Below are 48,601 nucleotides of genomic sequence, written 5' to 3'. Positions count from 1 at the left end.
GCGTCCACGGCCCCTTCGTCTCGGACAACGAGGTCGAGAAGGTCGTGGCGCATCTCAAGACCCAAGGCCGGCCGCAATATCTCGACGCCGTCACCTCCGAGGAAGAGGAAGCGGCTGAGGACGAGGACGGCGCCGTCTTCGACAAGACCGGCATGGGTTCGCTCGACTCGGACGACCCCTATGAGCAGGCGGTCGCGGTCGTGCTGCGCGACAAGAAGGCCTCGACCTCCTACATCCAGCGCCGCCTCCAGATCGGCTACAACCGTGCCGCATCCATCATGGAGCGCATGGAAAACGAGGGCATCGTCGGGCCCGCAAACCACGCCGGGAAACGCGAGATCCTCGTCGAGACGCAGGGCCACGGCGAGGACGAATAGCCGCATCATTCGGTCGGAGGACTTGCACGGGCAGGCGCCGGTCCTCAAATAGCCATCACGATGCTGCAACCTCGGCGGCATGGAGAGCGTTGAGGCCCGAAGACACGAGCGCTCCGCAACAACCGGAGCCACGACGTATCTCGTCCGGCATGAGGATCGCCGTGGCACAGGGAATGGAGCAGACTTGCTCATGAGAGTGATCCCGATTCTTCGGGTTTCGGTTCTGACGGCGGCGTTTGGCTACGGCCTGGCGGCAGCGCCGCTCGGGGCACAACCCCTGCAGTTGCAGCCGCCTGCCGCCGCCAAGCCCGCGCTCGCCAGACCAGCCGCGCCGCGCGCGATCCCGCTCCCGCCGGTCCGCCCGGCCAATCTCGGCCTGCCGCGCACGGCGATGAACGATGCGCCGGCTGCGCAGGCGGCGGGTTCCCCACAGGCTGCAACGGCCGCACCTGTGGCGCAGACGGCGAAGCCCGAAGCGTCCAAGACGACGCCAGCCAAGACCAAGCTCGCCGCGCCCGCGACACGCGAGGAGGCGATCGAGCGGCTCAATACCTATCTCAACAGCTTCACGACGCTGCAGGGCAATTTCATCCAGTTCAATCCCAACGGGAAGCGGCTCGAGGGTCGGATCTACATCCAGCGCCCGGGCAAGATGCGTTTCGAATACGAGCCGCCGGCGACCACCGAGGTTATCGCCGACGGCACCTCCGTGGCCGTACGCGACAAGCGCCTCGGCACGCAGGACGTCTATTCGATCGGCCAGACGCCGCTGAAATTCCTCGTGCGCGAGAAGATGGATCTCAACCGCGAAGGCACCATCACCGGTGCCAGCGTCGACGGCGATATCCTCTCCGTCCGGATCGAGGATCGCTCGACGCTCGGCGGAACCTCGAAGATCACGCTGAAGTTCGACCTCGTCGCCAACGAGCTCAGGCAATGGGTGGTCGTCGATCCGCAGGGTTATGAAACGGCGGTGTCGCTCTACAATCTCAGCCTGCAGCGCCAGACCGACCCGAAGAACTTCGTGATCGATCACCAGCGCACGCTGTGATCGCCGGCCAAGGCTAGTTCGGCGCGGATAGTCGGGCGCCGAAACGGCTTGCCTTTTGGCACGCGACGACCCAGTTTCCGGCCACCTCTCCTTGCCGGAATCTCCGCGTGCAACTGACTGTCACGAGCTGGAACATCAATTCCGTCCGCCTGCGTATCGGCATGGTCGGCGAGTTCCTCACCCGCTACGCGCCCGACATCCTCTGCCTGCAGGAAACCAAGACGCCGGACGAGCAGTTCCCGGCCAAGGCCTTCCACCAGCTCGGCTATGTCCATCAGGCCTTCATCGGCCAGAAGGGCTATAACGGCGTCGCCATCGTCTCGAAGCTGCCCTTCAGCGAGAAGGAAGCGATGTCGATGTGCGGCCGCAACGATGCCCGGCACATGACGGTGACGCTCGACAAGGCGGCGGGCTCGGCGGCCGGCATCGCCATCCATAACTTCTACATCCCGGCTGGCGGCGACATTCCCGATCCGGCCAAGAACGACAAATTCGCCCACAAGCTCGCCTTCCTCGACGAGATCGGCGCCTGGGGCGTGACGAAGAAGCCGACGGACCGGCCCGCGATCCTGCTCGGCGACCTCAATATCGCGCCCTATGAGCACGATGTCTGGAGCCACAAGCAGCTCCTCGACGTGGTCAGCCACACACCGATCGAGACGACCACGCTGGAAAAGCTGCGCTCCGAGCTCGGCTGGACCGACGCCGCCCGCACGCTGCGCCCCGAGCCGGAAAAACTCTATTCCTGGTGGAGCTATCGCGCGCAGGATTGGGAGGCCTCCAATCGCGGCCGCCGGCTCGACCATATCTGGCTCTCCGACGCGTTGAAGCCGACGCTGCGCGACCTCTCCTTCCTGCGCGAGGCACGCGGCTGGGAGCGTCCCTCCGATCACGTCCCGGTCACGGTGACGCTGGAGCTTTGAGGCCCGGCGCCGGCGCCTTCATAGACGGACCGGTCCATGCCCCGGCCGCGCTTCGGCCATGCCAGGCCCCTCCGCCCGGCCATTTCATGATCGTGCTATAGCCCGCGGCAACATCGGCACGGCCCGTTCACCGGAAGGCCAGATCATTGCAGCGCGCGCTCTCGACTTCGCTCTCGCCGCGGGATGCGCTGCTGACCCTGGCCGTGATGGTGGTCTGGGGCACGAATTTCGTCGTCATCCACATCGGCGTCGAACATTTCCCGCCGCTGCTCTTCGCCTGCCTGCGCTTCGCCTTCACGCTGCTGCCGGCGGTGTTCTTCCTCAAGCGGCCGGCCGTGCCCTGGAGCAATCTCGCCGCCTACGGCCTGCTGATCGGGGCCGGCCAGTTCGGCCTGCTCTACATCGCGATCAAGGGCTTCATCACGCCGGGCCTGGCCTCGCTGGTGGTGCAGTCGCAGGTCTTCTTCACGATCCTGCTGGCCGCGGCGATCACCCGCGAACGCGTCCAGCCCTTCCAGTTCGTCGGCCTCGTCCTGGCCTGCATCGGCATCGCCGTGATCCTCTGGCACACCGACGGCACCACGACGCCGCTGGGCGTCGTCCTGATCCTTGGCGCCGCGCTCTGCTGGTCCGGCGGCAATATCGTGGTTCGCGGAGCACCCGGCATCGACATGCTCGCTTATGTCGTCTGGACGAGCCTGTTCGCGGTGCCGCCGCTTTTCGTGCTGTCGTGGTTCGTCGAGGGCTGGCCAGCCATTCGCGACAGCCTGACCGCCGCGCCACCCAGCGCCTGGGCGGCCGCGATCTGGCAGGCCGTCGGCAATGTGATGTTCGGCTATGCTGTCTGGGGCTGGCTGCTCTCGCGCTATACCGCCGCCACCGTGGCGCCGACCGCAATGCTGGTCCCGGTCTTCGGCATGGGCGCCGCCGCCATCTGGCTGGGCGAACCCTTGCCGGGCTGGAAGTTCCTGGCCGGCGGGCTCGTGCTGGCGGGCCTGTGCATCAACATCCTCTGGCCGAAATTCGCAGCGATCCGCGCCGCAAGACATCCGCCGGCCGCCTGATCCGGCGCGGCAAACTTATTTCCGGTCGATCGCGCCGAGCGCAGCCCGCACGGAGACGAGCTCTTCCACGAAACCGCGCAGACGATCCCCGATCGCCTGAGCGATCGCTTCGGCCGAATCCGGCGATTCGCCGAGCACACGCCGCATCACGCTGCGCGGCAACCGCATGATCTGCGTCGGCTCGCGCGCGATCGCCGTGACCTGCCGCGGCACCGAAGTGAACAGCGCGAGCTCGCCGATCATCGCGCCAGGCCCGGCGATCTCGCTTGCGGGCTGGCCATCATCCTGCGCCGTCAGCGCCACCGCGCCCGAGACGACCAGGAAAGCGCCGTCCGAAGGCTCGCCGGCACGGAACAGCACATCGCCGGCGCGCAGGATGCGGCTCTCCGCCGCGAAGGCGAGCAGCCTCAACGCATCGCGTTCCATCAGGCTCAGCAGCGGCTGCCGGGCCAGCAGGGCCATGTCGTCGTCGAGAGCCATCCGTCAGGGATTCAGCCGGTAGCCGCCGGCATCGGTCACGAGCAGGCGGGCATTGCCGGGATCGGGCTCGATCTTCTGGCGCAGCCGGTAAATGTGGGTTTCGAGCGTGTGCGTCGTCACCTGGCTGTTATAGCCCCAGACCTCCTGCAGCAGCACCTCGCGCGCGATCGGCTTGCGCCCCGCGCGGTAGAGGAAGCGCAGGATCGCGGTTTCCTTCTCGGTCAGCTTGGTCTTCGAGCCTTTCTCGCTGACGAGCAGCTTGGAGCCGGGGTGGAACGTGTAAGGGCCAACCTGAAAGATCGCGTCCTCGCTCGCCTCATACTGGCGCAAATGCGCCCGGATGCGCGCCAGCAGCACGGCGAATTTGAACGGCTTGACCACATAGTCGTTGGCGCCGGCCTCGAGCCCCAGCACCGTGTCGGCATCCGAGCTCTGCGCCGTCAGCATCACCACCGGGCTCTTGAAGCCGTTCTTGCGCATCACCTTGACGGCCTCGCGGCCGTCCATGTCCGGCAGGCCGACATCCATCACCACGAGGTCGATCCGCTCGTTCTGTGCGGCCTTCACCGCAGCCGTGGCGTTGCCCGCGGTCGTCAGCCGGAACTCGTCATAAAGAGCCAATTGCTCTGCCAGGGCATCGCGCAGGGTTTGGTCGTCATCGACCAGGAGAATATGATGGACGACGGACATGGGCTGTTCGCTCGGACGCAATGAGTAGGGCAACATGAGCCCGCTGAGTCGTCATCGCAAGTCACGCATTCTGGAATCCCCGTGAGAAACCGTGAAATCGCCCTCGCGCGCCCCGGCTTTCGCCCGCGCAACCTCACCTCACTGCGGGTCTTCGCCTCGGTACGTGACCGCCGCAAGGGCTTCCTCATCGCGGGCGGCGCGGTCTTTCCCTGCGCGCTCGGCCGCTCCGGCATCCGCACGATCAAGCGCGAGGGGGATGGCGGCACGCCGCGGACGCATTTGCCGCTGCGCAGCGTGTTCTACCGGGCCGACCGCCTCGCCCGGCCTCGCAGTCTGCTGCCGCTGAAACGGATCGGCCCGCGCGACGCCTGGTGCGACGACCAGACCGACCGCCGCTACAACCGCCTGATCGACCGCCCGCCGGGCGAGGCCGAGGAGCGGCTGCAGCGTGAGGACCATCTCTACGACGTCATCGTCGAGCTCGGCTGGAACGACCGGCCGGTGATTCGCGGGCGCGGCAGTGCGATCTTCTGGCATCTGGCTCGACCGGGCTTCACGCCGACCGCCGGCTGCATCGCCGTCGAGGGGCATGTCTTCGCCAAGCTGCTGCCGCGTCTGGCGCGCCGCTGCGTCATACAGGTCCGGTGATCTCCGCCCGTCATTCCCGGGCCGCCGTAGGGCGATCCGAGAATCTCAGCCCGGAAGAGGCGCTGGAGCCTCCGCGTCACGAGATAGTCGGGTCAAGCCCGACCATTACGGCTTATCCCCGCGCTCCGAAGATCGCGCTGCCGACACGCACATGCGTTGCACCGAGCTGGATCGCCGCCTCGTAATCGGCGCTCATGCCCATGGACAGGCCCTTGAGCCCGTTGCGCGCCGCGATCTTGGCGAGCAGCGCGAAATGCGGCGAGGGCGGCTCCGCTTCCGGCGGGATGCACATCAGACCCTCGATCGCGAGGCCGTGGACATCGCGGCAGCGCGCGAGGAAGGCGTCCGTCTCGCCCGGCGCGATGCCGCCCTTCTGCGGCTCCTCGCCGGTATTGACCTGCACGAAGAGCCGCGGCGCCCGGCCGGCCCTGGTGATCTCGCGCGCCAGCTCTTTCGCCAGGCTCTCGCGGTCGAGCGAATGGATCGCGTCGAAGAGTTCCACAGCCTCGCGGGCCTTGTTCGATTGCAGCGGGCCGATCATGTGGAGTTCGGCATCGGGAAAGCGCGCCTTCAGCGCCGGCCACTTGGCCTTGGCCTCCTGGACGTAATTCTCGCCGAAGACGCGCTGCCCCGCTTCCAGCACCTCGGCGATCTGCTCCGCCGGCTTCGTCTTCGACACAGCGATGAGCGTCACGCTCTGCGGCTTGCGTCCGAAATCACGCGCCGCACGCGCGACCGAGGCACGAATCGCCTCCAGACGCGTAACCGTATCGCTCATATCGCAGCCTCTCATGCCGAGCGCGCCGTTGACCGCGTGCGCGCAATGGTGTCCTAGAACAGGATGTGGAAAACCTCACCCGGTTTTTCGCAATGGACCCCTGCGCCGGCCGCGTCCCGACCGGCAAATCCCGCAAGAATGCTTGCTGACGTGATTGCTCGCTGACATGGCCGTCGAACGCTACAACCCGAAAGAATCCGAGCCGAAATGGCGCGCCGTCTGGGATGAGCGCAAGCTCTTCGAGACGAGGAACGACGACACACGGCCGAGCTACTATGTCCTCGAGATGTTCCCCTATCCGTCGGGGCGCATCCATATGGGCCATGTCCGCAACTATGCGATGGGCGACGTCGTTGCGCGCTACAAGCGGGCCAAGGGCTTCGCGGTGCTGCATCCGATGGGCTGGGACGCCTTCGGCCTGCCGGCCGAGAACGCAGCCAAGCAGAAGAAGGTCCACCCGCGCGAATGGACCTACGCCAATATCGCGGCGATGCGCAGCCAGCTCAAATCGATGGGCCTCTCCCTGGATTGGAGCCGCGAGCTCGCGACCTGCGACCCCAGCTATTATCGCCACCAGCAGAAGATGTTCCTGGACTTCCTGAAGGCCGGGCTGGTCGACCGCAAGACGGCCAAGGTCAACTGGGACCCGGTGGACGAGACCGTTCTGGCGAACGAGCAGGTCATCGACGGCCGTGGCTGGCGCTCCGGCGCCCCGGTCGAGATTCGCGAGCTGACCCAGTGGTTCTTCAAGATCACGGAATACGGCCAGGAGCTGAACGACGCGCTCGACGGCTTGACCCGCTGGCCCGACAAGGTCCGGCTGATGCAGAAGAACTGGATCGGCCGTTCCGAGGGCCTGCTGGTTCGTTTCGCTCTCGAATCGAATGCGGCGAAGCAGGACGAGGTCGAGGTCTACACGACCCGCCCGGACACGCTGTTCGGCGCGAAATTCGTCGCCGTCGCCCCGGATCACCCGATCGCCAAGGCGATTGCCGCCGGTAACCCGGAACTGCAGGCCTTCATCGAGGAGTGCAAGCGCACCGGCACGGCGCAGGAGGCGATCGACAAGGCCGAGAAGCTCGGCTTCGACACGGGCCTGCGCGCCGTTCATCCGCTCGATCCGAACTGGACGCTGCCGGTCTATGTCGCGAACTTCGTCCTGATGGAGTACGGCACCGGCGCCATCTTCGGCTGCCCGGCGCATGACCAGCGCGACCTCGACTTCGTCAACAAATATGGCCTGGGCAATATTCCGGTCGTCGCGCCGGAAGGCACCGATCCCGCCGGCTTCGTGATCACCGACATCGCCTATGACGGTGATGGCCGCATGATCAATTCGCGCTTCCTTGACGGCCTGACCATCGCGGAAGCCAAGGAGGAGGTCGCCCGCCGCCTCGAGAACGAGATTCGCGGCAATCGCCCGGTCGGCCAGCGCAAGGTCAATTTCCGTCTGCGCGACTGGGGCATCTCGCGCCAGCGCTATTGGGGCTGCCCGATCCCGATCATCCATTGTTCCGACTGCGGAACGGTGCCGGTTCCGGATGCCGATCTGCCGGTGAAGCTGCCAGATGACGTCTCCTTCGACAAACCGGGCAACCCGCTCGACCATCATCCGAGTTGGAAGCATGTCGCCTGCCCGCAATGCGGCAAGCCGGCGCGCCGCGAGACGGACACGATGGACACCTTCGTCGATTCGTCCTGGTATTTCGCCCGCTTCACCGATCCGTGGCGCACCGAGAGCCCGACCGACCGCAAGGCCGTCGACCGCTTCCTGCCGGTCGACCAGTATATCGGCGGCGTCGAGCACGCGATCCTGCACCTGCTGTATTCGCGCTTCTTCACCCGCGCCATGAAGAAGACCGGCCATGCCGGGCTGGATGAGCCCTTCGCCGGCATGTTCACGCAAGGCATGGTCGTGCACGAGACCTATCGCGCCGCGGATGGCGACTGGGTCGAGCCCGGCAATGTCCGCATCGAGGTCTCCGGCACCGACCGCCGCGGCTTCGACGTCGAGACCGGCGCCCCGATCGAGATCGGCCCGATCGAGAAGATGTCGAAGTCCAAGAAGAACGTGGTGGACCCCGACGACATCATCGCCTCCTACGGCGCCGACACCGCCCGCTGGTTCATGCTCTCCGATTCCCCGCCGGATCGCGACGTGATCTGGACCGATGAGGGCGTGCAGGGCGCCGCCCGCTTCGTGCAGCGCCTGTGGCGCCTGATCGGCGAAATCGCCGAGCGGACCCACGGCAAAGCCGGGAAACCGGCTCAGATCGGTGACGTGGCGCTGGCGCTGCGTAAGGCGAGCCATCGCGCGCTCGATGCCGTCGGCGCCGATATCGAGCGCCTCGCCTTCAACCGCTGCATCGCCCATATCTACACGCTGACCAACGCCATCAGCAAAGCGCTCGATGCGGCGGCCGAAAAGCCTGAGCTCGGCGCGGATATGGCCTATGCGCTCCTTGAGGCCGCCACGATCATCACCCAGCTTGTCGCGCCGATGATGCCTCATCTGGCCGAGGAATGCTGGCACGCGCTCGGCCAGCCCGGCCTCGTCGGCGAGGCATCCTGGCCCGAGGCCGAGGCTGCCTTGCTGAAGGACGACAGCATCACGCTGCCCGTCCAGCTCAACGGCAAGAAGCGGGCGGAGGTGACTGTTCCAGCCGATGCCGATACCATGGCGGTGGAAGCTGCTGTTCATGCCAGCGAGGCGGTTCAGCGGGCCCTCGAAGGCCGTTCCATCCGCAAGATCATCGTGGTTCCCGGGAGAATCGTGAATGTCGTCGTCTGAGACTGCGGCGCGAATCATCAAGCCGAGCCGCCGCGGCCTGGCTCTGGCCGCAGTGCTGGGCATGGCCGCGCTCGCCGGGGGCTGCTTCCAGCCGCTCTATTCGGAGTATACCGCAAGCACGGTCGGCGGCAGCGTCAAGGGCGCGCTGCGCAGCATCGAGTTTGCCGAGCTCAAGGGCCTGATCGGGCATTATCTGCGCAACGAACTGGTCTTCGAGTTCGACGGCGGCAATGAGCCGGATGCGCAGAAGACACTGAAATTCGACTCCGCCCTGGCCGAGTCGGTCGAGGTCGTCACCGTCGATTACGCCAACGGCCGCGCTGATTCGGCTGTGCTCGTCGCCACCGCGACCTGGAAGGTGACGCGGATCAGCACGGGCGAGGTCGTCTCCTCCGGCACCAACTCCGTGCGCGAGCCCTATGAGCGTTCCTCGCAGCGCTTCGCCACGGTCCGCGCCGCCCGCGACGCCCAGATTCGCGCCGCCAAGAACCTCGCCGGACTGATTCGCGGGCAGATCTCGGCCGATCTCACCTCCTGATCCGCCATGGTCGCGATCAAGGCGCATGAAGCCGACCGAACGCTTGCGCGCCTCGACCCCGCCTGGCGATTGATCCTGTTCTACGGCCCGGATGCCGGCCTCGTTTCCGAGCGCGCCGGCCATCTCGCCCGCAAAAGCGTCGATGATCCCAATGACGCCTTCCAGCTCATCCGCATGGACGGCGATGCCGTCGCGGCCGATCCCCTGAAGCTCGTCGACGAAGCCAACACCATCGGCCTGTTCGGCGGCCGACGCGCCATCCGCGTCTCGTCGACGTCGAAGCCGCTCCTCGCCGCCGTCGAGCCCCTTCTGGCCACGCCCTCGCAGGACGCGCTCGTCATTGTCGAGGCCGGAGACCTGCAGCGGTCCAACCCTTTGCGTACCGCCTGCGAGAAGGCCAAAAGCGCGCTCGCGGTGCCTTGCTACGGCGACGCAGCCCGTGATCTGGGCTCGATCATCGACGAGATGGTCCGCTCCGCCGGCAAGACCATCGACCGCGGCAGCCGCGACCACCTCGCAGGCCTGCTCGGCGGTGACCGCCAGACGTCGCGGCGCGAGATCGAGAAGCTCCTGCTCTATGTCGGCAACGATCCCTCCGTCACGGAGGCCCATATCGACGCCATCGTCGGCGACACCGCCCAGCGCGAGCAGGCCATGCTGGTCGATGCCGTCTTCGCCGGGAAGCTGCCAGTGCTCGACCTGGCGCAGGCCAAGCTTTTCAGCGAGGGGCTCGATCCCGGCGTGATGCTCGGCGCCGTGCTGCGGCAGGCCCTGGCTCTGCTCAAGGCCCGGCAGAGCGTCGATGCCGGACGCGGCGTCAAGGATGTGGTCGGCACCATGCGGCTGCCCTATCCGCGCATCGCCACCACCGAGGCCGCGCTCAACGCCTGGACCAGCGCCAGATTGACCGAGGCTGTTGCCCTGCTCGGCAACGCGGTCCTTGCGACCCGCCAGAACAGCGAAACGGGCCGCGCGACCGCGACCCGTGCATTGTGGACACTCGCTCGCCTCGGCCGCAATGGCCGGGCCGATTGATCAGGCCTTCAGCCGGCGGCAGAGCGCGTCGAGCTGCTCCAGCGTCTTGTAGGCGATCTTGACCTCGCCCGCGCCGCTGGGGCGATGGCTGATGACGACGGAAAGGCCGAGGGCCTCCTCCAGCGCCTTTTCCAGGGCGCGCGTATCCGGATCCTTCTCGGGCTTCGGCTTTGCGGCAACCGCGCTCTTGGTCTCGCCGCGCGCCTCATCCTGGGCGATGCGTTCGATATCGCGGACGCTAAGGCCTTGTTCGACAATCCGTTTCGCCATCAGTTCCGGATCCGAAACAGATAGCAGCGCCCGGGCATGGCCGGCCGAGACGGCGCCTCCGCTGACTAAGGCGCGCACCGGCTCCGGCAGCTTCGACAGCCGCAGCGTATTAGCGACATGGCTGCGGCTCTTGCCGATGACCCGCGCCAGATCGTTCTGGGTATAACTGAATTCGGCGATCAGGCGCTCATAGCCCGCCGCCTCTTCCATCGGGTTGAGGTCGGAGCGCTGCACGTTCTCGACGATGGCGATCTCGAGCGCCTCGCGATCATCGGCTTCGACCAGGATCACCGGCACATCGTGTAGCTCGGCCCGCTGCGCCGCCCGCCAACGCCGTTCTCCGGCGATGATCTCATAGGCATCGAGCATCCCCGGGATCGAACGCACGATGATCGGCTGCAGGATACCGCGCTCGCGGACCGAAGCCGTGAGATCGTCGAGCTCCTCTTCCGCGAAGTTGCGACGTGGATTGCGCGCGCTCGGCCGCAGGAACTCGACCGGCACGCGGCGCTGGCCACGGGCCCGCTCGATCGCGCCGATTTCCTCGCCGACATCGCCGATCAGCGCCGCCAAGCCGCGGCCAAGGCGGGAACGCCCCTGTTCTTCGGCCATCGCCATTCCTGTCAACCTCTGCGTTCTTTGACTGTTAGGCCGCGGCGCGCAGGGTGCGCTCGCGCTTGATCACTTCCGAAGCCAGGCGCAGATAGGCCTGCGACCCCGAGCAGCGCAGATCGTAGAGCAACGCCGGCTTGCCATAGGACGGCGCCTCCGAAATCCTCACATTGCGCGGAATCACGGTCTCATAGACCTTGTCGCCGAGGAAGCTCCTCACATCGGCCATGACCTGTCCGGACAGGTTGTTGCGCGGATCGAACATCGTCAGCACCACGCCCTGGATGATCAGCCGCGGATTGAGCCCGGCCTTGACCTGCTCCACCGTCTTCAGGAGCTGACTGAGGCCTTCGAGCGCGAAGAACTCGCATTGCAGCGGCACCAGCACTGCATCCGCCGCCGTCATCGCATTGATCGTGATCAGGCTGAGCGAGGGCGGGCAATCGATCAGGACATAGGTCAAATCCTGGCAGCGCTGATCATAGACCAGCTCGTCGATCGCCTTCTTGAGGCGATGCGCGCGGTCCTTGGCCGAGGCGATCTCGAGCTCGACGCCGAGGAGGTCGAGCGTCGAGGGCGCCAGCGACAGCCCGGGCACCGCCGTCGGCTGCAAGGCCTGCCCGAGCCCGACATCGCCGCAGAGCACGTCATAGGTCGAGGATTTGCGGCTGCGCCGGTCGACGCCAAGACCCGTAGAGGCATTGCCCTGCGGGTCGAGGTCGACGATCAGCACCTTCTCGCCGATGGCTGCCAGCGCCGTGCCCAGATTGATCGCGGTCGTCGTCTTGCCGACGCCACCCTTCTGGTTTGCGAGCGCGATCACGCGCGGACGGCGCTGCGGGATCACGGATATGACATCTGTCATGGATCGGCTCGTCTCTCGGCCGAGCGAACCATCAGGATTCGCGCAGCGTCGTCGGTCACGGAAGAAACGGTTGTTGCTTGAATCTTCCAATATCTGGCCGAGTCGGTCAATTCCGTATCTAGATGTTGTCCCTTGGGAAAGAGACCGAGCGCACCGGTTCTCAACAGCTCTTCGCACCAGCCGAGCAGTTGAGCGAGAGGCGCGAGTGCGCGGGCCGTCACCACATCGACCTCGCCGGCGAAGCCGCCGACCGCGTCCTCGATCCGCGCATTGTGAACCTTGACCCGTGCCCCGGTGACCCGCGCCGCATGACGCAGGAAGGCGCATTTGCGGGCATTGCTTTCGACGAGGTCGATCTGGCCGATGCCACGTTCGGCCAGGCAGATGCCGATGACGAGGCCCGGAAAGCCCCCGCCCGAGCCGAGATCGAGCCAATGCTCCCGCTCGGAGGCCAGATTGAAGAGCTGGAGCGAGTCGGCGATGTGCCGTGTCCAGACGTCCCCCAGAGTGGCCGAGGAGACCAGATTCTTGGCGGCCTGCCAGCGCTCCAGCTCCGCCACCAGCGCGGCGAGGCGTTCCTCTGTTTCACGTGAAACAGGCGTCAAGCGCAAAGCGCGCTGCCTGTCGCTCTTATCAACAGTCACGATACGCCTGTGGATAAATTCGCCGCGCGGCTTTTGCGGGCATGCGCCGCCAGCAAGGTCAGGGCCGCCGGCGTCATGCCCTCGATTTTTCCGGCCTGTGCCAGATCGGCGGGCCGTACCGCAGCGAGCTTCGCCTTAAGCTCGTTCGACAGGCCCGAAATCGTATCGAGATCGAGATCCGTCGGGACTTTCAGTGCCTGGTCGCGGCGATAGGCCTGGATCTCCGCCGCCTGCCGATCGAGATAGACAGCATAGACGGCATCGGCCGTCACGCGGTCCGTCACGGAAGCGGAGTAGGCGTTAAGCTGCGGCCAGATCGCGGCCAGCTGCTCAAAGGTAACGTCCGGATAGGACAGGATCTGATAGGCGCTGCGCCGCAAGCCGTCGCGGTTGAGCTGTATCCCCCCGATCTGCGCCTGCTGCGGCGTGAGCTGCAGCCCCTGAAGTTCAGAACGCAGAGCTTCGATCGCGCCGTTGCGTGCCTCGAAAGCCGCCAGCCTGGCCGAACCGACGATGCCGAGCTCCGTCCCGAGCATCGTCAAGCGCTCATCCGCATTGTCTACCCGCAGCGACAGGCGGAATTCCGCGCGCGAGGTGAACATTCGATACGGTTCCGTAACGCCATGCGTCACCAGATCATCCACCAGAACGCCGATATAGGATTGCGCCCGGTCGAAGACTACCGGCTCCCGCCCGCTCGCGCGGCGTGCCGCATTCAGGCCGGCCAGCAATCCCTGGGCCCCGGCCTCCTCATACCCCGTCGTACCGTTGATCTGCCCGGCCAGGAAGAGCCCGCCGATGGCGCGTGTCTCCAGGGTGTTGTTCAATGCGCGCGGATCGATGAAGTCATACTCGATCGCGTAGCCCGGCCGCAGCATCGCTGCTCGTTCCAGACCCGGAATGGTCTTGAGCAGGTCGCGCTGAACATCCTCCGGCAACGAGGTCGAGATACCGTTGGGATAGACGGTGTCGTCGTCGAGACCTTCCGGCTCGAGAAAGATCTGATGGCCGTCGCGGTCGCCGAAGCGGCCGACCTTGTCCTCGATCGAGGGACAATAGCGCGGACCGCGCCCCTCGATCTGCCCCGAGAACATCGGCGCGCGATGGAGATTGGCGCGGATCAGGTCGTGACCGGCCATGGTCGTGCGGGTGATGCCGCATGAAATCTGCGGATTGGTGATCTTCTCGGTCAGCGCCGAGAACGGCTCGGGCAATTCGTCGCCGGGCTGCATCTCCAGCGCCGCCCAGTCGATCGTGCGACCATCGAGGCGGGGAGGGGTGCCGGTCTTGAGCCGGCCCAGCGGAAAGCCATGGCGCTCCAGCGTCGCGGAGAGGCCGAGTGACGGCGCCTCCCCGACGCGCCCCGCCGGAATCTTGGTTTCCCCGATATGAATCAGACCGCGCAAAAACGTCCCGGTCGTCAACACGACCGTTCCGGCAGCGAATCGACGTCCATCGGCGAGCAGAACTGCCGAGACACGCCCGTTCTGAACCTCGATATCGAACGCGTCACCGGCAATGACATCGAGATTCGGCTGCTCCGCCAGCAGATCCTGCACCGCCAATCGGTAGAGCTTGCGGTCGGCCTGAGCCCGGGGACCGCGTACCGCCGGCCCCTTGCGGCGGTTAAGCATGCGGAACTGGATACCGCCGCGATCGGCAGCGCGCCCCATGATGCCGTCGAGCGCGTCGATCTCGCGCACGAGATGCCCTTTGCCGAGCCCGCCGATCGCCGGGTTGCAGGACATCACGCCGATCGTTTCGGGCTTGTGCGTCACCAGCGCGGTCCGCGCGCCGAACCGCGCCGCGGCCACAGCGGCTTCCGTCCCGGCATGGCCGCCGCCGACGACGATGACATCGTAGGTTTGCGCGAGGGATGACATGGGTTTTCGCTAGCGAAGCAAAGGGTACCGGTCAATCGCCGATTGTACCACCGGACCCAGGACGGCCCTCACTTGCCGATGCAGAACCCGGCAAAGAGATGATCCAGCACATCCTCGACGCCAATGCGTCCCACCAGCCGCTCCAGCGCCATCACCGCAAGGCGGATATCCTCGGCCAGCAATTCGCTCGGTGCACCCACGGATTCGGTCGCGCGCTCCAGCGCGGCGATGGCGTCGGCGACTGCGATGCGGTGGCGCTCCCGCATCAACAACGCCGGCTCGCCTTGTCCGAGACCGCGCAGATATTCAGCGATGGCCGCCAGAAGCTCCGGCAGCCCTTCGCCATTCTTCACCGAAATGGCGCGCTCGCCAGGCAGAACGGTTCCGCCCAGATCGGCCTTCGTCGCGACAGCGATCTGCGGAACTTCCTCCGCCGTCCGGTACGGCTCCGAATCGATCCCGCGCAGGCTGAGGACGAGGTCGGCGCGCTCCACCAGTGCGCGAGCGCGCCTGACGCCTTCCACCTCGATCGGATCGACGCTCTCGCGCAAGCCGGCCGTGTCGATCAGGATGACCGGCAAGCCGTCGAGATCGAGCCTGACCTCCAGCGCATCCCGCGTCGTCCCGGCGACGGGCGAGACGATGGCCACATCGCGACGCGCCAGCGCATTCAGCAGGCTCGACTTGCCGGCATTGGGCGGGCCGGCCAGGACGACGACGAAGCCTTCCCGTACGCGCTCGCCCATGGCGAAACTGCCGAGCGCCCTGCGCAGCGATCCCAGGACGCTAGCTGCGATCCGCATGGCCTCGTCATGCAGGGGCCCCTCGACATCGCCTTCATCGGAGAAGTCGATCTCGGCGGCGAGGAGCGTCATGGCTTCCAGCAGTTGCGTGCGCCATTGCCCCGCCAGAACGCCGAGCGCGCCGTCCATCTGGCGCAAGGCCTGCCGCCGCTGCCATTCCGTTTCCGAATCGATCAGATCGGCGAGACCCTCCACCGCCGCCAGATCGAGCTTGCCGGCCTCGAAGGCGCGACGGGTGAATTCGCCGGCTTCCGCCAGCCGCAAGCCCGGTAGTGCCGTGAGATGTCGCAGTAGTGCCGCGAGCACCGCTCGTGAGCCATGTATATGAAATTCAACGATATCTTCGCCGGTAAAGCTGGTAGGGCCGGGGAAGAACAGAACGAGTCCCCGGTCGATCACCTGGCCCTCGGCATCGCGGAGCACCCGCAAGGTCGCCAGCCTTGGCGGAGGTATGATCCCTGCCGTCGTTTCGAGAGCGAATCGAACACGTGGCCCCGATACGCGCAGCACGGCGACACCAGCCCGACCGGGTGCCGAGGACAGCGCGACAATGGTAGATTGCGGGTCGTGACCGCTCATGGTGCCCACCCCGCGCCAGGAAGGACTGCCGCATGAACCGCCTCTCCGGCGCTGCCAGCCCCTATCTGCTCCAGCATCGCGACAACCCCGTCGAGTGGTGGGAATGGAGCCCGGAGGCCTTCGCCGAAGCCCGGCGCAGCAACCGCCCCGTGCTGCTCTCGATCGGCTATGCCGCCTGCCATTGGTGCCATGTCATGGCGCATGAGAGCTTCGAGAATGCGGCGACCGCCGCCGTCATGAACGAGCTTTTCGTGAACATCAAGGTCGATCGCGAGGAGCGCCCGGACATCGACCATGTCTACATGAGCGCGCTGCACAGCCTCGGCGAGCAGGGCGGCTGGCCCCTGACCATGTTCCTGACGCCTGATGGCGACGCCTTCTGGGGTGGCACCTATTTCCCGCCGGAGCCCCGCCACGGCCGGCCATCCTTCACGGCCGTGCTGCGACAGCTTTCCGCGATCTTCCAGCGCGAGCCGGAGCGAATCGCGAGCAATGCCGCGGCGATCCGTGAAGCGTTGCAGCGGGCCGAAACCGTGACGTTCGCCGCTATCGGGGAGCCGGATCTCGACCATCTCGCCGCGCAGATCGCGAGCGCCTTCGACCCGGTCGATGGCGGCCTCAAGGGTGCGCCGAAATTCCCGAATGCCGGACTGGTCGAATTGCTCTGGCGCGCGGGAACCCGGCAGCCAGCTTCCGAAGCCGCCTTGCAGGCGGGCGTTCTGACGCTGGATCGGATGGCCCGTGGCGGCATTCACGATCATCTCGGCGGTGGCTTCGCCCGCTATGCCGTCGATGGGCGCTGGCTCGTGCCCCATTTCGAGAAGATGCTCTACGACAACGCCCAGCTCCTGTCGCTCTATGCCCTCGAGGCGAAGCGCAGCGGAAGCGGGCTGGCGAGGGACGCGGCGGCGGGAATCGTCACCTGGCTCAAGCGCGAGATGCTTCTGCCGGAAGGCGCCTTCGCCGCCAGCCTCGATGCCGATTCCGAAGGCGTCGAAGGCAAGTTCTATGTCTGGTCCCTGGCCGAGATCACCGCGCTTCTCGGGCCGGACGATGCCGCGTTGTTCGCCCGGCACTACGATGTCACCGCCCATGGCAATTGGGAGGAAACCAACATCCTCAACCGGCTCGATACGCCGGACCCGGATGCGGAGACCGCGTCACGGCTCGCCGCCATGAGGGAGCGGCTGCTCGCGGTGCGGGCTCTGCGCATACCGCCGGCGCGGGACGACAAGATCCTCGCCGATTGGAACGGGTTGATGATCGCCGCGCTCGCCCGCGCTTCCGGCTTGCTGGGTCAGCCGCATTGGCTCGACCTCGCCAGAAGCGCTTACCGTTTCGTGGCCGAATCGATGGCGGATGGCGATGGCCTCGCCCATTCCTATCGCCTCGGCCGGCTGATCAGGCCCGGCTTCGCCCTTGACCACGCAGCCATGATCGATGCGGCCCTGGCCTTGCACGATTTGACGCTGGAGCAGCACTACCTCGAAGACGCGCGGCGCTGGTCACGGCATCTCGATCGGCACTACCGGGATGCAGACACGGGCCTCCTCGGGATGACTCGGCCTGAATCGGGAGAGCTGCCAGTCCTACCGAGGCCGACTCACGACGACGCGGTACCCAATGCGCTCGGCGTCCATGCCGCCAATCTCCTGCGGCTCGCGGCCAAGACCGGCGCTCTGGCGGACAGGGAGCAAGCCCAGGCCTTGATGAAAGCCGCCTTGCAGGCGGCCGCGCGCGCACCGATGGCCCATGGCTCGGTCCTGAACGCCTACGATCTTGCTCGCAACGGCGTCGAGATCGTCCTCGCCGGGCCCGAGCGCGCGGCCTTCCACGCGGCAGCACGCAGCCTGCCCTACACGACGACGATCCTGATCGACTGCCCGGATGACGAGGCCTTGCCTCCGGATCATCCGGCTTCCGCCATGCTGCGACAGGCGGGACGCGGCGCGGCCTTCATCTGTTTCGAGGGTCGCTGCCTGCCACCCGTCACGGATCCGAATCGATTGCCCGAGGCCATCGCCGACGGCCGATAGCGCTTGCAGGTTCAAGGACAGCCAAACGAAAACGCCGCCGCTCCTGGCAGAGCGACGGCGTCGGATCGAACGGGCCTGAATGGCCGGAACCAGCCGATCAGGTGTTCATGGAATCGAAGAATTCCGAGTTCTGCTTGGTCTGGCGCAGCTTGTCCAACAGGAACTCGATCGCGTCCTGCGGGCCCATCGGGTTGAGGATGCGGCGCAGCACATAGGTCTTCTGCAGGTCCGAGCGCGGCGTGATGAGCTCTTCCTTGCGGGTGCCGGACTTGATGATGTCGATCGCCGGGAAGATGCGCTTGTCGGCCACCTTGCGGTCGAGAATGATTTCCGAGTTGCCGGTGCCCTTGAACTCTTCGAAGATCACCTCGTCCATGCGCGATCCCGTGTCGATGAGCGCGGTGGCCACGATGGTCAGCGAACCGCCTTCCTCGATGTTGCGGGCCGCGCCGAAGAAGCGCTTCGGGCGCTGGAGCGCATTGGCGTCGACACCGCCGGTCAGCACCTTGCCGGAGGACGGAACGACAGTGTTGTAGGCACGGCCGAGACGCGTGATCGAATCCAGCAGGATCACCACGTCACGGCCATGCTCGACCAGGCGCTTGGCCTTCTCGATCACCATTTCCGCGACCTGGACGTGGCGCGACGCCGGCTCGTCAAAGGTCGAGGACACGACCTCGCCCTTCACCGAGCGCTGCATGTCCGTGACTTCCTCGGGCCGCTCGTCGATCAGCAGCACGATCAGATAGCACTCGGGATGATTGGTCGTGATCGACTGGGCGATGTTCTGCAACAGCACGGTCTTGCCGGTGCGCGGCGGCGCCACGATCAGGGCGCGCTGGCCCTTGCCGATCGGCGCCACGATGTCGATGACGCGCGGCGAGAAATCCTTCTTGGTCGGATCCTGCACCTCGAGCTTGAGCCGCTGATCCGGATAGAGCGGCGTCAGGTTGTCGAAGTGGATCTTGTGCTTGATCTTCTCCGGGTCTTCGAAATTGACCGTGTTGACCTTGAGCAGGGCGAAATAGCGTTCGCCATCCTTCGGCCCGCGGATCGGCCCCTCGACCGTATCGCCGGTGCGCAGGCCGAACTTCCGGATCTGCGAAGGCGAGACATAGATGTCGTCCGGGCCGGGCAGATAGTTCGAATCGGGCGAACGCAGGAAGCCGAAACCGTCCTGCAGCACCTCGACGACGCCCTCGCCCAGGATTTCCGTCTCACGCGCGGCAAGCTGCTTCAGGATGGCGAACATCAGCTCCTGCTTGCGCATGGTGCTGGCGTTCTCGACCTCTACCTCCTCGGCAAAGGTCAGCAGTTCGGTCGGAGACTTGCTCTTGAGCTCTTGGAGCTTGATTTCCCGCATGGGGCACCCGGATCTAACGCCCCGCTAAGGCGGGGTGGGGATGGTACTGGAGTGATCGACTTGGGTTCGAACCGAACCTGCGCGGGGGGATTGTGCGCCATGAGCTGCTGCGGGGCAGCGGGCTCACGAACAGTCGACAACAGGGAGGACGCTGGAGAAGCGTGGCATTCTGATAACGGGAAATGTCGCTGGGCTCAAGCGGGAAACGACGGCTCCCGTCAGAACGGCTTCACGATGACGAGAATGACGATGCCGACCATGAGCAACGCCGGCACTTCGTTGAGAATGCGATAGTAGCGCGCCGACTTGGTGTTCCGGTCCGCAGCGAAGTCCTTCACCCGCCGGGACAGGACGCCATGGATCCCGGAGAGAAGGATGACGAGCAGGAACTTGGCGTGGAGCCAGCCGCCTTTGAAGGCGAAAGCGTACCAGGCGAGGTAGAGCCCGAGCACCCAGGTCGCGATCATCGCCGGATTGATGATGCCCTTGAGCAGGCGTCGCTCCATGACCTTGAAGGTCTCGGACTGGATCGAGCCGATCTGCGCTTCGGCGTGATAGACCATCAATCGCGGCAGATAGAGCATTCCGGCCATCCAGGAGATGACCGCCATGACGTGGAAAGCCTTGATCCATTCATACATGGCTTGAGCCTTTCAGCCGCGCACTGCCTTGAGCAGACGTTCGACATGGGAAATCGGCGTGTCCGGCAGGATGCCGTGGCCGAGATTGAACACGAAGGGAGCCGAACCGAAAGCGGCCAGAATCGCCTCGGTCTCCCGCTCCAGCTCTGGCCCGCCAGCGCGAAGGATCTGCGGATCGAGGTGCCCCTGCACCGGCACGAGCGACTGGATCTCGTCACGCACGAAATCCCGGTCGATCGCGCTTTCGAGGCCGACGGCATCGACGCCGGTTCCCCGGACATAATCCGGGATCAGCCGGCCGGCCCCTCGGGGGAAGCCGATGATGCGGACCTGCGGATTCACCGCCCGAACCCCGTCGACGATCCGTTTCGTCGGCGCGATGCACCAGCGCTGGAAATCCTCGGGAGCGAGCACGCCGGCCCAGCTATCGAAAATCTGCACCGCGTCGACCCCGGCGGCGATCTGGGTGTTGAGATAGGTGATCGATGCCGCGACGATCCGGTCGATGATCTCCTGGAACAACGCCGGGTTCCTGGCGAAGAGCGCGCGCGCCGGCCCCTGGTCCGGCGTACCGCGGCCGGCGACCATATAGGTCGCCACCGTCCAGGGCGCGCCACAGAAGCCGATGAAGCCGGTCTGCCTGGGCAGGGTACCGCGGACGCGCTGCACGGTCTCGATGATCGGCGTGAGCTTGCCGTCATCCGCCAGCTCATCGATGGCTGCGAGCCTCTCCTGCGTATCGACGGGTTCGAGACGCGGCCCCTCGCCCTCCGCGAACCAGAGCTTCTGGCCCAGCGCCTGAGGCACCACGAGAATGTCGGAAAAGAGGATGGCCGCGTCGAAACCAAATCGGCGAATCGGCTGGAGCGTCACCTCGGCGGCCAGCTCAGGATTGTAGCACAGCGACAGGAAGCTGCCGGCACGCGCCCGAACCTCGCGGTACTCCGGCAGAAAACGCCCGGCTTGCCGCATCAACCAGATTGGCGGCTTCGACAGAACCTCGCCTGAAAGTGCCCGCAGGATGGCAGGTGTCTCGGTCGTCACAGAGCCTGCCGGGCGATCCATCTCACATCCTCTATTAAAACAAAGAGATTCTTAGAAAGACTCTTTTTCTTTGACTCTTGGGCAGGGGAGATAGCCCGCCGCAATTCTGTCCACAACCGTTCCACAGGCGGTGGGACAGCAGGTCGCGGTCGGTTCACCCGGACCAAAGCCGTTAAGGCTTTCTTAACGAATGGAATCCGGCGGTTCACTCCGACCCGTCGGAATGATTCACGTGAAACACTTTCTTTACCATGCACAGCCGCCGGCCTGTTGATCGTTGGGCCGAGTTGTACAGGGGCAGCGCCCGGGCCCGTCGCTTGCGAGTCTTATCCACATCACTCCCGATGCCATGGGATAACCCATCGGCTCTCCGGATCGGCGAGGCCGATTTGCCAAAGCCGTATCTCGCGTTAGAGGTGAAACGAGCTTCACCGCGAGGGCTGCCGTGGTTCGCAATTACTTCCACCTTCATCTCGTCTCCGACGCGACCGGCGAGACGCTGATCGCGGTCAGCCGCGCCGCGGCCGCGCAATATGAAACCGTCTCGGCGATCGAGCATGTCTATCCGCTGGTGCGTTCAGAAGCGCAGCTCGCCCGCGTCCTTGCCGAGATCGAATCCTCACCCGGCGTCGTGCTCTACACCCTGGTCGAGCCGGAGTGGCAGGAGAAGCTGGAGAATTTCTGCCGGGAGCTCGGCTGTCCCTGCCTGTCGGTTCTCCAGCCGGTGCTGTCCTTGTTCCAGTCCTATCTCGGCCAGACCTCGGCGACGAAACCGGGCGCGCAGCACGTGCTCAACACTGAATATTTCCGCCGCATCGACGCGATGAACTACACGCTGCTGCACGATGACGGCCAGATGGGCGGGGACCTCGAGAGCGCCGACGTGATCCTTGTCGGCATCAGCCGCACCTCGAAGACGCCCACGAGCATCTACCTCGCCAATCGCGGCATCAAGACCGCGAACATCCCCCTCGTGCCGAACGTGCCCCTGCCGGTCGAGCTGGACGGGGCGCGCAAGCCCTTGATCGTCGGGCTCGTCGCGAGCCCCGATCGCATCGTGCAGATCCGGCAGAACCGCCTGCTCTCGCTGCGCGCTGATGACGAGACGCCCTATGTCGACCCGGCGGCGGTTGCCGACGAGGTCGCCCAGTCGCGCCGCCTCTGCGCCCGCAAGGGCTGGCCGGTGATCGACGTGACGCGCCGCTCGATCGAGGAGACGGCCGCATCGATCCTCGATCTGCTGCGCGACCACCGTATGAAGTTCATCGCGACATGACGCGGCTATGGCTATCGCCGGCGCCGCTTATCCTCGCCTCGGGCAGCGTCACCCGCCGCGACATGCTGGTCGCCGCCGGGCTTCCGGTCGAGACCGTCAAGCCGGGTATCGACGAGCGTGCCGTCGAAAAACCGCTGGCCGCGCGAGGGGTGACGGCGGACCGGATTGCCGCGGCTCTGGCGGAAGCCAAGGCGCTCTCCGTCTCGCAGGAACGGACCGGCCGGATCGTGCTCGCGGCCGACCAGACCCTGACCTGCGAGGGCGTGGCCTTCCACAAACCGGAGGACGCGGCGGCGGGAAGCAGCCAGATCGCGTCTCTCGCAGGACGGAGGCATGAGCTGCATTCCGCCTTCGCGCTGGCGCGGGACGGGGAGGTCCTGGCGCGTGGCTGCGAAACTGCACGGCTGACGATGCGGCCGCTCGATTCCGCTTTCATCGCTCGCTATGTCGAAGCTGCCGGCCCGGCCATCCTCTCCAGCGTCGGCGGCTATCAGCTCGAAGGGCTCGGCGCGCAGCTCTTCGAGCGGATCGAGGGCGATCACTTCACCATCCTCGGCTTGCCGCTGCTGCCCGTCCTCTCGGCCCTGCGCGATCTCGGCCATCTCGCCCGCTAACTGGATTTCGCGATGTCTCCTCAGTGCTTCGTCATCGGCCACCCCATCGCGCATTCGCGCTCGCCGCTGATCCATCGCGAATGGCTCAGGCAATACGGGATCGCCGGCTCCTATGAACGCATCGACGTGGCCCCGGTCGATCTGCCGGCCTTCGTCGCGAGGCTGCGAGACGGCGAGTTCGCCGGCGGCAATGTCACGGCACCGCTCAAGGAAGCGATGATGGCGCTGGTCGACGAGGTCAGCGAGGCTGGCCGGGTGGTTGGAGCCGTCAACACGCTCTGGCGCGATGGCGGCCGGATCATCGCGGACAACACCGATGTGTCCGGCTTCCTCGCTCATCTCGACGCGACCGTCCCCGATTGGGAGAGCCGGGTGAACACGATCCTCGTTCTCGGTGCCGGCGGCGCTGCGCGTGGCGTCGCCTTCGGTCTCCAGTCGCGCGGGATCGGCCGCATCCTGATCGCCAACCGCAGCCGCGCCCGCGCCGACGAGCTCGCCGCAGCTTTCGGAGCGCCGCTGGAGGTGATCGATTGGGAGCGCCGGAGCGAGGCCGTCGGGCAGGTCGATCTCATCGTCAACACGACGCCGCTTGGCCTGCAGGGCAAGCCGCCGCTGGAGATGGACCTCTCGGCTCTGCGGCCGGGCACCATCGTCGACGACATCAACTACGTCCCGCTGAAGACGGCGCTGCTCGCCGAGGCGGAACGGCGCGGCGGCATCATCGTCGACGGCCTCGGCATGTTGCTGCACCAGGCGACCCCGGGCTTTGCCCGCTGGTTCGGCGTCTCGCCGCAGGTGACGCCGGCACTGCGCGGCCTGATCGAAGCCGATATCCTGAAGGCCTGATTCGCGGGACGTGGACATGACCTTCGTGCTGGGGCTGACGGGCTCGATCGGAATGGGCAAATCGACGACCGCCGGGCTCTTCGTGAAGCAGGGCGTGCCCCTGCATGATGCCGATGCCGCCGTGCACCGCCTGCATCGCGGCCGGGCTGTGGCGCCGATCGCGGCAGCCTTTCCCGGCACGGTCGTCGATGGCGTGGTTGATCGCGCCAGGCTCGGGGCGGCGGTACTGGGCAAGCCCGAGGCGCTCAAGCAGCTCGAAGCGATCATCCATCCGCTCGTGCGCGAGGAGGAGGAAGCGTTCCTTGCACGGTGTCGTGCAGAGGGCGCCGGCCTCGCGGTCATCGATGTGCCGCTCCTGCTCGAGACGGGCGGCGAGGGGCGCTGCGATGCCGTGCTCGTCGTGACGGCTCCGGCCGAGGTTCAGCGCGAGCGCGTGCTGTCACGCCCCGGCATGACGGCGGAGAAGTTCGCCGCGATCCTGTCGCGCCAGATGCCGGATGCGGAGAAGCGTCGCCATGCCCATTTCCTTGTGGACACCTCGCGCGGCCTCATGGCCGCCGAACGGCAAGTCCGCTCTATCCTGACGGCATTGGCCGCGCGCCCCGGACGTAGGGGCGGCCCAGAGCTCCGGAACAAGGTCCCGACCGATGCGTGAGATCGTCCTGGACACCGAAACCACCGGCGTCGAGCCCCATAACGGCGACCGCATCGTCGAGATCGGCTGCGTCGAGCTGATCAACCACTGCCCGAGCGGGCGCAACTACCACGTCTACATCAATCCCGAACGCTCGATGCCGGTCGAGGCCTTCAACGTCCACGGGCTCTCGGAGCAGTTCCTCTCCGACAAGCAGGTCTTCGCCGAGATCGCCCAGGAGTTCCTGGACTTCATCGCCGATGCCCGGTTGGTGATCCATAACGCCGCCTTCGACGTCGGCTTCATCAACATGGAGTTCAAGCGCCTCGGCCTGCCGCCGATCGAGCCGGCCCGCGTGGTCGATTCGCTGTCGATGGCGCGCCGCAAGCATCCCGGCGCCTCCAACAGCCTCGACGCGCTCTGCTCGCGCTACGGCATCGACAACAGCCGCCGCACCAAGCACGGCGCGTTGCTCGATTCCGAGATTCTGGCCGAGGTCTATATCGAGCTGATCGGCGGCAAGCAGGCCTCGCTCGGCCTCGGCGTCGAGGCGGCGGCGGGGCGGCCTGGCCTGGCCGCGCCCGTGCTGGAGAAGCCGCAGCGCCAGCGCCCGCTGGCACCGCGCCTCGACGAGGCCGCCATCAAGGCGCATGAGGCCTTCATCCTCAGCTCGCTGAAGGCCCCGCTCTGGAAGGGCTATCTCGGCATCACCGACGAGGCGGCTCAGTAAGCCTTGGGCGTCATTCTCGGGCGGAGCGAAGCGCAGGCCCGAGAATCTCGAGACGAGAAAGCTCCGAGACTCCGTCGGCAAGAGATGCTCGGGTCAAGCCCGAGCATGACGCCTGCTACGAGATGGGAGCTTACGAAGCCCGCCGGCGCGACATCATGTTGAGCGCCTCGACCAGCGCCGAGAAGGCCATCGCCGCGTAGACATAGCCCTTCGGCACATGGACGCCGAAACCTTCCGCGATCAGCATGCCGCCGATCATCAGCAGGAAGCCGAGCGCCAGCATCACGATGGTCGGGTTCCTCTCGATGAAGCGCGCCAGCGGATCGGCGGCGAGCAGCATCGTCAACACCGCGACGATCACCGCGATCACCATCACCGGGACATGCTCGGTCATGCCGACCGCGGTGATGATCGAGTCGATCGAGAAGACGAGGTCGAGCAGCAGGATCTGGACGATCACCCCGCCGAAGGTGACGCCGGCCGCGCGGCCGCCATCGAACATGTCCGGGCCCGGATTGGGATCGACCTTGTGATGGATCTCCTTCGTCGCCTTCCAGACCAGGAACAGGCCACCGGCGATCAGGATGAGGTCGCGCCATGAGAAGGGCTGGCCGAGGACCGTGAAGAGCGGGGCGGTGAGCTTGACGATGATCGCGACCGTGCTGAGCAGCGCGAGCCGCAGGATGAGCGCAAGCCCGATGCCGATCTTGCGGCCTTTCGAGCGCTGATGCTCCGGCAGCTTGTTGGTCAGGATCGAGATGAAGATCAGGTTGTCGATGCCGAGCACGACCTCCATGGCGATCAATGCTCCGAGCGCGGCCCAAACGGCGGGGTCGGAAGCAAGCGTCATAAGGGCGTCCATCGGGTCTCCATCGGATAAGGAAAAGGCGGGCGTCCCGATTGGGGCGTCCGCCAGATGCGCATCCGACATGGCGAGGGGCCAGACCCTTCGCAAGGGCAACAATCATCCGCAACAAACGAAAAAGGGCCCGCGAGGGGCCCTTTTTGTTGGCGTGGGGAGTACCGGCGCTCAGGAATTGGCGGCGCTGGGCTGACCCTGAACCTGCTGCTGATAGAGCGCCGCGAAATCGATCGGCGGCACGTAGAAGGCCGGGAAGCCGCCATTCTGCACCGCTTCGGCGATGATCTGGCGCGCGAAGGGGAAGAGCAGGCGCGCGCAGTCGATCACCAGCACGGGGTGGATGTGCTCCTCGGGGATGTTCTGCAGCCGGAAGACGCCGGCATAGCTCAGGTCGAAGGCGAACAGTGTCTCGCCGTTGAGCTCGGCCTTGCCCTCGAGCTTCAGCACGGTCTCGTAATCGATCCCGCCGATATTGCTCGTGCCGACATTGACCTGCAGCGACATCTGCGGGCCCGCCTGGGCGTCCTGCTGGGCGAGCGCGCGCGGCGCCTTCGGGTTCTCGAAGGAGAAATCCTTGGTGTACTGGATCAGGGCATTGAGGCTCGGAGCCGTATCAGCGGCGCCGGCGCCGTTGCCGTTGGGAAGTTCGTTGGCCATCGGTCCCATCTTGTTCTGGCAGGCTGTCTCGGGAAATCCCGCGCCTCCTTGGGCATTCGAGATTGCGCTCCGCCTCCGGGGCGACGCGCGCGTCGGCTATCATGGACACGAGAACGGCACAAGAAGTCGCCTTCACAAGCCGGGGGGTGGATGTTACGAGCCTGTCTCACCATATCACTGTGGTGACGGCCCGCCGCCGGCGATCTGGCAGCGGTTAGAACCATGACAATACGGGGAGCCGCGGGTCAGCCTTCAATGCAAAATTCCTTCGACATAACGACTCTGGTCTTCTTGGCTCTGGCCGTTTTCGTCGCCTGGAAGCTGCGCTCTGTCCTCGGTCAGAAGACCGGCAACGAGCAGCCGCCGAAGGATCCCTTCATCCGCCGCGAGGCGCCGCCGGTGCGGCCGGACCAGGCGCAATCGTCCGACAAGCGCGACAATGTCATCCGTCTGCCCGGCGCGGCCAACGACCCCGCCGCGGTTCCGGTCCCGGCGGCCGAGCGCTGGAAGGATATCGCCCCGCCGGATTCGCCGATCGGCCAGGGCATCGACGCGATCATCCGGCAAGAGCCGGATTTCGATCCGCGCGCCTTCGTCGAAGGTGCCAAATCCGCCTATGAGACCATCGTCACGGCCTTCGCCCGCGGCGATCGCAAGATGCTGAAGGGCTTGCTGGCGAAGGAGGTCTATGACGGCTTCGAGCAGGCCATCACCGAGCGCGAGAAGCGCAACGAGAAAGCGGAATCCAACTTCGTCTCGATCGACAAGGCCGATCTGACCGCGGTCGAGGTCAAGGGCAAGGCGGCCCAGGTGACGATCGCCTTCGTCTCGCAGCTCATCAGCGCGACGCGCGACGCGCAAGGCGCCGTCGTCGACGGCAGCGCCGATCAGGTTTCGGAGGTCAACGACATCTGGACCTTCTCGCGCCAGCTTGGCAGCAGGGACCCCAACTGGCTTCTCGTCGCCACCGAAGCCGGCGCGTGATCCGTGGCGCCGCGGCCGCGCTCGCGCTGCTGGCGGCCTCTTCTCTTCCTGTCATGACGGCTCTGGCTTCGCCTTTTCCTCTTCCGGACGGCGCCCGCGCCGAACCGCTGTCGCCGGGCGAGATCGCCGGCTGGCGGCAGGACGATCAGGCCAGGGCTTTTGCCATCTTCGCACAGGGCTGCATGGCGGACCCGCCATTGCGCCAGGCGGTGCCCTTGCCGGATGGGCTGGATGCCGCTTGCGAGAAGGCGAAGGCGCTGGCTGCGGCCGGTCCCGTCAGCGCCGAGCAGGCGCGCGATTTCTTCGAGCGGAATTTCAGCTTCTGGCGCATCCGCCCGGCCGATGCGGAAACCGGCTTCATGACCGGGTATTTCGAGCCGGAATTCGAGGGCGCGCTGACGCGTTCCGACGCGTTCCCGACCCCGCTCTATGACCGCCCGAAGGATCTGGTGACGCGCCAGCCCGGCGACGACTGGCCCGGCCTCGACAAGGCTCTCTCGGCCGCCCGCCGCACCGGTGACGGCCTCGAACCCTTCCCCGACCGCACTGCGATCGAGACCGGCGCGCTCGACGGGCAAGGACTCGAAATCCTCTGGCTGCGCGATCCCGTCGATCGCTTCGTGCTGCAGGTTCAGGGCTCCGGCCGCGTGCGCCTGCCCGACGGCTCAGTGACGCGGCTCACCTATTCCGGTCGCAACGGCCTGCCCTATACCTCGCTCGGCCGCGTGCTCAGCCAGCGTGAGAATATCCCGCCAGAGCAGATGACCATGGACCGCCTCGTCGCCCGGCTGAAGGCCGATGCCGGCTTCGCGCGCGACCTCATCCGCCTCAACCGCTCCTTCGTCTTCTTCACCCGCCGCGACGACCTGCCGGCCGGGGCCGGGCCCATCGGTGGCGCCGGGCTGCCGCTGACGCCGCTGCGCAGCATCGCCGTCGACCGGAATATCTGGCCCTATGGCCTGCCGGTCTGGATCGATGCGACCATCCCCGATGGCGAGGGAGGCGACGCGCATCTCGCCCGGCTGACGATCGCGCAGGACACCGGTTCCGCCATCCTCGGCGCGGCCCGCATGGATCTCTTCGTCGGTTCCGGCGCTGCCGCCGGACACCGCGCCGGGCTGATCCGGCATCCCGTTTCCTTCACCGTGCTCTGGCCGCGCTGAGATGCGGTCGCGCCGGGGCAAGACGCTGACGGAGGCCGATATCGCGCTCTGGCGACAGGTGGCGCGCTCGGTCAAACCGTTGCCGGGCCGTGCGCCCGTGGAGCCCGAGTCCGCTCCGCCGCCCGTAGCGCCCGCGTCGACGGAGACCTCCGTTCTTATCGTTGCAAGCATGTCCGCGGCGAAGACGGCCCCGCCGGCCGCTCCGCCGCTCGCACCGATCGAGCGCCGCCTGCGCACGCAGCTTCGGCGCGGCCAGCAAACCGTCGAGGCCTCGATCGACCTGCACGGCATGCGCCAAGGCGAGGCGCATCTGGCGCTCTGCGCCTTCCTGCGGCGCGAACAGGCGCGCGGCACGCGCATCTGCCTCGTCGTGACCGGCAAGGGCGGCCCGGCTCCGGCCTTGTTCGGCGAGGAGCGCGGCGTCCTGCGCCGGATGGTGCCGCATTGGTTGCGGCTCGCGGAGCTGCGCCCGCTGGTGCTGGGCTTCGAGGAGGCCGAACAGCGCCATGGAGGCTCGGGCGCGCTCTATGTACGCCTGCGGCGGCTCAGGGAGTTCGGGCCGTGACGCCCTTCGGCCGGCGCGTACGTGAGCTGAGGCAGCAGCGCGGCCTCACGCTCGCCCAGATGGCCGAGGGGCTCGGCGTGACGCCGGCCTATCTCTCGGCGCTGGAACACGGCAAGCGCGGCCGGCCGACCTTCACCCTGATCCAGGGCGCCATCCACCTCCTCGGCATCATCTGGGACGAGGCGGACGAGCTCGTGCGCCTCGCCGACCTCTCTCATCCGCGCGTCACCGTCGACACGGCGGGGCTCGATGCGGAAGCGACGCTCTTCGCCAATCGTCTCGCCCGCGAGATCGGCGGGCTCGATGCCGAGGATCTGCGCCGCATGGCCGGTATCCTCGACGAGGTCGCAGCGCGGCGCGATGCGGGCCATTGAAGCTCTCCCGGATGTCCCCGGCTTGACCCGCTGCCGGGCTGATGCGACACGGCGCCACCAACCTTTCGGCCTTTCCGGCCGACCCCAACCCGGACCCGACCGCTCATGACCAGCACCCGCACGGACGTCCTCGCCCTCGGCAACGCCATCGTCGATGTCCTCGCCTCGGCCGAGGAGGATTTCCTGATCGCGCAGAAGCTGACCAAGGGCGCGATGATGCTGATCGACGAGCCGCGCGCGGAATCGCTCTATGCGGCGATGGGTCCGGCGCGCGTCATCTCCGGCGGTTCGGCGGCGAACACCATTGCGGGCCTCGCGTCCTTCGGCGGCAAGGGCGCCTTCATCGGCAAGGTCAAGGCCGATGAGCTCGGCAAGCTCTACCGGCACGACCTGACTTCGCTCGGCGTCTCGTTTGGCACCGCCGACGCGGCGGACGGCCCGGCCACGGCCCGCTCCTTCATCATCGTGACGCCGGATGGCGAGCGCACGATGAACACCTATCTCGGCGCCTGCCAGGGTCTCTCGGTCGCCGATGTCGATGCAGCCGCCGTGGAGAGCGCCGACATCGTCTATCTCGAAGGCTATCTCTGGGATCCGCCGGCGGCGAAGGAGGCCTTCCGCAAGGCCTCGGAGATCGCGCATAAGGGTGACGGGCGCGTCGCCATCACCCTCTCCGATTCCTTCTGCGTCGACCGCTATCGCGACGAGTTCCTCGGCCTCGTCCGCAACCGCATGGTCGATCTCGTCTTCGCCAATGAGCACGAGCTGAAGAGCCTCTACCAGACCGCGGATTTCGACACGGCCCTGTCCTGGCTGCGTTCCGAGAACATTCTCGCCGTCGTGACCCGCTCGGAGAAGGGTGCGCTGGCGGTGACGCCGGACGGCATCGTCGAGGAGCCGGTCTTCCCGGTCGAGCGCGTTGTCGATGCGACCGGTGCCGGTGATCTCTTCGCCGCCGGCTTCCTCTATGGCCTGACCTCGAATCGTGAGACGCGCGATTGCCTGCGCCTCGGCGCGCTGGCCGCGGCCGAGATCATCTCGCATGTCGGCGCCCGGCCGGATGTCAGCCTGAAGACGCTGGCCGGGAACGAAGGGCTGCTGTGAGTTCTCCTTCTCCCCTCGGGGAGAAGGTGTCTGCGGAGCAGACGGATGAGGGAAGGGTCGCGTCAGCGGCCCTTTCTTGTTTTCGGCAGGTGCGCCCTCATCCCTCAGCGCGGCACGCTGCCACCTGTTCCCCGGAGGGGAGAAGGAAGCGCGGCCTCTTCAATATAGCGTCGCCTTGACCCGCGCCGGCAGCGCCGCGTCATAGGCCGCGCCGTCGAAGGTTTCGACCGCGGCATTGCGCGCGGTGATGTCGCGCAGGATTGTGCCGGGTGAGGGCAGGGTCCGCTTGTCGACCTGCCGCTCCGGGTTCCAGAGCTCGGCCCGCACCACCGCGCGCGAGCATTGGAAGTAGACCGCCTCGACATGGACTATCATCACGCTCGCAGGCAGCTTTCCGGCCATCTCGAAGCGAGCGCACAACCCAGGATCGCAGGATAGCTCGGCACGTCCGTTCACGCGCAATGTCTCCCCATAACCGGGGATCAGGAAGAGCATTCCGATTCGATCGTCGGACAGGATATTCTTCAATGAATCCAGCCGGTTATTGCCTTTTCGGTCGGGAATCAGGAGCGTTTTCGCGTCCCGGACCGTGACAAAGCCCGGCAGATCCCCGCGCGGCGAACAATCCAGGCCCTCCGGACCGACCGTCGCGAGCACGAAAAACGGCGAGGCGGCGATCAGCGCTGCATAATTCTCGTCGACATGATCGATCTCCTTGAATCCCGAAGCCGGCGCGACGGGAGCGGGATAGGCGCGGGCGAGATCGTCGAGCGAAGCGATGCGGTGGTCGGACATGCCGGTCTCCATGGAACGGCATATGTCTAGACTATTGAGGTTGAGCCGTCACCCAGCTTTACGCGACCACATGAACCTCAGAACAAGGCGCGCGCGATCGTCTGGGCCAAGCCAGCCGGATTCTCCCAAGCCATGCAATGGCCAGCCGCTGGTATGATGGCGACATCGACGCCGAGCGGGGGAAGACCCTCCGCGTCGTCGCTCGGAAGCGTGGACTCGCCGAACAGGACGGAACGCGGTTGCGGCAGGCTCGCGAGCATCTCGCGCCAGCTTGGAGTGCTGCCAGCGATCAATGAGCAGGCGCTGCGATGCACCGCGTAGGGGGCGCTCATGGCCAGCGATGCTGCCCAGACGTCGTTGCCTTCGGAGCGGCTGGCCCGAACGAGCGCATCATGACCGCGCTCGATATAGTCGCGCTCGGCCATGGCGGCGATGCGGCGGCTGAAAAAGCCCCCACCGGGCTCCAGATTGGGCTCGCCCAGGACGAGCCGCCTGAGGCGATCGCCCAGCATCCGCGCAGTCATGATAGCCACTGCCCCGCCCATGCTGTGGCCGAACAGATCGAGTTCGGTCAGTCGCAAATGCTGGGTCAGCGCCACGATGCTGCGGGCATGCTCCTCGACGGTATAACCGAATCCGGTTGGCCGGTCGCTGAAGCCGGAACCCAGCAGATCGACCAGGAGCATGCGCCGTCCCCGCAAGGCGGCATCCGCCGCGATACTCGGATAGTCACAGGAGGAGGCGCAGCCCAGCCCATGGATGAAGAGAAGCGCAGGGCCTTCGCCTGCGATGTCGTGATAGCGCAACCCCGCATCGGCGGCTGGAACGGTGAAAGACTTCATTGCTGGGTCCTGGTTTGCCCGGAAAGACTGCAGCAGCTCGCATCATGGATCTGTCAGCATCGCCTAATAAAAAACGCCCCGCATCCTGCGATGCGGGGCGTCTCGTTTCACGTGAATCGCGTGATGGGTCGGCTTACTCGGCCGCGCCCTGCTTCTCGCGGGACTTTTCGGCCTCGCGCTGCGCCTTGAGCTTCTCCGTCAGGTCCTCGCCGGTCGCCTGGTCGACGACCTTCATCGAGAGGCGGATCTTGCCGCGCTCGTCCTGGCCGAGGAACTTGACCTTGACCTTGTCGCCTTCCTTGACGACGTCCGAGACCTTCTGGACGCGCTGCGGAGCCAGCTCCGAGATGTGGACGAGGCCGTCCTTGGCGCCGAAGAAGTTCACGAAGGCGCCGAACTCCATGATCTTGACGACGGTGCCGTCATAGATCACGCCGACTTCGGCTTCCGAGACGATCGACTTGATCCACTTGATCGCCGCTTCGATCGACTTGCCGTCGGCCGAGGCGATCTTGATGGTGCCGTCGTCCTCGATGTTCACCTTGGCGCCGGTCTTCTCGACGATCTCGCGGATGACCTTGCCGCCCGAACCGATGACTTCGCGGATCTTGTCGACCGGGATCTTCATCGTCTCGATGCGCGGCGCGAACTCGCCGAGCTGGCTGCGCGAAGCCGAGAGCGCCTTGTTCATCTCGCCGAGGATGTGGTCGCGACCGCCCTTGGCCTGGTCGAGGGCGACCTTCATGATCTCCTCGGTGATGCCGGCGATCTTGATGTCCATCTGCAGCGAGGTGATGCCGTCCGCAGTGCCGGCCACCTTGAAGTCCATGTCGCCGAGATGATCCTCGTCGCCGAGGATGTCGGAGAGCACGGCGAAGCGCTCACCCTCGAGGATGAGGCCCATGGCGATGCCCGCGACCGGCGCCTTCAGCGGCACGCCGGCATCCATCAGCGCCAGCGAGGTACCGCAGACGGTGGCCATCGAGGAGGAGCCGTTCGACTCGGTGATCTCCGAGACGACGCGGATCGTGTAGGGGAACTCCGACTTCGCCGGCAGCATCGGGCGGATGGCGCGCCAGGCGAGCTTGCCATGGCCGATTTCGCGGCGGCCGGGCGAACCCATCCGGCCGGTCTCGCCGACGGAGTAGGGAGGGAAGTTGTAGTGCAGCAGGAAGGTTTCCTTGTAGGTGCCTTCCAGCGAGTCGATGAACTGCTCGTCATCGCCGGTGCCGAGCGTGGTCACGACCAGCGCCTGCGTCTCGCCGCGGGTGAACAGGGCCGAGCCGTGGGTGCGCGGCAGCATGCCGGCCTCGGCCACGATCTTGCGCACGGTCTTCAGGTCGCGGCCGTCGATGCGGGTGCCGTCGTCGAGGATGGTCCAGCGCACGACCTTGGCCTGGGCTTCCTTGAACTGGCCGCTGACCTGCTCCTTGGTGAAGGTGGTCTTGCCGTCCGGCTCGGCCGAGATCAGCGAGGCGACCTTGGCCTTGGCGGCGTCCAGCGCCTTGTAGCGCTCGGCCTTGGTGGTGATCTTGTAGGCGGCGCGCAGATCGGCGTCGACGAGCTTGAGGACCGCGTCCAGAACCACGGAGTTGTCAGCCGGGGTATAGTCGCGCGGCTCCTTGGCGGCCTTCTCGGCCAGGCGGATGATGGCGTCGATCACCGGCTGGAAATGCTTGTGGCCGAACATCACGGCGCCGAGCATCACGTCCTCGGGAAGCTCCTTGGCTTCCGACTCGACCATCAGCACGGCGTCCTGGGTGCCGGCGACGACGAGGTCGAGAACCGAGTCCTTCATCTCTTCGATGGTCGGGTTCAGCTTGTAGGCGCCGTCGATATAGCCGACGCGGGCACCGCCGATCGGGCCCATGAAGGGCACGCCGGAGAGCGTCAGAGCGGCGGAGGTCGCGACCATCGCCAGAATGTCGGGATCGTTCTCCAGGTCATGCTGGAGCACGGTGACGACGACCTGCGTGTCGTTCTTGTAGCCTTCGACGAAGAGCGGGCGGATCGGGCGGTCGATCAGGCGGGAGACCAGCGTCTCCTTCTCGCTCGGGCGCCCTTCGCGCTTGAAATAGCCGCCGGGAATGCGGCCGGCCGCGAAGGTCTTTTCCTGGTAGTTGACGGTCAGCGGGAAGAAGTCGAAGCCGGGCTTCGGCTCCTTGGCCGAGACGACGGTCGCGAGCACGACGGTCTCGCCATAGGTGGCCATCACGGCGCCGTCCGCCTGGCGGGCGACCTTGCCGGTCTCGAGGACGAGCTTGCGGCCGCCCCAGATCAGTTCTTCGGTTTGGATGTCGAACATGTGATTCGTCTTTCGGTCGGGTTCGACCCGTCCGGTGCCTTCAGGCCCATGGGCAAGACGGCAGAACGCTCGGGTGGGAAAGGTTATGCGCCCGAGCGCTCGGCGATCCTGCCATGGACGTCTGCGGCGCCCGGCGGGTCACGCGGGAAAGCCGCCCCATGCGGCCGCCGCGGCAGGCAGGCGCGCCGCCCCTGGCGGCCTCGCCCGAAAAGGAGCCGCCCGGAGCGCGATGCACCGGGCGGAAACGGTTTTCAGCCTTCGATCAGCGGCGGATGCCGAGCCGTTCGATCAGCGTCTTGTAGCGGCCTTCGTCCTTGCCCTTGAGATAGTCGAGCAGCGAACGACGCTGCGAGACCAGCTTGAGCAGGCCACGGCGCGAGTGGTTGTCCTTCGCGTGCGACTTGAAGTGGCCGGTCAGGTTGTTGATGCGCTCGGTCAGGATCGCGACCTGGACTTCCGGCGAGCCGGTGTCGTTCGGCTTGGTGGCGTATTCCTGAAGCAGCGCGGTCTTGCGCTCGGCAGTGATCGACATCGGGATATCCTCGTGTTCGGGTTGATCTGGCGGGCCTGGCCGGGATGTCGTCCAGCGAGGTCCGAAGCCCGCGAGCACCTCATCGTGGAAGCGTCGCGCAGCCGGCCTTTTCGGTCCGGATGGGGGGCATATACACGAAATCGGCGGAAACGCCAGCGCCTCGCGGAACAGGACTGTCGGACCCAGGTTTCGCCACGGTACCCGCAGGAGATCGGGAGGAGCTGATGAACCCGACAAGCCGCTCTGGCCGCCGATGCGGCGCTTCGTCGTCGGTCGCCCGCGCAGCCTCCTGAGCACGCCAAACGGCATCGCGGGCTCGCGCTCACGGGAGGTTGAGCGGGAGCGGGACCCGGCCGCTTGCCGATGGTGTCAGCCCGCGATCATAGCGCTGCTGCGCCTCCTCGATCTCGCCGATATGGGTTTCGGCCCAGAGCGTGAGCTGATGCACCGTCTGTGATAAGGTGCGGCCGAGTTCGGTCAGCGAGTACTCGACCGTGACCGGCACGGTCGCGAAGACCTCGCGCCGGACCAGCCCGTCGCGTTCGAGGCTCTTCAGCGTCTGCGACAGCATCTTCTGCGAGATGTTCTCGATCCGGCGTCTCAGCTCGTTGAAGCGCAGCGTGCCGTCGTCGAGCGCGATCAGAATCAATACGGCCCAGGTATCGCCGATGCGGTCGAGCACACGGCGCGTCGGGCAGAGGGCCTGAAAAGGGTCGGGACGTCTGAGCATGGCGGTTTCCGGCAGGTGACCATGTCGCGCGAAAGTGCCTTCTTTACGGAACGTCGCGGCGTGATCAGATAGGTTCCATTGGAATGCAGGTATCCAGAAGATACCGAAAAAAGGAACCCATGTCATGAAAATCGCATTGATCGGCGCCAGCGGATTCATCGGCTCGCGCCTGCTCGCCGAGCTCGCCTCCCGCGGCCACAACGTGACCGCCATCGTCCGCAATCCGGAGAAGGTTGCGGCCAAGCCGGGCGTCACCGCCGTCAAGGGCGACGTCTTCGACAAGGATGGGCTCGCGAAGCTTCTCGCCGGCCATGATGCGGTGATCAGCGCCGTTCACTTCTCCGCCAGCGATCCGCAGACCCTGCTTGCGGCGGTGAAGCAGTCGGGCGTGAAGCGCTATCTCGTGGTCGGCGGCGCCGGCAGCCTCGAGGTGGCGCCGGGCGTCAAACTCTTCGACACGCCGGATTTCCCGGCCGCCTATCTCGACGAAGCCCGGAAGGGCGGCGCGTTCCTCGATCTCCTGAAGCCGGAGCAGGGCCTGGACTGGACCTTCCTGTCGCCCTCGGCGCTGATCCAGCCCGGCGAGCGCACGGGGAAGTTCCGTCTGGGGACGGACCAGCTCCTAGTCGATGCCAAGGGCAACAGCGCGATCTCGGCCGAGGATTATGCCGTGGCGCTGGTGGACGAGTTGGAAAAGCCGGCTCATAGCCGTCGCCGCTTCACCATCGGCTACTGATCGCTTCTCCGAACCATCGAAAAATGAAAAGGCCGCGCCCTCTTTCGAAGGCGCGGCCTTTTTAACCTGTCCGGCGTTGCCTCAAGCCTTGTGGAAGCGCTTCTCGCCGATGCTGAGCGTACCGCGCTTGAGCTTGCCGAGGGCGACCCAGCCGGATTCGCCTTCGAAATAGAGCTTCGAGCGATCGACGGCGTAGCGTCCGCTATGCCGGGCCCCGAGCTCGGGCTTCTGCTTGTGGAACTGCCCGTCCGGCCTCAGATCGATCAGGATGGCGCCGTCTTCCGTCTTCCAGGTGCCGATGGCGGCCTGCTCGAAGGGGGAAGGGGCGTCGGTCTCGTGGAAATCGATCTCGAGCGGGCGAATGTCTCGGCTGCGCGGCGCAATGCCGGTGGCGAGCTGGCCGAGAGCCTGAAGAACCTGGCTGAGCTGCATCGGTCCGGTCTCCCTGAAAATGAGAAAACCCTGCGCCCGCTCTGGTGAGCGGAACAGGGATTCGACGACGAGCACGCGCTGGCGAAACCTGCGATGTCGAAGCCGTATGAAGAATGATTGTCGAAGGTGGCGCCTGCTGGGCATGATTGCGGCGGCACAAAGCTTAGATAGGCGCGAAGCGCCTCATTGCAAGAGCCGCGGTCGTCCGCGGCCGGGCTCGGTCGATCCAAGCCGTTGATGCCTAAAGGAAACGGCGCCTTTCGGCGCCGTTAGGATCTGTGGCGATGCCGGATTCGTGGCGCGTGATGCGCCTCAGAACTCTTCCCATCCGGTGTCGATGGCGCGGCCATTGGCGACCTTGCGGGGGGCGGGAGCGGTCCGGGACTGGACGAAGGCGGCCTCGGCGAGCTGGCGCAGCCGCGCCGGCTCGGGCGCGGTGGCGGCGGCAGCCGGAGTGGGCCGGGCCGGGACGGCAGGGGCCGCCTTCGCCGGGCGGGCGGGAGCCGCCGCATGGGCTTGCGGATAGCCGGACTGCCCGGCCGCTTCGCGGCCGGTGCGGAAGGTCGCGACGAGGTCGTTGAGCTGGCCGATCCGGCCCGAGAGCGAGCCGGCCGAGGCCGCGCTCTGCTCGGCCAGCGCCGCATTGGCCTGCGTCATCTCGTCGAGATGCGCCACCGCCTGGCTCATCTCGTCGATGCCATTGGCCTGCTCGCCCGCCGCCGCCGAGATGTCGGCGATGGTGGCGGCGACCTTGCGCGAGGCTTCGAGGATGCGGGCCAGCTGGTCGCCGGCCTGGCGCACCAGCTTCACCCCGGCGCCGACCTCGTCATTGGAGGAGGAGATCAGCCCGGAGATGTCCTTGGCCGCCTCGCCCGAGCGCTGCGCCAGGGTGCGCACTTCGGAGGCGACGACGGCGAAGCCCTTGCCGGCCTCGCCGGCGCGGGCCGCCTCGACCGCGGCGTTGAGGGCGAGCAGATTGGTCTGGAAGGCGATGTCGTCGATGACGCGGATGATGTCGGAGATCTTCTGCGAGGCGCTCTCGATGCGGGCCATGGCCTCGACCGCCTGGCCGGCGATGGCGCCGCCGGACTGGGCGGCCTGCATCGCCTCGTCGGCGATGCGGGCGGCATCCTTCGAGGCCTGGGCCGAGGCCTTGACGGACGCGGCGAGCTCCTCGGTCGTCGCGGCGGTCTCCTCCAGCGAGGAGGCCTGCTCCTCGGTGCGCTTCGAGAGATCGTCGGCGCCCATGTTGATCTCGCGGGCGGCGAGCCCGACATCGGCCGAGGTCGTCTGGATCGTCGCGACCGTGGCCGAGAGGCGCTCGACCGTCTCGTTGATCGCGCCCTGGAGATCGGCGAAGCGGCCGCGATAGCCGCCCTCGACCTGCCGCGTCAGGTCGCCGCCCGCCACCGCCTGCAGAACCCCGGCGAACTCCGTCGTCGCTCCGTCCACCACGCTGTTGATCTCGTTCAGCCCCTCGACGAGTTCCTTGAGCGGGCCTTCCATGCCGCCGGTCCGGGCCTGGCCGGAGAAGTCGCCGTCGCGGGCGGCGGCGACGATGCTTGCGACCTCGCCGAGCAGCTTCTGGACATGGGCCGCCTGCTCGGCATCGGCGAGCATGGTCAGCTCGCGGTCGCGGCGGTTGTTCTCGAGCGCCAGAGCGTTCTCGCGATAGATTTCGAGCGCGCCGCTGAGCGCGCCGATCTCGTCGGGGGAAGGCGGAGCGGGAATCGCCTGCGAGAAGTCTCCCTGCTGCATGGTGTCGAGCGCGGACTTCAGCGAGACGAGCGGGCGAACGATCCGGCGCTGGACGCCGCGCCAGCTCATCACGCAGATCGCCAGCAAGGCGGCGAGCAGGAAGCCGACGATGCCGAGACGCGTCCAGGCCGCAGCGAGCTTGGCTTGCGTCACATCCGCCATGTCGTCGAGCGACTGGGTGACGGCGGAGACGATCGCGTCGAACGGCGCGTTGCACTGCTTCGTCCAGTCCTCGGCGGCAATGACGGGGCCTGAGCCCTGGCCGAGCTTGCCGATCAGCTGGTCCATGCCGCGATTGGCCGCCTCGACCTGGGTGGCGGCCACGCCGACCTTGCGGACGAGCTCCTCGCCGACGCCCGGACGGGCGCTCAGCTGTCTGAGCTGGGCGAGGCTTGCGTCGGAGGAGCCACGCAGCTCGCCGAGCTTGCGAAGCTGGCTTCCGTCGAGCGCCTTGCCGGAGCCGAAGACCGGGCGCAGCAGCGAGCACTGCGTGCCGTAGTTGGAGCGCACGCTCCAGCCGGCGGATTTGAAGCCCTGCAGATCGGCGAGGACCGGATCGGCCAGGCGGGCCGCGTTCGAGGTCGCGGCCGAAGCCGTGACGAGCGCGCCCTCGATCGCGCCGACGCCGTTATACCAGGACATCGTCGCGGCCAGGCTGCGCTGTGCCTTGGGCTTTGCGGCTTCGGCGTAGAGATCCTGGCTGCGCCCCTCGTTGCGCTTCTCCTGCGCCGAGACGTCCTCGATCAGGGCGGCGCGGTCCGGCAAGTCCGTCGCCTTCAGCCGCGCTATCGCCTCGGCGATCCTCGCCTTGTTGGTCTTCTCGATCTCGCGGATGACGGGGGTGGGATCGTCCGTGGCCTGAATGCTCGTCTGAGCCTGTCCGCGATTGGTGCGGATGGCATTGCCGGTCAGCAGGAGGGCCCTGTCGGCCTCCACGAGATCGGCGAGGCGCATATTGGTCCGAACCTCCATGACGGACTTCTCCGCCATATAGCTCAGCGCACCGATGCCGGGCACGCAGAGGCAGGCCATCGTGGCCACGAGATAGTTCTGGATCGAGGCGGGGAAGAATTTCACGGCGAGGCTCTGGAGGCGACGTACGGCGGGGAAGGCGGTGACGCAGGCCGAGGAGGCTGACCGCGGGGGGCCACGCCTCTTCGTGCCCAGTTATCGTCAACTTGATTAAGATTGCGCTTAGAGCACGGGCCGCTTGCCTTCCTGGCTGTCCGGGATCACCTAAAGGCGATGCATCGCCGTCTCGTCTTCGAGGAACCGGTTTCGCGGGCCGCCATCTGGAGCCGGCGGCTGGCGTGGTTCTCCTGCGCGGTGCTGCTGCTGTCGCTTCTGCTCGTGCGGCTGCGCGAGCCCAGCATCGAAGGACTTGCGCCGGTCGCCGGCGCCTATCTGCTCGTCCTGCTGGCGCTGGGGCTGGCACTCGTCGCCTTCGCCCGCATCTGGCAGAAGGGGCATCGCGGCGTCGGCATGGCGGCCGGCGCGCTCCTGCTCTGCCTGATCCTGCTGGCACCCGCCGGCTATGTCGGCTTCATGCTGGCGACGCGGCCGGCTCTGGCCGATATCTCGACGGATATCGACGATCCGCCGGCCTTCAGCCGCTCGATGGCGGCGTTGACGGCACGCGAGGGGCGCGTCCCGCCCGATGTCGCGCCCGAAAAGCGCCGCCTGCAAAGGCAGGCCTATCCGAAGATCGCGCCGATCGTCCTCGAGGAGCCGGCGGATGCGGCCTTCAGCCTGGCGCGCAAGGCCGTCACCGCGCTGGGCTGGCAGATCGTGGAAAGCTCCCGCCCCGGCGGCCGCAGCGGGGCAGGGCGCATCGAGGCCGTGGCGCGCGGGCGCATCCTGCACTTTTCGGAAGACATCACTATTCGCATAAAGCCGCGCGTGGACGGCAGCCGCATCGATGTCCGCTCGGCCTCACGCATCGGCAGCCATGATCTCGGCGCCAATGCCAAGCAGATCGCCGCCTTCGCCGCAGAAGTCGAGCTGCTGATGGAGCGATAGGGGGCAAGCGACTCCGGTGGGGCCGCTTCGCTTGTGCTCGCAAGGCCGGCCGCGGCGGTGTCAGGCGAGGCGGTAACGGCTCGACAGGGCCGGAACCGTGTCGCTGGCGGCGACGAGCCCGCGCGCGACCAGATCCTCAATCTGGGCGAGGACCGACAGCGCGGCGGCCCCGTGCAGCACGGGGGCCAAGCCCTGATAGATCACGGGCACCATGGCCGCGATGGTTTCGTCGCCCGCGCCGATGCGGTTGAGAATGGCGGCCTCGCGCTGGCGGCGATGCTGGACGAGCCCGCGCAGGAAGCGTTGAGGTTCGGTGACGGGGCCGCCATGGCCCGGCCGATAGAGCCGATGGTCCATGCCGCGCAGCTTCTCGATCGAGGCCATATAGGCCGACATCGAGCCGTCCGGCGGGGCGACGATCGAGGTAGACCAGGCCATGACATGGTCGCCGGAGAACAGCGTCTCCTCCTCGGGCAGCGCATAGGCGAGATGATTGGCGGTGTGGCCGGGCGTCTCGACCGCCGTCAGGCTCCAGCCCGGTCCGGAGACGGCATCGCCGTCCCGCATCTGCCAGTCGGGCATGAAATCGCTATCCGCCGCGGCGTCGAGCACGCGGTCTTCGCCGGGGCCGGGCGCACGCGAGGGGCGATGCGGGCCGCAGCCGATGACGCGCGCGCCCGTCGCCGCCCTCAGGGCCGGAACGGCAGGCGAATGGTCGCGGTGGGTGTGGGTGACGACGATATGGCTCACCGTCTCGCCGGCGACCGCCGCGAGCAGGCGCGCGACATGGCCGGGATCATCCGGCCCCGGGTCGATGATCGCCACCGTGCCGCGGCCGACGATATAGCTGCAGGTGCCGGTGAAGGTCATCGGCCCGCCATTGCCGGCGATGACGCGGCGCACGAGCGGGGAGAGCTCCGCGACCTCTCCGGCCGGTGTCGTCAGGCTCCTGTCGAATTCGACGTCGTCGCTCACTGTCCGATCCTGTCCCTGTCCGATCTTGCATCCGCGTGAGGCGGCCGTCAGCTTTCGATCCCGCCCAGCCGGACTGCCCGTTTCCGCCAGCCCCGCACGCTTGTGGCGCTTTGGCGCATTTTCTATAGACAGGGAAGGGGTCGCACGGCGCGGCTTCCATACACAATAATGCGGCCGCACGGCGCGGCCTGCCGCAAAACAGGACGATGTGCCATGGCCGACATGCTGCCCCTGCAGGCTTCGACCCTCGCCGGCGAGCTCTTCCCGGCCGCGAAACCCCGCTCCGCGGTCCTGCGCAATGTGGCGCTGGCCGTCGCCGGCAGCCTGCTCATGGTCGCCGCCGCGAAGATCAAGGTGCCGTTCTGGCCGGTGCCGATGACCTTGCAGACGCTGGCGGTGCTCGCGCTTGGCGCGGCCTATGGCGCGCGGCTCGGAGCCGCGACGATCGCGCTCTATATCGCGTACGGGCTCGCGGGCCTGCCGGTCTTCACCAATACGCCGCCGGCCGTGGCCGGGCCGCTCTACCTTCTCGGCCCGACAGGCGGCTTCCTGCTGGGCTTCGTGGCCGCGGCCGCCATCGCCGGCTGGGCGGCGGCGCGCGGCGCCTCGCTCGCTCGCCTGGTCGGTGGCCTGCTGCTCGCCGATCTCGCCCTCTTCGTCGTCGGCTGCCTCTGGCTGGCCTTCGGCGCGCAGATGGCGGGCGGCGCGAGCGGCGTCGGCCTGGCCAAGGCCTTCGCCTATGGCGCGCAGCCCTTCCTGCTCGGCGAGGTCCTCAAGATCGCGCTCGCGACCTGCATGGTCGGAGCGGGCTGGTCGCTGATCGGCCGGCGCGGCTGAACGCAATCCGCGACTGCAAAACGAAAAGGCCGGGGCGCAAGCTCCGGCCTTTTTCATGAGCAGTTCGCGGCGATCCGCCGGAGGCTGCGCCTGCGGGTCTTAGCCTCCGACCTTACTTGACCGGCTCGCCGCCGCCGCAGCTCTTCGTGTCAGTCGTGAAGAACGGGCCGAGATTGCCGCATTTGTCGCAGCCGGACAGGGCAAGGCCCAGCCCGAGGATCGCGACGAGAAGGGAGATGCGCTTCATGGGCTTCGACGGCTCCGATTCGAACAGGCCGCGACTTTAACGGCGGTGCCGGGCCCGGGACAAGGACGGGCTCCCGGCTGTCCTCGTCAGAGGCCGCTCGCCAGCCAGCCGAGAATTCCGGCGGCTGAAACCGTGAACAGAACGATCACGGCTTTCGCGTCGTCGGGCCAGTGGCGCATCATGCTTCGTCTCCCATCGAGGAAGGCGTCGCAATAGTCATGCCATTTAACGGAGCCATGACAGGTGGCGCGTGGCGAGCGGTCGCGTATCCTGGCGGCGGGCCGGCTCCCTGCCGCAGGCGCGGCGGCGTGGCGACGGCGCGCCGGGGCGCTGCCCTTCGAAGGGAGACCAAGACATCATGGCATTGACCATCGGCATGATCGCTCATGACCGCAAGAAGCCCGATCTCGCCGCCTGGGCGGAGGCTCATCTCGATCTGATCGCCCGGCACAAGGTGGTCGCCACCGCCACGACCGGCTCGGTGTTGCAGCGCACCTTGCCGGACCTGCCGATCAAGCTGGTCAAGAGCGGGCCGCTCGGCGGCGACCAGCAGATCGGCGCGATGATCGCCCAGGGCGAGCTCGATGTCCTGCTGTTCTTCCCCGATCCGCTCGAAGCGCAGCCGCACGATGTCGATGTGAAGGCACTGCTGCGGCTGGTGCTCGTCTATGACATCCCTGCCGCCTTCAGTCCGCGCACTGCGACCGAGCTGGCGCGATCCGGGCTTTTCGCCCGGTGAGCGAGCGCGATTCGGCGATTGCGGAGGGCTCACAAGAGCGAGAGTGACGTAGCGTGCTCTTGTGCAGTGCAGCGAAGAGGCTTACGTCGGAGCTGCCTTAGGCAACCCTTCCCCCTATCTGAAAGGAGAGCCGAATGTCTGAAAGGCACCAGTCCGACTGTGCGCTCGAGGATGAGCCCGCCAAACAGACGGAGACCAGCGAAGCGCAGGACCAGGAAGGCTCCGAAGCCTTTTCGCCGCGCGACTATCAAGAAGGATTCTGGGGCAACTAGCCCCATTTTCAACCATCACGAAACCGGAGGGCGGCAAAGCGCCCTCCGGCACGGATCAGCCGATCAGTAGCGCGGGCCGTAGTCCCGGCGATAGCCGTAGCCGGGCCGCGGGCCATAGCCCGGGCGCGGTCCGTAACCAGGGCGCGGGCCATATCCGGGGCCGCGGCCATAGCCTGCCCCATATCCCCTGTTTTGGTGGCCGCGCTGCCGTTCCATATTCTGCTGAATGATCATCATCCGGCGCATTTTTGCTGCGCTCGCGGTGAACTCCACCGGTCGCTCGTCGAGATGCCGGGCCACGGCAGCGGGCAAAGCCTCGCCGGCAAGGGCCGGTGCTGCTGCAGTTGTCAGGGCACCTCCGATCGCGAGCGAGCCGAGAAGGCCGAGAACGGCAGAAATCTTCATGTCAGTTTCCCAAATCAGATGTATCGCACGGGTTGCATCTTAGGGCTGTGCGCGATCAAGACAACCTCTGGGTGAGGGCGGCTGTTCCTACAAGGCTCTGAAAGCGACGGGCGACGCCCGTGAAGGAGGGGATGGCTTTTGCGCCGGAGCGCTCCATTATGGGGAGCGCTTGGCCATTCGCCGTATCCGGCCTGCGTCGCTGGCCGGGGAATCTGGCCCAGCACGGCCGGGGTGATCCGAAACCCACCGGCAAGCCTGCGACGAAACGCGCAGGCCCCGCAGGGCTTAATTCTCAACGCTTTGATTTATCGCGGGAAATTTTGGTCGGAGTGGCAGGATTTGAACCTGCGACCCCCTCGTCCCGAACGAGGTGCTCTACCAGGCTGAGCCACACTCCGATCAACTGGTGGCCGGCTTATAGCCAGCGCCGCGCCGCAGCGCAACAGCCTGTTTGCATGTTGTGTCGGAAAACCCACCGAAGCTTTTTTCGCATGATCCCGGAGAGTCCGCCAAGGCGGTTGCGCAGGGCGGCGGCGCGTTCTAGAAGGCGCGACACGTTGGGGCGTCGCCAAGTGGTAAGGCAGCGGTTTTTGGTACCGCCATTCGGAGGTTCGAATCCTCCCGCCCCAGCCAAGCGCCTCCGATTTTCACAGACACGGCCGACCTTCCTCATTCCTGCGACGATGTTGGAGGTTGGTGTAGCGCGCCGCGATTTTCTGGACATTCGACGCGATATTCCGAACAGCGGCGAAGCAAGCGATAGCGTCGGCTGATGGCGCTCTGCGCTCCGCCCCTCGGATCGGCCGGGCCATCGCATCCGGCTGACGTGATCGTGAAACGGGCGTCCTCAGAATTCCTCCAATCGCAGGCTAGTTCCAGCGGATGGCTTCTGGAAATCTATGGCCGATGCAGATGTGGATCATCCCGAGCTGCGAGGGCGCGCGCCGGTCGAGTGCGGCTGGCAGCGGCTTGCGCCGCGCGTGGCGCGGGCTGGGCTTCGCTGTGCTGGGCAGCGCGGCTGCGCTGCTCATTTGCGATCCGGCGCTGGCGGCGGAAGACCAGGCGCTGGGACGGTATCTCGCGCTCGAATGCTCCTCCTGCCACCAGCTCTCCGGGGCAAGCGTGGGCGGCATCCCCTCGATTGTCGGCTGGCCCGAGGCGCAGTTCGTCGCGGTGCTCGATGCGTATCGCCGCAAGGAGCGCGAGGGCCAGGTGATGCAGGCCGTCGCCGCAAGGCTTAGCCGCGCGGAGATGGTCGCGCTCGCCGCCTATTTCGGCGCCCTTTCACCGAAACCCTGAGATCGCGGAGGCAGGCTTTGAAACCGACACGGCGCGATCTGATCATCGGTGCGGGGACCATCGCCGCTTCCGGCGCGCTGGGAGTGCCGGCTGTTCTGGGCCAGGCCAAGGCGCGCATCGTCGTGATCGGCGGTGGCGCGGGCGGCGCGACGGCGGCGAAATACATCGCCCGCGACGGCCATGGCGCGATCGCGGTGACGCTGGTCGAGGAGAACGAGACCTATCAGAGCTGCTTCCACTCGAACCTCTATATCGGCGGCTTCAAGAACTACGATCAGATCGTCCATCGCTACGACGCCCCGACCGCGGCCTATGGCATCACGCTCGTTCGCCAGCGCGCCGCGCGGATCGACCGCGACAGAAAAGAGGTCGTGCTGGGCGACGGCAGCCGGCTGCCCTATGACCGCCTCGTCCTCTCCCCGGGCATCGACCTGAAATACGATTCCGTTCCCGGCTGGTCCCAGGCCGCCGAGGAGGTCATGCCGCATGGCTGGAAGCCGGGGCGCCAGACGAGATTGATCCGGGAGAAGCTCGACGCGGTACCGGATGGCGGCACCATCGTCATGATCGCTCCGCCGAACCCCTATCGCTGCCCGCCCGGCCCCTATGAGCGGGCCTCGATGTTCGCCCATATCCTCACATCGACGGGCCGGACCAAGGCCAGGGTCGTCATCCTCGATCCGAAGGACAGCTTCTCCAAGCAGGGTGTCTTCATGCCGGATTGGGAGAAGCGCTATGGCGCGATGATCGAATGGCTTAGCCCCCGGGTTCATGACGGCATCAAATCGGTCGATCCCGCGAGCGGCACCGTCGTCACCGGCTTCGAGACCTATGAGAACTGCGCCTTCGTCAATGTCATCCCCGCCCAGATGGCGGGCGCGATCGCGCGCGAGGCCGGCCTCGCGCCGGCCGGCGGCTATTGCGCGATCGACCCCGCAACGATGAAATCGACCGCCGATCCGGCGATCTTCGTGCTCGGCGATGCCTGCAATGCCGGCGACATGCCGAAATCGGCCTTCTCGGCCAACAACCAGGCGAAGATCGTGGCCATGGTGGCCTGCTCGGAACTGGCGGGCGGGCCGGCCTTTCCCGCGCGCTATTTCAACACCTGCTGGAGCCTCGTCGGCCCCGACGACGCGATCAAGGTCGGCGGCCGCTACGAGCCGAAGGACGGGCGCATCGCGGCGACCGAGACCTTCATCTCGCAGCCCGGCGAGAGCGACGAGGTTCGGCGGCAGACCCAGGCCGAGAACCTCGCCTGGTACGAGGCGATCTGCGCCGACATGTTCACCTGATGTTTGCCGTTTGCGGATGCCGCGCGAGCGCGTCCGTTCGAGAGATTTGAACGTTCGCATTGGAGACCGGAGTCGATGACGAAGACGATAGCCGCAACTGCCGCCATGATCGCCGCCATGATGTTGGGGGCTGCATCCGCCAGCGCGCAGGATGTCGCCGCGGGCGAGAAATCCTTCGCCAAATGTCGTGCCTGCCATCAAGTCGGCGAGACGGCGAAGAACACGATCGGACCCGTGCTCAACGGGTTGTTCGGCCGGCAATCGGGCGCGGTCGAGGGCTATGCCTATTCGCCCGCCAACAAGAATGCGGGCATCACCTGGGACGATGCCAGCTTCGCCGACTACATCAAGGATCCGCGCGCGAAGATGCCCGGCACCAAGATGGTTTTCGCCGGCATCAAGAACGACACGGAAATCGCCGATCTCACCGCCTATCTCAAGCAGTTCGCCGCCGACGGCAAGAAGCTGTAGGGGGTCTAGAGCATTTCCGCGTTTCTCCGAATCGCGGAAATGCTCCATCTCTTTGTCTCATCGCATTTTCTTCACGCGAACCGGTGTCCACTTCGCTCGAAAATGCTCTAGCGCCGCATGGCCGGTGTCTCGACGGGCAGCCCCTTGGCTCGCCCGGCGAGATAGAGCTCCAGAGCGAGATATTCGGGCGAGCCATAGTCGAATTGCGTCGCCCTGACGCCGAGCGAGCAGGCTCGCAGCCGTCGATGCAGCGAGCCGACCGTGTTCCATTCCAGCCGATAGGCGGGATAGCCCGTGCCGACGCCATGGCTGATCGTATCGCCGCGCAGCTTCTGTCCGACGAGCCCGTCATGGCATTGCTTGCAGGAGAGATTGAGCTGCCCCTGCCGGCGTTCGTAGAAGGCCTTGCCTGCCTCGAAGAAGGGCTGCGCCGGCCCGTCCGTCCGCACGCTCATCGGCAGGCCGCGAGACAGCGAGGCGATATAGGCGGTCAATGAAAGCATCTCGGCCGTTTCATAGCCGAAGGCCGGCTGCTGTTGGCGTTCGACACGGCACTGCTCGATCCTGCCTTCGAGATTGAGCAGCTTGCCGCTGGATGGGTCCACTTGCGGATAATGCGTCGCCGCGCCCCGCAGACTCGTGGCGGGATCGGCGTGGCAGTCGAGGCAGGCCTGGCCGCCGCCGGAGCGCTTGGCGGCGAAGAGATCCCGGCCCTGATCGACCCAGAACCAGGCCGGGTTGCGGGTCGGATCGTCCTGCTGGCGGCGCAGCTCCGGAGACAGGAACGTGCTGCCGGATACGATCTCGTCGGCTTGCGCCGGCGCCATGACCGTCAGCAGACCCATCAGCGGGAGCGACAGGCGCAAGGCGCTTCTCAGGCCACGGTCAGGCGCGCCGTGCGCGTATAGGTCGCGCCGCCGTCCTCCCGCCACTCGAAGACGATGTCGCCGGTCTCGACTGCGCGCGTGCAGAACGAGACGAAGGGGTT

At 66.5% G+C, this 48,601-nt stretch carries 52 protein-coding genes and 2 tRNA genes (1 of these 54 only partly in view); 28 read left to right on the top strand and 26 right to left on the bottom strand.

What is annotated here, in order from left to right; all coding sequences use genetic code 11:
- The 4 genes from GY40_RS26960 to GY40_RS06240 all read left to right on the top strand — a co-directional run.
- The coding region (locus tag GY40_RS26960) for a DNA translocase FtsK (protein ID WP_282568279.1) at window positions 1–377 on the top strand (377 nt) is incomplete at its 5' end.
- Between the two features lie 190 nt (window positions 378–567).
- Window positions 568–1,428 carry a LolA family protein gene (locus GY40_RS06250; RefSeq protein WP_051987567.1) on the top strand — a complete coding sequence of 287 codons (861 nt, stop codon included), beginning with the start codon at window positions 568–570 and terminating at the stop codon, window positions 1,426–1,428.
- Between the two features lie 107 nt (window positions 1,429–1,535).
- Window positions 1,536–2,351, top strand: a complete 816-nt coding sequence (xth, locus tag GY40_RS06245) for an exodeoxyribonuclease III (RefSeq protein ID WP_038359533.1) — start codon at window positions 1,536–1,538, stop codon at window positions 2,349–2,351.
- A gap of 146 nt (window positions 2,352–2,497) precedes the next feature.
- A complete protein-coding gene (locus tag GY40_RS06240; RefSeq protein WP_038359531.1) occupies window positions 2,498–3,415 on the top strand; it encodes an EamA family transporter in 918 nt (305 codons plus the stop codon).
- A 15-nt stretch (window positions 3,416–3,430) separates the two neighbouring features.
- On the opposite strand, the gene GY40_RS06235 is transcribed toward GY40_RS06240, so the two are convergent.
- Window positions 3,431–3,895, bottom strand: a complete 465-nt coding sequence (locus GY40_RS06235) for a cyclic nucleotide-binding domain-containing protein (protein WP_038359529.1) — start codon at window positions 3,893–3,895, stop codon at window positions 3,431–3,433.
- 3 nt (window positions 3,896–3,898) lie between these two features.
- Window positions 3,899–4,585: a response regulator transcription factor gene (locus GY40_RS06230; RefSeq protein ID WP_038359526.1), complete on the bottom strand. Its 687-nt coding sequence runs from the start codon at window positions 4,583–4,585 to the stop codon at window positions 3,899–3,901.
- A gap of 81 nt (window positions 4,586–4,666) precedes the next feature.
- Between GY40_RS06230 and GY40_RS06225 the strand changes: the two genes are divergently transcribed.
- Window positions 4,667–5,233 (top strand): L,D-transpeptidase family protein, encoded by a 567-nt coding sequence (locus tag GY40_RS06225; RefSeq protein WP_038359524.1) that lies wholly within the window; start codon window positions 4,667–4,669, stop codon window positions 5,231–5,233.
- A 112-nt stretch (window positions 5,234–5,345) separates the two neighbouring features.
- Here GY40_RS06225 and GY40_RS06220 read toward each other — a convergent pair whose 3' ends face one another.
- Window positions 5,346–6,011 (bottom strand): YggS family pyridoxal phosphate-dependent enzyme, encoded by a 666-nt coding sequence (locus GY40_RS06220; protein ID WP_038359522.1) that lies wholly within the window; start codon window positions 6,009–6,011, stop codon window positions 5,346–5,348.
- Window positions 6,012–6,177: 166 nt separating this feature from the next.
- Between GY40_RS06220 and leuS the strand changes: the two genes are divergently transcribed.
- From leuS to holA, 3 genes are read left to right on the top strand one after another with little or no spacing between them, the layout of a single operon-like run.
- Window positions 6,178–8,802, top strand: coding sequence for a leucine--tRNA ligase (leuS, locus tag GY40_RS06215; protein WP_038359520.1), 2,625 nt, complete (start codon window positions 6,178–6,180; stop codon window positions 8,800–8,802).
- Window positions 8,789–9,340 carry an LPS assembly lipoprotein LptE gene (gene lptE, locus GY40_RS06210; RefSeq protein WP_051987565.1) on the top strand — a complete coding sequence of 184 codons (552 nt, stop codon included), beginning with the start codon at window positions 8,789–8,791 and terminating at the stop codon, window positions 9,338–9,340. The genes leuS and lptE overlap by 14 nt, the downstream gene beginning before the upstream one ends.
- A gap of 6 nt (window positions 9,341–9,346) precedes the next feature.
- Complete coding sequence (gene holA / locus GY40_RS06205) at window positions 9,347–10,375, top strand: DNA polymerase III subunit delta (protein ID WP_038359518.1); 1,029 nt, start codon at window positions 9,347–9,349, stop codon at window positions 10,373–10,375.
- Here holA and GY40_RS06200 read toward each other — a convergent pair whose 3' ends face one another.
- The 5 genes from GY40_RS06200 to mnmE all read right to left on the bottom strand — a co-directional run bounded on the left by GY40_RS06200 (window position 10,376) and on the right by mnmE (window position 16,031).
- The gene (locus GY40_RS06200; RefSeq protein ID WP_081925186.1) at window positions 10,376–11,257 is read right to left on the bottom strand and encodes a ParB/RepB/Spo0J family partition protein; all 882 of its coding nucleotides are present in this window, start codon (window positions 11,255–11,257) and stop codon (window positions 10,376–10,378) included. It lies immediately after the preceding gene.
- Between the two features lie 34 nt (window positions 11,258–11,291).
- Window positions 11,292–12,122 (bottom strand): ParA family protein, encoded by an 831-nt coding sequence (locus GY40_RS06195; RefSeq protein ID WP_038359513.1) that lies wholly within the window; start codon window positions 12,120–12,122, stop codon window positions 11,292–11,294.
- On the bottom strand, window positions 12,119–12,766 hold the full coding sequence (rsmG, locus tag GY40_RS06190) for a 16S rRNA (guanine(527)-N(7))-methyltransferase RsmG (RefSeq protein WP_051987564.1): 648 nt from the start codon (window positions 12,764–12,766) through the stop codon (window positions 12,119–12,121). The genes GY40_RS06195 and rsmG overlap by 4 nt, the downstream gene beginning before the upstream one ends.
- Window positions 12,763–14,649, bottom strand: coding sequence for a tRNA uridine-5-carboxymethylaminomethyl(34) synthesis enzyme MnmG (gene mnmG / locus GY40_RS06185; protein ID WP_038359508.1), 1,887 nt, complete (start codon window positions 14,647–14,649; stop codon window positions 12,763–12,765). Before mnmG ends, rsmG begins: the two co-directional genes overlap by 4 nt.
- Before the next feature lie 68 nt (window positions 14,650–14,717).
- Window positions 14,718–16,031 carry a tRNA uridine-5-carboxymethylaminomethyl(34) synthesis GTPase MnmE gene (mnmE, locus tag GY40_RS06180; RefSeq protein ID WP_038360291.1) on the bottom strand — a complete coding sequence of 438 codons (1,314 nt, stop codon included), beginning with the start codon at window positions 16,029–16,031 and terminating at the stop codon, window positions 14,718–14,720.
- Window positions 16,032–16,063: 32 nt separating this feature from the next.
- Between mnmE and GY40_RS06175 the strand changes: the two genes are divergently transcribed.
- Complete coding sequence (locus tag GY40_RS06175) at window positions 16,064–18,067, top strand: thioredoxin domain-containing protein (RefSeq protein ID WP_038359506.1); 2,004 nt, start codon at window positions 16,064–16,066, stop codon at window positions 18,065–18,067.
- 97 nt (window positions 18,068–18,164) lie between these two features.
- On the opposite strand, the gene rho is transcribed toward GY40_RS06175, so the two are convergent.
- The 3 genes from rho to hemE form a co-directional block, all read right to left on the bottom strand.
- Window positions 18,165–19,430, bottom strand: coding sequence for a transcription termination factor Rho (gene rho / locus GY40_RS06170; RefSeq protein WP_038359505.1), 1,266 nt, complete (start codon window positions 19,428–19,430; stop codon window positions 18,165–18,167).
- A 218-nt stretch (window positions 19,431–19,648) separates the two neighbouring features.
- On the bottom strand, window positions 19,649–20,071 hold the full coding sequence (gene hemJ, locus GY40_RS06165) for a protoporphyrinogen oxidase HemJ (protein WP_038359502.1): 423 nt from the start codon (window positions 20,069–20,071) through the stop codon (window positions 19,649–19,651).
- 12 nt (window positions 20,072–20,083) lie between these two features.
- Window positions 20,084–21,136, bottom strand: coding sequence for a uroporphyrinogen decarboxylase (gene hemE, locus GY40_RS06160; protein WP_051987563.1), 1,053 nt, complete (start codon window positions 21,134–21,136; stop codon window positions 20,084–20,086).
- A 424-nt stretch (window positions 21,137–21,560) separates the two neighbouring features.
- Between hemE and GY40_RS06155 the strand changes: the two genes are divergently transcribed.
- Genes GY40_RS06155 through dnaQ form a run of 5 tightly spaced genes read left to right on the top strand, consistent with a single transcriptional unit; the run spans window position 21,561 to window position 25,215 of the window.
- Entirely contained in the window at window positions 21,561–22,391 is an 831-nt protein-coding gene (locus tag GY40_RS06155) for a pyruvate, water dikinase regulatory protein (RefSeq protein ID WP_038359499.1), read from the top strand.
- Window positions 22,388–23,005, top strand: a complete 618-nt coding sequence (locus GY40_RS06150) for a Maf family protein (RefSeq protein WP_038359497.1) — start codon at window positions 22,388–22,390, stop codon at window positions 23,003–23,005. Before GY40_RS06155 ends, GY40_RS06150 begins: the two co-directional genes overlap by 4 nt.
- A 12-nt stretch (window positions 23,006–23,017) precedes the next feature.
- The gene (locus tag GY40_RS06145; RefSeq protein WP_038359494.1) at window positions 23,018–23,851 is read left to right on the top strand and encodes a shikimate dehydrogenase; all 834 of its coding nucleotides are present in this window, start codon (window positions 23,018–23,020) and stop codon (window positions 23,849–23,851) included.
- Between the two features lie 16 nt (window positions 23,852–23,867).
- Window positions 23,868–24,506, top strand: a complete 639-nt coding sequence (gene coaE, locus GY40_RS06140; protein WP_051987562.1) for a dephospho-CoA kinase — start codon at window positions 23,868–23,870, stop codon at window positions 24,504–24,506.
- Window positions 24,499–25,215 (top strand): DNA polymerase III subunit epsilon, encoded by a 717-nt coding sequence (gene dnaQ, locus GY40_RS06135; protein ID WP_038359491.1) that lies wholly within the window; start codon window positions 24,499–24,501, stop codon window positions 25,213–25,215. The genes coaE and dnaQ overlap by 8 nt, the downstream gene beginning before the upstream one ends.
- 130 nt (window positions 25,216–25,345) lie before the next feature.
- Here dnaQ and GY40_RS06130 read toward each other — a convergent pair whose 3' ends face one another.
- Window positions 25,346–26,077, bottom strand: a complete 732-nt coding sequence (locus GY40_RS06130; protein ID WP_038359489.1) for a TerC family protein — start codon at window positions 26,075–26,077, stop codon at window positions 25,346–25,348.
- 168 nt (window positions 26,078–26,245) lie between these two features.
- The gene (secB, locus tag GY40_RS06125) at window positions 26,246–26,734 is read right to left on the bottom strand and encodes a protein-export chaperone SecB (RefSeq protein WP_038359486.1); all 489 of its coding nucleotides are present in this window, start codon (window positions 26,732–26,734) and stop codon (window positions 26,246–26,248) included.
- A gap of 255 nt (window positions 26,735–26,989) precedes the next feature.
- Here secB and GY40_RS06120 point away from each other — a divergent pair, with 255 nt between their 5' ends.
- The 5 genes from GY40_RS06120 to GY40_RS06100 all read left to right on the top strand — a co-directional run bounded on the left by GY40_RS06120 (window position 26,990) and on the right by GY40_RS06100 (window position 30,924).
- A complete protein-coding gene (locus GY40_RS06120) occupies window positions 26,990–27,718 on the top strand; it encodes a Tim44/TimA family putative adaptor protein (protein WP_038359484.1) in 729 nt (242 codons plus the stop codon).
- Window positions 27,715–28,881 carry a murein transglycosylase A gene (locus tag GY40_RS06115; protein ID WP_038359482.1) on the top strand — a complete coding sequence of 389 codons (1,167 nt, stop codon included), beginning with the start codon at window positions 27,715–27,717 and terminating at the stop codon, window positions 28,879–28,881. Before GY40_RS06120 ends, GY40_RS06115 begins: the two co-directional genes overlap by 4 nt.
- 169 nt (window positions 28,882–29,050) lie before the next feature.
- The gene (locus tag GY40_RS06110; protein WP_318652318.1) at window positions 29,051–29,446 is read left to right on the top strand and encodes a Smr/MutS family protein; all 396 of its coding nucleotides are present in this window, start codon (window positions 29,051–29,053) and stop codon (window positions 29,444–29,446) included.
- Entirely contained in the window at window positions 29,443–29,820 is a 378-nt protein-coding gene (locus GY40_RS06105) for a helix-turn-helix domain-containing protein (RefSeq protein ID WP_038359477.1), read from the top strand. Before GY40_RS06110 ends, GY40_RS06105 begins: the two co-directional genes overlap by 4 nt.
- A gap of 105 nt (window positions 29,821–29,925) precedes the next feature.
- Window positions 29,926–30,924, top strand: coding sequence for an adenosine kinase (locus tag GY40_RS06100; RefSeq protein ID WP_038359474.1), 999 nt, complete (start codon window positions 29,926–29,928; stop codon window positions 30,922–30,924).
- Between the two features lie 159 nt (window positions 30,925–31,083).
- On the opposite strand, the gene GY40_RS06095 is transcribed toward GY40_RS06100, so the two are convergent.
- The 5 genes from GY40_RS06095 to GY40_RS06075 form a co-directional block, all read right to left on the bottom strand.
- A complete protein-coding gene (locus GY40_RS06095; RefSeq protein ID WP_248311097.1) occupies window positions 31,084–31,731 on the bottom strand; it encodes a pyridoxamine 5'-phosphate oxidase family protein in 648 nt (215 codons plus the stop codon).
- 65 nt (window positions 31,732–31,796) lie between these two features.
- A complete protein-coding gene (locus tag GY40_RS06090) occupies window positions 31,797–32,561 on the bottom strand; it encodes an alpha/beta fold hydrolase (protein ID WP_038359468.1) in 765 nt (254 codons plus the stop codon).
- Between the two features lie 133 nt (window positions 32,562–32,694).
- Window positions 32,695–34,866, bottom strand: a complete 2,172-nt coding sequence (gene pnp, locus GY40_RS06085) for a polyribonucleotide nucleotidyltransferase (protein ID WP_038359465.1) — start codon at window positions 34,864–34,866, stop codon at window positions 32,695–32,697.
- 262 nt (window positions 34,867–35,128) lie between these two features.
- A complete protein-coding gene (rpsO, locus tag GY40_RS06080; RefSeq protein ID WP_038359463.1) occupies window positions 35,129–35,398 on the bottom strand; it encodes a 30S ribosomal protein S15 in 270 nt (89 codons plus the stop codon).
- Window positions 35,399–35,720: 322 nt separating this feature from the next.
- Entirely contained in the window at window positions 35,721–36,128 is a 408-nt protein-coding gene (locus GY40_RS06075; protein ID WP_051987561.1) for a winged helix-turn-helix transcriptional regulator, read from the bottom strand.
- A gap of 124 nt (window positions 36,129–36,252) precedes the next feature.
- Between GY40_RS06075 and GY40_RS06070 the strand changes: the two genes are divergently transcribed.
- Window positions 36,253–36,864, top strand: a complete 612-nt coding sequence (locus GY40_RS06070; RefSeq protein WP_038359461.1) for an NAD(P)-dependent oxidoreductase — start codon at window positions 36,253–36,255, stop codon at window positions 36,862–36,864.
- An 81-nt stretch (window positions 36,865–36,945) separates the two neighbouring features.
- Here GY40_RS06070 and GY40_RS06065 read toward each other — a convergent pair whose 3' ends face one another.
- Both GY40_RS06065 and GY40_RS26480 read right to left on the bottom strand, forming a co-directional pair.
- A complete protein-coding gene (locus GY40_RS06065) occupies window positions 36,946–37,296 on the bottom strand; it encodes an Atu4866 domain-containing protein (protein ID WP_038359458.1) in 351 nt (116 codons plus the stop codon).
- A gap of 312 nt (window positions 37,297–37,608) precedes the next feature.
- Window positions 37,609–40,131 carry a methyl-accepting chemotaxis protein gene (locus GY40_RS26480; RefSeq protein ID WP_051987560.1) on the bottom strand — a complete coding sequence of 841 codons (2,523 nt, stop codon included), beginning with the start codon at window positions 40,129–40,131 and terminating at the stop codon, window positions 37,609–37,611.
- A gap of 168 nt (window positions 40,132–40,299) precedes the next feature.
- On the opposite strand from GY40_RS26480, the gene GY40_RS06055 reads away from it, so the two are divergent.
- Window positions 40,300–41,073: a DUF1499 domain-containing protein gene (locus GY40_RS06055; protein WP_038359456.1), complete on the top strand. Its 774-nt coding sequence runs from the start codon at window positions 40,300–40,302 to the stop codon at window positions 41,071–41,073.
- A gap of 60 nt (window positions 41,074–41,133) precedes the next feature.
- Here GY40_RS06055 and GY40_RS06050 read toward each other — a convergent pair whose 3' ends face one another.
- On the bottom strand, window positions 41,134–42,048 hold the full coding sequence (locus GY40_RS06050) for an MBL fold metallo-hydrolase (RefSeq protein WP_038359454.1): 915 nt from the start codon (window positions 42,046–42,048) through the stop codon (window positions 41,134–41,136).
- Window positions 42,049–42,261: 213 nt separating this feature from the next.
- Here GY40_RS06050 and GY40_RS06045 point away from each other — a divergent pair, with 213 nt between their 5' ends.
- Window positions 42,262–42,885, top strand: coding sequence for a biotin transporter BioY (locus GY40_RS06045; RefSeq protein ID WP_051987559.1), 624 nt, complete (start codon window positions 42,262–42,264; stop codon window positions 42,883–42,885).
- A 112-nt stretch (window positions 42,886–42,997) separates the two neighbouring features.
- Here GY40_RS06045 and GY40_RS28460 read toward each other — a convergent pair whose 3' ends face one another.
- Entirely contained in the window at window positions 42,998–43,132 is a 135-nt protein-coding gene (locus GY40_RS28460) for a hypothetical protein (protein WP_282568276.1), read from the bottom strand.
- A gap of 358 nt (window positions 43,133–43,490) precedes the next feature.
- Here GY40_RS28460 and GY40_RS06040 point away from each other — a divergent pair, with 358 nt between their 5' ends.
- Window positions 43,491–43,871 (top strand): methylglyoxal synthase, encoded by a 381-nt coding sequence (locus GY40_RS06040; protein ID WP_038359451.1) that lies wholly within the window; start codon window positions 43,491–43,493, stop codon window positions 43,869–43,871.
- A gap of 134 nt (window positions 43,872–44,005) precedes the next feature.
- A complete protein-coding gene (locus GY40_RS27480) occupies window positions 44,006–44,143 on the top strand; it encodes a hypothetical protein (protein WP_156115882.1) in 138 nt (45 codons plus the stop codon).
- A gap of 63 nt (window positions 44,144–44,206) precedes the next feature.
- Here GY40_RS27480 and GY40_RS06035 read toward each other — a convergent pair whose 3' ends face one another.
- Together GY40_RS06035 and GY40_RS06030 are read right to left on the bottom strand one after the other, a co-directional pair.
- On the bottom strand, window positions 44,207–44,548 hold the full coding sequence (locus GY40_RS06035; protein ID WP_038359449.1) for a hypothetical protein: 342 nt from the start codon (window positions 44,546–44,548) through the stop codon (window positions 44,207–44,209).
- Between the two features lie 321 nt (window positions 44,549–44,869).
- Window positions 44,870–44,946 (bottom strand) — tRNA-Pro (locus GY40_RS06030).
- A gap of 160 nt (window positions 44,947–45,106) precedes the next feature.
- Between GY40_RS06030 and GY40_RS06025 the strand changes: the two genes are divergently transcribed.
- The 4 genes from GY40_RS06025 to GY40_RS06010 all read left to right on the top strand — a co-directional run bounded on the left by GY40_RS06025 (window position 45,107) and on the right by GY40_RS06010 (window position 47,613).
- Window positions 45,107–45,181: transfer RNA gene (locus GY40_RS06025), tRNA-Gln, on the top strand.
- A 273-nt stretch (window positions 45,182–45,454) separates the two neighbouring features.
- Window positions 45,455–45,847: a c-type cytochrome gene (locus GY40_RS06020; protein WP_113252697.1), complete on the top strand. Its 393-nt coding sequence runs from the start codon at window positions 45,455–45,457 to the stop codon at window positions 45,845–45,847.
- Window positions 45,848–45,864: 17 nt separating this feature from the next.
- Window positions 45,865–47,142, top strand: a complete 1,278-nt coding sequence (locus tag GY40_RS06015) for an NAD(P)/FAD-dependent oxidoreductase (RefSeq protein WP_038359448.1) — start codon at window positions 45,865–45,867, stop codon at window positions 47,140–47,142.
- Between the two features lie 75 nt (window positions 47,143–47,217).
- Window positions 47,218–47,613, top strand: coding sequence for a c-type cytochrome (locus tag GY40_RS06010; protein WP_038359445.1), 396 nt, complete (start codon window positions 47,218–47,220; stop codon window positions 47,611–47,613).
- A 107-nt stretch (window positions 47,614–47,720) separates the two neighbouring features.
- On the opposite strand, the gene soxA is transcribed toward GY40_RS06010, so the two are convergent.
- Both soxA and GY40_RS06000 read right to left on the bottom strand, forming a co-directional pair.
- A complete protein-coding gene (gene soxA / locus GY40_RS06005; protein ID WP_081925183.1) occupies window positions 47,721–48,479 on the bottom strand; it encodes a sulfur oxidation c-type cytochrome SoxA in 759 nt (252 codons plus the stop codon).
- 8 nt (window positions 48,480–48,487) lie between these two features.
- Window positions 48,488–48,601, bottom strand: the 3' portion of a protein-coding gene (locus GY40_RS06000; RefSeq protein WP_038359442.1) for a thiosulfate oxidation carrier complex protein SoxZ. It continues 207 nt past the right edge of the window; 114 of the gene's 321 nt are visible here — the last part of the coding sequence; the start codon falls outside the window, past its right edge; its stop codon occupies window positions 48,488–48,490.

Origin of the sequence: Allobosea sp. UNC402CLCol (assembly GCF_000745475.1) — a bacterium.
Lineage (GTDB): Bacteria > Pseudomonadota > Alphaproteobacteria > Rhizobiales > Beijerinckiaceae > Allobosea > Allobosea spartocytisi.
This window is presented reverse-complemented; position numbering and strand designations above follow the sequence as displayed.

Bases quoted from the DNA above. Each gene is read 5' to 3' on its own strand.
- GY40_RS06175 (WP_038359506.1), top strand. From the start codon at position 16,064: ATGAACCGCCTCTCCGGCGCTGCCAGCCCCTATCTGCTCCAGCATCGC.
- rho (WP_038359505.1), bottom strand. From the start codon at position 19,430: ATGCGGGAAATCAAGCTCCAAGAGCTCAAGAGCAAGTCTCCGACCGAA.
- GY40_RS06200 (WP_081925186.1), bottom strand. From the start codon at position 11,257: ATGGCCGAAGAACAGGGGCGTTCCCGCCTTGGCCGCGGCTTGGCGGCG.
- holA (WP_038359518.1), top strand. From the start codon at position 9,347: ATGGTCGCGATCAAGGCGCATGAAGCCGACCGAACGCTTGCGCGCCTC.
- GY40_RS06235 (WP_038359529.1), bottom strand. From the start codon at position 3,895: ATGGCTCTCGACGACGACATGGCCCTGCTGGCCCGGCAGCCGCTGCTG.
- GY40_RS06100 (WP_038359474.1), top strand. From the start codon at position 29,926: ATGACCAGCACCCGCACGGACGTCCTCGCCCTCGGCAACGCCATCGTC.
- GY40_RS06095 (WP_248311097.1), bottom strand. From the start codon at position 31,731: ATGGAGACCGGCATGTCCGACCACCGCATCGCTTCGCTCGACGATCTC.
- GY40_RS06065 (WP_038359458.1), bottom strand. From the start codon at position 37,296: ATGCAGCTCAGCCAGGTTCTTCAGGCTCTCGGCCAGCTCGCCACCGGC.
- secB (WP_038359486.1), bottom strand. From the start codon at position 26,734: ATGGCCAACGAACTTCCCAACGGCAACGGCGCCGGCGCCGCTGATACG.
- GY40_RS27480 (WP_156115882.1), top strand. From the start codon at position 44,006: ATGTCTGAAAGGCACCAGTCCGACTGTGCGCTCGAGGATGAGCCCGCC.
- GY40_RS06035 (WP_038359449.1), bottom strand. From the start codon at position 44,548: ATGAAGATTTCTGCCGTTCTCGGCCTTCTCGGCTCGCTCGCGATCGGA.
- GY40_RS06020 (WP_113252697.1), top strand. From the start codon at position 45,455: ATGCAGATGTGGATCATCCCGAGCTGCGAGGGCGCGCGCCGGTCGAGT.
- GY40_RS06010 (WP_038359445.1), top strand. From the start codon at position 47,218: ATGACGAAGACGATAGCCGCAACTGCCGCCATGATCGCCGCCATGATG.
- dnaQ (WP_038359491.1), top strand. From the start codon at position 24,499: ATGCGTGAGATCGTCCTGGACACCGAAACCACCGGCGTCGAGCCCCAT.
- GY40_RS06040 (WP_038359451.1), top strand. From the start codon at position 43,491: ATGGCATTGACCATCGGCATGATCGCTCATGACCGCAAGAAGCCCGAT.
- GY40_RS06145 (WP_038359494.1), top strand. From the start codon at position 23,018: ATGTCTCCTCAGTGCTTCGTCATCGGCCACCCCATCGCGCATTCGCGC.
- leuS (WP_038359520.1), top strand. From the start codon at position 6,178: ATGGCCGTCGAACGCTACAACCCGAAAGAATCCGAGCCGAAATGGCGC.
- lptE (WP_051987565.1), top strand. From the start codon at position 8,789: ATGTCGTCGTCTGAGACTGCGGCGCGAATCATCAAGCCGAGCCGCCGC.
- GY40_RS06070 (WP_038359461.1), top strand. From the start codon at position 36,253: ATGAAAATCGCATTGATCGGCGCCAGCGGATTCATCGGCTCGCGCCTG.
- GY40_RS06250 (WP_051987567.1), top strand. From the start codon at position 568: ATGAGAGTGATCCCGATTCTTCGGGTTTCGGTTCTGACGGCGGCGTTT.
- GY40_RS06045 (WP_051987559.1), top strand. From the start codon at position 42,262: ATGGCCGACATGCTGCCCCTGCAGGCTTCGACCCTCGCCGGCGAGCTC.
- GY40_RS06075 (WP_051987561.1), bottom strand. From the start codon at position 36,128: ATGCTCAGACGTCCCGACCCTTTTCAGGCCCTCTGCCCGACGCGCCGT.
- GY40_RS06090 (WP_038359468.1), bottom strand. From the start codon at position 32,561: ATGAAGTCTTTCACCGTTCCAGCCGCCGATGCGGGGTTGCGCTATCAC.
- hemJ (WP_038359502.1), bottom strand. From the start codon at position 20,071: ATGTATGAATGGATCAAGGCTTTCCACGTCATGGCGGTCATCTCCTGG.
- GY40_RS06130 (WP_038359489.1), bottom strand. From the start codon at position 26,077: ATGGACGCCCTTATGACGCTTGCTTCCGACCCCGCCGTTTGGGCCGCG.
- GY40_RS06120 (WP_038359484.1), top strand. From the start codon at position 26,990: ATGCAAAATTCCTTCGACATAACGACTCTGGTCTTCTTGGCTCTGGCC.
- rpsO (WP_038359463.1), bottom strand. From the start codon at position 35,398: ATGTCGATCACTGCCGAGCGCAAGACCGCGCTGCTTCAGGAATACGCC.
- GY40_RS06055 (WP_038359456.1), top strand. From the start codon at position 40,300: ATGCATCGCCGTCTCGTCTTCGAGGAACCGGTTTCGCGGGCCGCCATC.
- GY40_RS06220 (WP_038359522.1), bottom strand. From the start codon at position 6,011: ATGAGCGATACGGTTACGCGTCTGGAGGCGATTCGTGCCTCGGTCGCG.
- GY40_RS06150 (WP_038359497.1), top strand. From the start codon at position 22,388: ATGACGCGGCTATGGCTATCGCCGGCGCCGCTTATCCTCGCCTCGGGC.
- pnp (WP_038359465.1), bottom strand. From the start codon at position 34,866: ATGTTCGACATCCAAACCGAAGAACTGATCTGGGGCGGCCGCAAGCTC.
- mnmG (WP_038359508.1), bottom strand. From the start codon at position 14,649: ATGTCATCCCTCGCGCAAACCTACGATGTCATCGTCGTCGGCGGCGGC.
- coaE (WP_051987562.1), top strand. From the start codon at position 23,868: ATGACCTTCGTGCTGGGGCTGACGGGCTCGATCGGAATGGGCAAATCG.
- GY40_RS06230 (WP_038359526.1), bottom strand. From the start codon at position 4,585: ATGTCCGTCGTCCATCATATTCTCCTGGTCGATGACGACCAAACCCTG.
- mnmE (WP_038360291.1), bottom strand. From the start codon at position 16,031: ATGAGCGGTCACGACCCGCAATCTACCATTGTCGCGCTGTCCTCGGCA.
- GY40_RS06195 (WP_038359513.1), bottom strand. From the start codon at position 12,122: ATGACAGATGTCATATCCGTGATCCCGCAGCGCCGTCCGCGCGTGATC.
- GY40_RS06110 (WP_318652318.1), top strand. From the start codon at position 29,051: ATGTCCGCGGCGAAGACGGCCCCGCCGGCCGCTCCGCCGCTCGCACCG.
- hemE (WP_051987563.1), bottom strand. From the start codon at position 21,136: ATGGATCGCCCGGCAGGCTCTGTGACGACCGAGACACCTGCCATCCTG.
- GY40_RS28460 (WP_282568276.1), bottom strand. From the start codon at position 43,132: ATGAAGCGCATCTCCCTTCTCGTCGCGATCCTCGGGCTGGGCCTTGCC.